Origin of the sequence: Bradyrhizobium sp. SZCCHNR1015 (genome assembly GCF_032489875.1) — a bacterium.
Taxonomy (GTDB): Bacteria; Pseudomonadota; Alphaproteobacteria; order Rhizobiales; family Xanthobacteraceae; genus Bradyrhizobium.
In genome coordinates this window covers 1-57671 of sequence record NZ_JAUEYW010000022.1, presented here as the reverse complement: position 1 = coordinate 57671, position 57671 = coordinate 1, and the positions used below count along the sequence as shown (strand labels likewise).

Below are 57671 nucleotides of genomic sequence, written 5' to 3'. Positions count from 1 at the left end.
CGACCGCGGCGGCCGGGTTGCGGCTCACGGCGAGCGTCAGGGTCGCGAGATAATGGTCGCGCTCCTCCTTCACCGCGCAATGCGCGCGGTGTTCGGGATCGGCTTCGGTCGCGACGCGGTCATTGGCATTGATGACGAGCCTCTGCTTTGGCCGTCCGGTATAGTCGGGCACGTTGGTGTAGATGAACTCGTTCAGCGCCTCGGGAAAGAACGTCTGTCCGGTCAGCACCGTGGTCTCGTCGACAAACACCCTGAAGTGGATGTGGGTGGCACGGCCGGCATACCAGCCGGGATAAATCGTCCTGAAGCCGGCCCAGCCGGCGGCATCGGCCATCTGGGTGCCGCGCAGATACGTCTTGCCGCTCTGGTCGAGCTTGTGGGTGTCGCTCTGGCCGGGATAGCCCGAATAGATGCCGCGGGCGTCGCAGTGCCAGATGTCGACGCGCGCGCCTGGTACCGGCGCGCAGGTGCCGGCCTCGATGACGCGAAGGCGCAGCCTGAGCGGCACGCCCGGCCGGTCCTCGGCGATCTCGGCGCGCACCAGCTTGGGATCGAGATAATAGGGACCGGATTCCGACTGCGGCGTCAGGAAGCAGGCCTCGTCGGCATTCGCCGACGCGGGAGCCGTCTCCGACGCTGCGCGGGCCGGCGGCGTCAGCAGCGCTGCGCCCGCCGAGAGCAGGCCGAGAACGCCACGGCGTGTTGCGTTGGTCAGAGCAGCCTCCCGCGGTCGCATGCGATGGAAGCGGCAGTCGATCAGCCCGGCATGGCAACAATCGGACGCCCGGCGACCATTGGGCCAGGCAGCCCGCTCACACCTGCGTCAGCGGCTTCTCGCCATGGCGCTCCGAGAGCGTGAAGATCTCGACGCCGTCATTGGTGACGCCGACCGAGTGCTCGAACTGTGCCGACAGCGAACGGTCGCGCGTGACGGCGGTCCAGCCGTCGGACAGGATCTTCACGTGCGGCTTGCCGAGATTGATCATCGGCTCGATGGTGAAGAACATGCCCGGCTTGAGCAGCACGCCCTCGCCCGGGCGGCCGACATGGATGATGTTCGGCTCGTCGTGGAACAGCCGGCCGAGGCCGTGGCCGCAGAAGTCGCGCACCACGCTCATGCCCTGCGGCTCGACGAAGCTCTGGATCGCATGGCCGATATCGCCGGTGGTGGCGCCGGGCTTCACCGCGGCGATGCCGCGCATCATCGATTCGTAGGTCACCTCGATCAGCCGCTCGGCCTTGCGCGCGATCGGCCCGATCGCATACATGCGGCTCGAATCGCCGTACCAGCCGTCGACGATGAAGGTGACGTCGACATTGATGATGTCGCCTTCCTTCAGCGGCCGGTCGTTCGGCATGCCGTGGCAGACCACGTGGTTGATCGACGTGCAGGTCGAGTAGCGATAGCCGCGATACATCAGCGTCGCCGGATAGGCGCCATGGCTGAAGGCGAAGTCGCGAACGAAATCGTCGATTCGGGAGGTCGGCACGCCCGGCTTGACGATGTCGGTGAGCGCATCGAGGCACTTCGACACCAGCGCGCCGGCCTTGCGCATGCCGGCAAAGCCGCTCGGGCCGTGCAGCTTGATCTGGCCGTTCTTGCGCGCAGCGGCGTCGGTCGCTTCGATATAGTTCATGGGCCTGTTTCGTTCTCGAACATGTCGCGGGGTGATCGCCTAATTTAATGATCGTGCCGCCCGGTGCAAGCCGGGTCTGCACGGCCGGACCTGCCGGCCCTAGCCGGTCGGCACCTCGAGCGTGGTCTCCACCGGCAGCGCGCCGCCGCGAACGCGAAGCTCTCGCACCGGATACGGCACCCTGATGCCCTCGCGCTTGAAGGCCTCCCACAGCGCCAGCATCACCTCGCTCTTGACGCTGTCCATGTAGCTGGGATCGGCGATCCATGTGGTCAGCGAGAACTTCATGCCGGCCTCGGTGAACTCGGTCAGCAGGCAGTTCGGCGCCTTCGATTTCAAGGTGCGCGGCGTCTCGGCCGCGATCTCGGTGGCGAGCTTGCAGACGACCCGGGGATCGGCGTCGTAGTTGGTGCCGAAATTGACCTTCACCAGCGTGTTCTTGTCGGTGTAGGTCCAGTTGGTCACCTTCTGGGTGACAAGATCCTCGTTCGGAATCAGGAACTCGCGGCCGTCGCCGGCGGCAACCGAGATGTAGCGCGTGTTCATCGCGCTGATGCGCCCCGAACTGTCGCCGATCGTGACGAGATCGCCCGGCTTCACCGATTTGTCGGCCAGCAGGATGATGCCCGCGACGAAATTGGCGACGATGCGCTGCAGGCCGAGGCCGATACCGACACCGGCGGCACCGGAGAAGATCGCCAGCGCCGACAGGTTGATGCCGACCGCGCTGATCGCAATCGCAACGCCGAGGATCATCAGGCCCATGCGGACCATCTTGATCAGGAGGACCTGGATCGACGGTGTCAGGTCGGTCGAGCGCGTGATGCGGCTTTCGACGAAATTGCTGGCGACGTTGGTCAGCCACAGCACCGCGAGCAGCAAGACGCCGAGCTTGATCACCAGCAGCGGCGTCAGCCTGAGGCCGCCGAGCACGACCGAGATGGAATCGAGCGCGTCGACCACATTGTCGAGCTGGCCGATGATGCTGAGTGCGGCGACCAGCCAGGCCGAGATCGACACGATCTGCACGATGAAGGTGCTGCGGATCACCGAAGTGATCAGCCGGATCACCAGCCAGGCCAGCGCCAGCTTGAGCGCGACGGCGAGCAGGTAGCTGCGGCTCGGCCAGGTCCACAGCAACATGCCGGTGCGGGCGATCCGCATCAGGATCACGAACACGACCGTGGTGACGCTCTCCAGCAGCACCCGCAGCAGTTGCCGCAGCGGGCCCGGCCAGCCCATCGCCAGCGAGGTCAGGTCGATGCGGGCGCGCACGGCGGCGCTGGCGGCAAAGGCGATGCCGGCGCCGCTCAGCACCAGCCCGAGCTGAAGATAGAACCACGGCGAAGTGACCTCGGCGCCGATCGAGCGGCCAACGGTCTGCAGGAATTCGAGAACGTCTTTCAGGTCGAGGTCCATCAGCGGGGTCTCGGAGGGGAACAGGGGCGCGGGTTGGCCGGATCAGCGGGATTTAGTTCGTTTTCGTCACGGGCGATTGCCGCGAAATATACCCCGAACGCGGGCAAGGATGGAAAAATGGGCATATCGCCGCGATAAGAGCAAATCCGGTTGGCGTGCAAGTGTGGCGACGATAAGGATGTAAAACTCGGATTCATCAACGTTTTTTCATGACATCCCTCGACGCCGTCAGCATTGCGATCCTCCTCGGTGCGGTCCTCGTCATGGCCGGCATCCTGTCGAGCCTGCTGGCGCTGCGCTTCGGCGCACCGCTGCTGCTGGTGTTCCTGGTGATCGGCATGCTGGCGGGCGATTCAGGCCCTGGTCATATCGAGTTTCAGGACGTCCGCACCACCTATCTGGTGGGCTCCGTCGCGCTGGCGCTGATCCTGTTCGATGGCGGCCTGCGCACGCGCTTCCAGAGCATCCGCACCGTGCTGGCGCCCTCGATGGTGCTTGCGACCGTCGGCGTGCTGTTGACCGCCTTCATCACCGCGCCGGTGGCGAAATATGCCCTCGACCTCGGCTGGACCGAGGCGACGCTGGTCGGCGCCGTCATCGCCTCGACGGATGCGGCGGCCGTGTTCCTGCTGGTCCACGCCCAGGGCCTGCGGCTGCGCCCGCGCGTCGGCGCCACGCTGGAGGCGGAGTCCGGCAGCAACGATCCGTTCGCGGTGTTCCTGACCCTGATGCTGGTCGAGCTGATCTCGGTCGGTCACGGCAGCATCGGACATTTCGTGTTCGAGCTGGTCCGCGAGGCCGTGCTCGGCACGCTGTTCGGCATCGTCGGCGGCCGCCTCGTCGTCATCGGCCTCAACCGGGTCTCGCTGCCGCAGGGCCTGCACGCGCCGTTCGTGACCACCGCTGCGCTGGTCATCTTCGGCATGGCGCAGATCGCGCACGGCTCCGGCTTCCTCGCGGTCTATCTCGCCGGTCTGATCGTCGGCAACCGGCCGACGCGGGCGCACAATTCGGTCGTCACCTTCCTCGATGCCGCGACCTGGCTGGCGCAGATCGTGATGTTCGTGCTGCTCGGGCTGCTGGTGTCGCCGCAGCGGCTGCTCGACAGCCTGCTGCCGGCGATTGCCGTCGCGCTGATGCTGATGCTGGTGGCGCGACCCGTCGCGGTGTTTCTCTGCCTCTATCCGTTCCGGTTCAACTGGCGGGAGAAGGCGTTCATCGCCTGGACCGGCCTGCGCGGCGCGGTCGCGATCTTCCTGGCCTCGATCCCGCTGCTGGTCGGCCTGTCCAACGCCTATCTCTATTTCGACGTCGCGTTCGTGGTGGTGATCATCTCGCTGCTGGCGCAGGGCTGGACGCTCGGCATTGCCGCGCGCAAGCTGCACGTGGCGCTGCCGCGCACCGATCGCGGCCCGCGCCGCATCGAGCTCGATCTGCCCGGCCAGCTCGAGCAGCAATTGGTCGGCTATTCGATCCGCTCCAAGAGCCTGTACTTCCGCCGCGGCCTGATCCCGTCCTGGTCGAAGCCGACCCTGGTGATCCGCAACCAGCAGATCCTGTCGCCGCCCGAGGCCGAGCCGATCGCGCCGGGTGACTACCTCTATCTGCTGGCGCCGCCGGAAAAGGCCGAGTCGCTCGACCGCTTCTTCGTCGACATGCCGCCGTCGGCGGCGCCCGACCCGCATCTGCTCGGCGACTTCATGGTCTCGGCCGAGCATACGCTCGACGAGGTCGCCGGCATCTATGGCGTCAAGCTCGGCGAGGGCGAGGACAAGCTGACGCTGGCCGACTATTTCGACATCCACCTCGACAACGCGCCGAAGGAAGGCGCGACCGTGGCGCTCGACACCATCGTGCTGGTCGCCCGCTCGATCTCCGGCGGCCGCGTCAACGTGGTCGGCCTGCGCCTGCCGGAGGACGAAGAAGAGGTGCCGGTGCTGACGCGCAAAGAGCGGATGAAGCGCAGACTGGCCGAAGTCTGGTCGTCGGTTGCGGGAGTGTGAGCGTCACTCTGCCGCGGGCAGGACCGCGATCGAAATCGCATTGTCCGGCGCGCCGCTGACCTGCAACACCAGGGGATGCGGTCCCAGCTCGTACTTCAGGGTCTTGCGGATGCCGTCGCAATCGGTGGCGCCGCTGAAGCCAGCGGGTTTGAGGATCTTGCCGTCCTGCACGACGTCGATCCAGGCCGCGGCCGACAGGCTGATCGTGTACACGCCCGCCTTGGGCGCTGCGGTGATCCGCGTGAGGCCGGCGAAGGTGCCGTCCTTGGGCGCGCGTTCCGGTGGCATCGCCAGCCTGGCCTCGGCCGTCGGACGCAGCTCCAGCACCATGCCGGTGGCCGGGATGGCGGCGATCTCGGCGCCCGATACCAGCTTCTCGCGGTTGGCCGCGGTCAGAGCGGCACGCTCGCGCGCGATGTCCCATTTGAATTTGTCGCAGCCGCTCGGTTCGGCGGCAACCGCAGCCGAGCTCGCGGCCAGCGTGAGGAGGAAGGCAGTCGTGGCGGGACGGATCAGGATCATGACGGACTCGCGACTGTTGCGCCGCGCAGCGGCGCGCGGCATTTCGATACCGCGATAACAGGAGGTGGAGGGACCGTCATCCCCTTCGATCGTCGCGCTCACGGCGCGAACGATGTCATTCTAAAGCAATCCAGCCTTACTGCGATTCAGCCTTACTGCGATTCCTGCGCCGCGTCAGCCGTCGCTGAATCAATTCTTGGCGTCCGGCGCATGCAGCACCGCTCGGCAGCCAGGCGGCAGTTGCGCCATCGTAATCGGTTGCGGCGGCTTGGGTGGCTCTTTCGGCGGCAGCGGATGCAGCACCGCGTCCGAGAACCAATAGTCGAGGTCGCCGCAGCCATCGCCGCCCTCCTGGTTGGTCTGGCCGTGGCAGTCCGGGTTGCCCGGCGGGCACACCATGCGGATGTGGAAGTGATAGTCGTGCCCCCACCACGGCCGCACCTTGGTGAGCCAGCTGCGGTCGCCCCTGGCGTCCCGGCACAGCGCCTTCTTGATCGCGGCATTGACGAAGATGCGCTGCACCGACGGCTCCTGGGCCGCGGCCCGGATCACGGCGAGGTGGCCCTTCGTGAACACGCGTGGATCGACATCGAGGCGATCGGGCCGCACCATCATCACCGCCGACATCTCCTCGCGCTCGTTGCGCGACAGCCGGTGCTCGGGCATCGGGGTCAGCCAGATGTCGGCGTCGAGCCCGATCTGATGGCTGGCATGGCCGCTCAATGCCGGACCGCCGCGCGGCTGGCCGATGTCGCCGACCAGGATGCCGGGCCAGCCGGCATCCTTGTGCGCGCGGGTCGCCAGCCGCTTCAGCAGCGCGATCAGGTTGGGATGGCCGAAATTGCGGTTGCGCGACAGCCGCATCACCTGCCAGCCCTCGCCATTGATCGGCATTCGCTCAGCGCCGGCGATGCAGCCCCGATTATAGGTTCCAATCACCTTGGTCGGTTGCGCCGACGGCAGGATCCTGCGCGCGAACAGCTCCTTGGCCGGCGTATTCGGATCGTCCGGATGCGCCAATGGCGGCAGGGCCTTCGGCTCGACGCTGCCCTTGTCCTGGGCATGGGTCGGGCTCGCCGCGGCAATGACGGCCGAACTGATGATGGCGACCAGAATCAGGCGGACATGCATGAAGCCAGTGTAGCGTTTGCCGACCGGCCGAGTTGCCCAATTCTACGTCAACAGCAGGTCATTCGAGTCGTTTTAACCTGCCTCTAACCCTGCTGCCGGATTGGCGGAACTGGCTGAACTCGGTTCAATTGCGTGAGTTCGTTCGGTAAATGAACAATAAGCGCAAGGCCACTGCACGGTATGCGGGTCTTTTCTGGCCGGTGGCAGCCGACGTCACATATCGCTGGTTGTATCGCAGCCCTTGGTTGATCCTCGGCGCAAGGCTCAACTCTCCAAATACGCGAGTGCATCTGCCTGTTCCCGTAACCAATGGCTGTCGTGTTCTGCATCAAGATACCATTTTTTCAGAAACGTGGCTGAAAACTGCCTTTCGAGAAGGAGAGTGAGGCACGCGATGCGGCCCGTTCGGCCACCCACGGCAAAAAAGCGCAATCGCCTGCCAAGCGCCCGCGATGCAGTTCACCCGGTCAAGCCAAGCCCGAAATTGCGGCGGCACAACCTGCGCAAGCTTGGCCCTGTCGATGGGAGCAAGTGCGCCGAAATGGCGATGGCGGAGGCGAAGAAGGCGCATGATCGGCTGATCGAAGCGATCAACCTTCTTCCCGAGGGGATCGTGTTCCTCGACGCCGACGGCCGTTACATCCTCTGGAACAAGAAATACGCCGAAATCTACAACCGCAGCTCGGACCTGTTCGAAGCCGGCGCCCGGCTGCAGGACACGATCCGGATCGGCGTCGCCCGCGGCGACTATCCGGAAGCCGCCGGCCGCGAGGAGGAGTGGATCGCCGAACGGCTCGAAAAGCTGTTTCATCCGAGCGGTCGCCACGAGCAGAAGCTGTCGGACGGCCGCACCATCCTGATCGAGGAGCGTCTGACCGGCGATGGCGGCATCGTTGGCCTGCGCGTCGACATTACCGAATTGAAGCAGCGCGAGGAGTCGTTCCGCCTGCTGTTCGACGGCAATCCCGTGCCGATGATCGTCTGCGCGACGGATGATGGGCGCGTGCTCGGCGTCAACGAAGCGGCGGCCCAGCATTACGGCTATAGCCGGGACGCCTTCGAGCGGCTCAGCATCCGCAGCCTGCAGGCCTATGACAGCGAGCCGCCCTGGGCAGGCGAGCAGTCCAGCGAGGAGCAGGCGGCGCGCACCTGGAAGCATGTCCGCGCCGATGGCGCCCTGATCGATCTCGCGATCTATTCGCGCCATCTTGTCCACAACGCCCAGCCCGCGGTGCTGCTGGCGCTGATGGACATCACCGAGCGCAAGCGCGCCGAGGCGCGGCTCGCCTTCCTCGCCCAGCACGACGCGCTGACCGGCCTGCCGAGCCGCAACCTGCTGCGCCAGAAGGTCGATGACAAGCTCGCCCAGATGCGGCGCGGCTCCGAGAAGATCGCCGTGCTGGTGCTCGGCCTCGATAATTTCAAGTCGATCAACGACACCCTCGGCCACGCGGTCGGCGACCGGCTGTTGCGCGGGGTCGGCAAGCGGCTGCGCTCGGTCCTGCGTCAGGAGGACATCGTCGCGCGACTGAACTCCGACGAGTTCGCGGTGGTGCAGGGCGGGCAGGCGCGGCCGGAGGATGCGGCCCAGCTCTGCCGCCGGCTGCTGGAGGCGATCGCCGATCCCTATCTCATCGACGGCAGCTCGGTGACGATCGGTGCCACGATCGGCATCGCCATGGCGCCGAACGACGGCGACGACGCCGAGAAGCTGCTCAAGAATGCCGACATGGCGCTGTCGCGCGCCAAGAACGAGACGCGCGGCACCTTCAGCTATTTCGAACCCGGCATGGATGCGCGGGCGCAGAGCCGGCGCAAGATCGAATCCGAGCTGCGCGAGGCCATCCAGCGCGACGTGCTACAGCCGCATTATCAGCCGCTGATCGACCTCTCGACCGGACGCATCACCGGCTTCGAGGCGCTGGCGCGCTGGCCGCATCCCGAGCGCGGCATGATCCCGCCGTCGGAGTTCATCCCGGTCGCCGAGGAGACCGGCCTGATCTCGGCGCTTGGCCGCGCGATGTTGCGCCAGGCCTGCAACGACGCGGCGAAATGGCCGGACGACGTCCGTGTCGCCGTGAACATGTCGCCGCTGCAGTTCCGCGTCGGCAATGTGCTGTCGCTGGTGATGGACGTGCTCAAGCAGTCGGGCCTGCCGGCGAGCCGGCTCGAGCTCGAGATCACCGAGACGCTGGTGCTGGAGAAGAGCGGCCAGGTGCTGGCCACCCTGCATGCGTTGCGCGCGCTGGGCGTCCGCATTTCGATGGACGATTTCGGCACCGGCTATTCCAGCCTGAGCTATCTGCGCAGCTTTCCGTTCGACAAGATCAAGGTCGATCAGTCCTTCATCCGCGGTCTCGCCGCCAATCGCGAGGCGCAGGCGATCGTCCGCTCGATCGTCAGCCTCGGCAAGGGGCTCGGCGTGACGATCACGGCCGAGGGTGTCGAGACGGAGGCGGAGCTCCGCTGTCTGCGCGCCGAGGGCTGCCATGAAGGGCAGGGCTATCTGTTCAGCCGGCCCCGGCCCAATGTCGACATCGTCCGGCTGTTGCAGGCGCAGCGGGACGCCATGGACGGCGCCTCACCCGGCAACGCGCTGGTGGCTTGAGCGAGCGACGCTGGCCGCTGTTGGACGCGCCTCGAAGCGCCGCCGATAAGCCGCGGGTGATGTTCCGACGATGCGCCGGAAAGCGACGCGAAAGGTTTCGAGCGACCGGTAGCCGCACTGCGCCGCGACGTCCGCCAGGGAAAGCGTCGCGTTCTCCAGCAGCTCCCGCGCCCGCGCCATGCGCTCCTGCTGCAGCCAGGCCGCGGGGCCGGCGCCCGTGCTGTCCTTGAAAGATCGTAGCAAGGATCGCTCGCTCATCCCGGCGCGCTTGGCCATCGCACTGATCGCGATCGGCTGCGCCAGTCGCGCGCGTGCCCAATCCATGACGTCGCCGATCGTCCGTCCCGGGCGGATCTGGACCGGTGCGACGACGTACTGCGCCTGCCCGCCGTCCCGGTGCGGCGGCATCACCAGCCGCCGGGCAACGCTGTTCGCAACCTTGCTGCCGAAGTCGCGCCGGACCAGATGCAGGCAGGCGTCGATGCCCGCCGCACTGCCGGCCGAGGTGACGACATTGCCCTCGTCGACGTAGAGCGTGTCCTCCTCGATGCGAATATTCGGATAGAGTCGCTTCAGGTCGGGGATGTGCCGCCAATGCGTGGTGGCGCGCCTGCCGTCGAGCAGCCCTGCCGCCGCCAGAACGAACACGCCCGAGCAGATCGACAGGCACCGCGCCCCCCGCGCCGCCGCCTGCGCGATGGCGCGCAGCAGGCGCTCCGGCGGCCGCTCATTGCGATCGCGCCACCCCGGCACGATGATCGTGCTGGCATCCTTCAGCCGCGCAAGCGGCGCGCCGGCCTCCACCACGATGCCGCCGATGGCGCGTGACCTTCGTCCCTCGGCCGAAACCACCTTGAACCGGTACCACGGGAAATCGAACTCTGGCCGTGGCAGCCCGAAGACTTCGACCGCGATGCCGAACTCGAACGTGCACAGCCCGTCATAGGCGATGACCGCGACGAGGCCGGGATCGTGCGGAGGGCTGCTGGCTGCGGCTGACTGCATTGGCGGAAACCTACCGGACTTTGTCCGATCCGTCACTTGGGTCGCCCGGCGTAGCGCGCGAGATTGGAGCTCACGCAACGTCGCAGGAGAGAGACGATGACGACCCATGTCACCGAGGTGCCCGCAGCCCCGTCAGCCCAGGCGCTCGCCCATTTCGAGGCGATGCTCTCGTTCGAGACCGATTGCTGGGACGTGCACGAGAGTCTGCATGCAGCAGCTCCGGACTTCATCCTGGTGGATGTCAGGGGCCCGGCCTCGTTCGCGAAGGGCCACATCGCCGGCGCCATCAACATCCCGCACCGGACCATGACCGCGGAGCGGATGGCCGAGTACGCGAAGGACAGGCTGTTCGTGGTCTACTGCGCCGGCCCGCACTGCAACGGCGCCAACCGCGCCGCGATCCGGCTTGCGCGGCTCGGGCTTCCCGTGAAGATGATGATCGGCGGCATCACCGGCTGGCTCGACGAGGGCTTTGCGCTCACGACCGGCGATTGAAGGGGGAGCCCGGCTCTTACCTCATCACCACCGTCGTCCCCGCGAACGCGGAGGCCCATACTCCGCGGCGCCAGCCGTGAGGCATTGCTGTGGCTCCAGCTCGCTCTCACCTCTCCCTTCGGTGGTTATGGGTCCCCGCGTTCGCGGGGACGACATCGATCGTTGGGCTGGCAGCGGTGGGCCGCCGCTGGAGGGTGAAAGTCGCGTGCTACGCCGCCTTGCGCAAGCCCGCGAGGAAGGTGTCGACGCTCTTAAACAGGTCGTTCGCATGCTTGCCGAGGTCGCGCGTCGCGACCATGACGTGATCGGCGAGCTGGCGCGACTGCTCGGCCGCGTCGCTGGCGCCGACGACGTTCTGCGACACCTCGTTGGTGCCGGACGCCGCCTGCTGGACGCTGCGCGCGATCTCGCGCGTCGCCGAGCCCTGCTGCTCGACGGCGGCGGCGATGGTCGCGGCAATGCCGCTGATCTCCTGGATCGTGCCGCTGATGCCGCCGATGGCGCTGACGCAGTCGGACGTCGCGGCCTGGATCGAGGTGACCTGGCCGGCGATCTCTTCCGTCGCCTTGGCGGTCTGACCCGCCAGCTCCTTGACCTCGGCGGCGACGACCGCAAAGCCGCGGCCCGCCTCGCCGGCGCGCGCCGCCTCGATGGTGGCGTTGAGCGCGAGCAGGTTGGTCTGGCTCGCGATCGCGTCGATCAGGCGCAGCACGTCGCCGATCCGCTCGGCGGCGGCGGCGAGGCTCTCGACCATCTCGGTGGTCTGCCGCGCCTTGACCACGGCGCCGTCGGCGACCTTGCTGGAATGCGCGACCTGGCGGCCGATCTCGGTCACCGAGGAGGCGAGCTCCTCCGAGGCCGCGGCGACGGTCGATACGCCGCTGGAGGCTTCCTCGGACGCCGCCGCCGCGGCCGCCGTGCGCTGCGAGGTGCCGTTGACGCTGACCGTGATCTCGTGGACGACGCGCTCCATGTCCGCCGTCGCCTTGGCGACCGAGGACACCACGCCCTTGACGTCGGCCTCGAACCGGTCGGCCATCTGTCGCTGTAGCGCCTGCTTCTCCTGCTCGGCGCGGTGTTGCGTCGCCTCCTGCGACTCGCGCAGGCTGGCCGTCTCGATCATGTTGCGGCGGAACACGTCGACCGCCTGCGCCATCGTGCCGAGCTCATCCTTGCGCTGGCCGCCGGGGATCGCAACCTCGGTGTCGCCGCTCGACAGCCGGTGCATGACGGCAGTGATCGCGACCAGCGGGCGCGAGATGCCGCGGGCGACGAACAGCGCGACGATGACGGCGAGCAGCAGGATCACGACCGTGCCGATGATCAGCTGCTGCTGCGCGCTGGCGGCGGCGGCCTCGTAAGCCGTGGTGTCCTTGATCAGCTCGAGCACGGCGATCGGGTCGCCGGCGTAGTTCCTGATCTGGCCGGCATAGACCGCGGCGGGCTTGCCGGCCAGGGTGGCATCGCGCAGCAGCGCCGTGCCCTTGAACACTGCGAGCACCTCGTCCGGGGTGGCGACGGTCTCGTCGCCGAACGTCGAGGACAGCCGCTTCGGCTGGCCGTCGTTGATCCAGTAGACGGCGAGATCGATGCCGAAGCGCTGCTTGGCGCGCTCGACGAATTCCTTGCCGAAGGCGGCGCCGACGTCGACGGTCGCGATCACCTTGCCGTCGCGCACGATCGGGGTCATGCCGAAGATGCCGAGCGACAGCCGGCTCTGCTCGACGCCGGCGATCAGGCGGCCGGTCTGGTTGGCCTGCACCACCGTGATGCGGCGCTTCGAGGTGTCGTCGCCGAACACCTTCGGCTCATGCACGCGATAGAAATTGGTGGCCGGCGGCGCCCATACGTTCACCAGCGGAATGCCTTGCGCCTTCAGCGACGTCATGGCGCCGCCGAGCAGGGCGCCGAGCGCGTCGCGGTCGCCCTTGAGATAGGCATCGGCGATCGGCGGCAGCGCCGCCAGGGTGGAGCTCACCGCCAGCGCGGCGCGGCCTTCATAGTCGATGCCGGCCGACACGCTGTCGAACTGCAGCTTCAACTGCTGCTCCAGCGCCAGTCGGGTCAGGGCGCGCTGTTGGATGACGGAGAAGGTGCCGAGCACGGCACAGGCGATGGCGACGGTGAGTGAGAGCGCGATGATCAGGCGGGCGGAGATCGATCGGAGGCGGGACATTGGGGCATTCCTTGCTTTGCAGCAAGGGTCCCAGAATACCATTAAGGAACAGATACCGTAGTTGTACGGGAACACCGATTCAGCCGAGGGCGTCCCACGTTCCGCTTCCCCGTCGATCGCATTGGACGATCGGGGTGTCGTGCTCTTCCGTCACGACGTCGTCATGGCCGGGCTTGTCCCGGCCATCCCCGTCGTTCGGCACGCTGACAACCACGTGGATGCCCAGGGCAAGCCCGGCCATGACGGAGTAACTAATTGGCAGGATGGCTCGTCGCGACTGCCCAGCCGGTCTATGGGCGATAGCCCTGCGGTCGATCGAGCGGGCGGCGATCCGCCCTCAGCTGTCGACCTTGAGCGCGGCGATGAAGGCTTCCTGCGGGATGTCGACCTTGCCGAACTGCCGCATCTTCTTCTTGCCTTCCTTCTGCTTCTCCAGAAGCTTCCTTTTGCGCGTGATGTCGCCGCCGTAGCACTTCGCGGTGACGTCCTTGCGCAGCGCGCGCACGGTCTCGCGCGCGATCACCTTGCCGCCGATCGCCGCCTGGATCGGGATCTGGAACATGTGCGGCGGGATCAGGTCCTTCATCTTCTCGACCATGGCGCGGCCGCGCCCTTCGGCGCGGGTCCTGTGCACCAGCATCGACAGCGCATCGACCGGCTCGTTGTTGACGAGGATCTGCATCTTGACGAGGTCGGCCGGCTTGTAGTCGGTCAAATGATAGTCGAACGAGGCGTAGCCCTTGGAGACCGATTTCAGCCGGTCGTAGAAATCGAACACGACCTCGTTCAGCGGCAGGTCGTATTTGACCATCGCACGGGCGCCCACGTAGGTGAGCTCCTTCTGATTGCCGCGGCGGTCCTGGCACAGCTTCAGCACGCTGCCGAGATATTCGTCCGGTGTCAGGATCGTGGCCTCGATCCAGGGCTCCTGGATCTCGGCGATCTTGACCACGTCGGGCATGTCCACGGGGTTGTGGATCTCGATCTCCTCGCCGTCGGTCAGCTTCATCTTGTAGATGACGGAGGGCGCGGTCGCGATCAGGTTGAGATCGAACTCGCGCGACAGCCGCTCCTGGATGATCTCGAGGTGCAACAGGCCAAGGAAGCCGCAGCGGAAGCCGAAGCCGAGCGCGGCGGATGTCTCCATCTCGAACGAGAAGCTGGCGTCGTTGAGCCGGAGCTTGCCCATCGCTGCGCGAAGCGTCTCGAAATCGTCGGCGTCGACCGGGAACAGGCCGCAGAATACGACCGGGATGGCCGGCTTGAAGCCCGGCAGCATCTCCGAGACCGGCTTGCGGTCGTCGGTGATGGTGTCGCCGACACGGGTGTCGGCCACCTCCTTGATCGCGGCGGTGATGAAGCCGACCTCGCCGGGCCCAAGCTCATCGACCTGCTGCATCTTTGGCGTGAAGAAGCCGACGCGCTCGACGTCATAGGCGGCCCCGGTGCCCATCATCCGGACGCGCTGGCCCTTCTTCATGACGCCGTCGACGATGCGCACGAGAACGACGACGCCGAGATAGACGTCGTACCAGCTGTCGACCAAGAGCGCCTTCAGGGTCGCATCGCGGTCGCCCTTCGGCGGCGGCAGCCGGGTGACGATCGCCTCCAGCACGTCGGGAATCCCGAGGCCGGTCTTGGCCGAGATCATCACCGCGTCGGAGGCGTCGATGCCGATGACGTCCTCGATCTGCTGCTTGATCTTCTCGGGCTCGGCGGCCGGCAGGTCGATCTTGTTGAGGACCGGAACGATCTCGTGGTTGTTGTCGAGCGCCTGGTAGACGTTGGCGAGCGTCTGCGCCTCGACGCCCTGGCTGGCGTCGACCACCAGCAGCGAGCCCTCGCACGCCGCCAGCGACCGCGAGACCTCGTAGGCGAAGTCGACGTGGCCGGGCGTGTCCATCAGGTTGAAGATGTAATCCTTGCCGTCCTTGGCGCGGTACTGCAGGCGCACGGTCTGCGCCTTGATGGTGATGCCGCGCTCGCGCTCGATATCCATCGAATCGAGCACCTGTTCCTTGCCCGCCATCTCGCGGTCCGACAGGCCGCCCGTCATCTGGATCAGGCGGTCGGCGAGCGTGGACTTTCCATGGTCGATATGGGCGACGATGGAGAAGTTGCGGATGTTGGGAATGGGGACGGTCGTCATGGGTCGCGCAGATAGCATCCCGAGCCCCCAACCAGCAACCATATTGCTGAATTTCCAGGGCCTTTCTTCACGCCAAGCTGATTCCCCGTGGCCCGAAAACAGGCTACCGAGGGCGGATGTCGAGTACCTCTCTTCCGCCTCTCGCGGCGCGCATGCGCGGCCGTCTCGGACCGCGGCGAATCTCCGCCTGGCTGGTGGCGCGCGCCACGGCGCCTGCAACGTCGGCCTGGGTGGTCATCGCCTTCGTGGTCGTCCATGCCGTGCTGTGGACCGCGATCCTGACCAATCTGAAGGCGGCGCAGGACGTCCACATGGACGTTGCCGAGGCCTATGCCTGGGGCAGCCGCTTCCTGTTCGGTTACGGCAAGCATCCGCCACTGTCGGGCTGGATCGCCGGGCTGTGGTTCTCGGTGTTTCCGGTCAAGGACTGGGCGACCTATGCGCTGGCGATGGCCGTGAACGGCAGCGGCCTCGTCATCGTCTGGCTCGCCAGCCTCAAGGTGGTCGACCGCCGCCGCGCCTTCTTCGTCATGGTGATGGTCGCGCTGTACCCGATCTTCAATTTCAAGGGCTTCAAGTACAACGCCGACCTGGTGCAGCTGCTGACCCTGCCGCTGCTGGTGCTGGCCTATCTCAACGCGTTTGAAAAGCGCAGCGCCGCCTCCGGCCTGTGGCTCGGCCTCGCCGGCGCGGCCGCGCTGATGACCAAATATTGGGTGCTGACCATGATCGGCGCCATCGGCCTTGCCGCGCTGCTGCACCCGGAACGGCTGCGCTTCCTGGCGTCGCCCGCGCCGTGGGTCGCGATCGTCGCCATGCTGGTGGCGATGATCCCGCATCTGGTGTGGCTGTGGCGGGTCGATTTCGTCGCCATCACCTATGCCGGGGATGTCTATACGCTGTCGGACCGGGGCCGGGCCGCCGAGCTCGTGCTCGGCTATGTCGGCCACAATCTGGCGCTGCTGGCTTTGCCGTTGGCGCTGGCGGCGCTGGCGATGGCCTGGCCGCCGCGCTTCGCCTTCCGCAACTGGCGCGGCGGTCCCAATCCCGGCGTGAATGTGAGCCAGGCGATCAATGTCTGGCTGGTGCAGGCGATCGTTGCCGTCGGGCCGCCGCTCGGCGGCCTCGCTTTCACGATCTACATGAAGACCGATTGGGGCATCTCGCTGTTCTTCCTGGTGCCGCTGGCGCTGGTCGCGATCCCCGCGCTGCGGCTGCGGTCGGTCATGCTGCCGCGGCTGGCCGCCGTCTGGCTGGTGCTGTCGCTGCTCACGCTGATCGCCTCGCCCTGGATTGCCCGGCGCGAGATGGCCGCCAATCCGAACGGCGCCACCGGCTACGGCGCCCGTTCGGAGCTGGCGCGGGAATTGACCAAAGCCTGGCACGCCCGATTCGGCTCGCCCTGGCCGCTGGTGGCCGGCTTTTCCGAGATGAACACGCCGATGACCTTCTACAGCCCGGACCACCCGCGGCCGTTCACCGTGCCCTACACGGCAGAGGAAACCTGGAGTTCCGGCCTGAGCACGCTGGAAGACCTCGAGCGCGAGGGGTTCATCGGCATCTGCGACACCACCGACAACCGGATCGCGGCCTGCGAGGCCTGGATGGCCAAGGAGGCCCCGAAGGCCGAGCCGCTGGTGATGACCACCCAGCGCTTCTTCCACGGCCAGGCGGGCCCTGCAATCGTTTGGAAGGTGTATATTCAGGGACCGGGCAGGTAACCCAGAGCACGTCATTCCGGGTTCGTGCTTCGCGCGCCCCGGAATGACGATCCTAGGTGGTCACACGCCTTCTTCGTGGAACTTGTCGTTCACCAAGTCGGTGATCGCCTGCAGCGCGGCGTCGGCCTCGGGGCCGGTGGCGGAGACCAGGATCTTGGTTCCCGGCGCCGCCGCCAGCATCATCAGGCCCATGATCGAGCGCCCGCCGACGGTCTCGCCGCCGCGCGTCACCCAGACCTCGGCCTGGAACTTCTCGACCATCTGCACGAATTTCGCCGAGGCCCGCGCATGCAGGCCGCGCTTGTTGGTGATCAGCAGCTCTCGCGAGAGGGCTCCGGCAGGGACGGCCGGGCCGGCGACGTTGTCCTGCGGAGCATCCTCGTCGCTCATTTGCCGGCGAGCACGCGGCTGGCGATGGTGACGTATTTGCGGCCCGCCTCCTGCGCCATGGCGATGGCGTCGGGCAGCGAGCGTTCCTCGCGCACCTTGGCGAGCTTCACCAGCATGGGCAGGTTGATGCCCGCGAGCACCTCGACCTTGGGCCGGCTCATGCAGGAGATGGCGAGGTTCGACGGCGTGCCGCCGAACATGTCGGTGAGAATGGCGACACCGTCGCCGGTGTCGACGCGGTTCACGGCTTCGATGATGTCGCTGCGACAGAGATCGGAATCATCGTCGGCGCCAATCGTGACCGCTTCGATTTGTTTTTGAGGACCCATGACGTGTTCCAGCGCCGCCCTGAACTCGTCGGCGAGGCGCCCATGGGTCACCAGTACCAGGCCAATCATCGGATACTCCTCGCGGGCGCCTTGGGTGCACCGCACGAACGCGCCACTTTGACCATCCGGAGCCCTCGCGCAAGAGGGCATATTCGCGAGTCTCCCGGATTCTGGCATACAGAATGGGAGCTGGCGGCGGTCTAATCGGTCGCGATAGTGGGGCTGATATGGTTACCAATTTGCTCCACACAATCGGCCGAAAGATTACCGGAACATGAAAGTCTGGGTGGTAATAAGTGCCGCCACAACCATCGGGAAGGGTGAAAAACCCGGCCCCACGGGTATCCGTGGCAATTCGATACCGTTGAGATGAATCCGAAGCGATTCGGCGTTCGGCAGGCGGGCAGCGTCCTCAGCCATCAGGTCAACCACAAGCCCAAGTTTCGCCTCCGACACATGGTCGCAGGCGCGGATTCCAAGGCCGCGGATCTCGATCAGCCCGGCCAGGGCGGGCGCGGGGCTCACCCACATTTCCCCGCGGCGTGTGGCGAGATGAACACGGTCGTCGCCCACCAGAACCGTTGGCGGCAGCTGTCCCGCGCGTCCGGCGAGGATCAGATCGAAGGCGAGTCGGGATTTGCCGGAACCGGAGGGACCCCGGATCAGGACGGCCTGCTCCCCCACCTGGACGGCAGATGCATGGATGCTCGCCGTTTCGTTCGTCACGACGCCGGCAGCCGGACGATGAAGCGAGCCCCGGCCGAGGTCGGATGTCCGTCGGCGTCGACAGGGCCGGGCCGGTTCTCGGCCCAGATCCGCCCGCCATGAGCGTCGATGATCTGCTTGGAGATCGACAAGCCCAGGCCGGAATTCTGGCCGAAGCCCTGGTGCGGCCGGTCCGTATAGAACCGCTCGAAGATGCGCTGTAGGGCGTCCTCGCGAATGCCGGGACCGTCATCATCGACGGTGATCTCGATCTCCGAGCGCACGCGCCGGCAGGTGATGCGCACCTTGCCGCCGGCGGCGGAGAACGATTGCGCATTCGACAGAAGGTTGGAGATCACCTGGCCGAGCCGCGAATCATGACCGGGCACCGAGAAGGTGTCGTTGGCGCCGCGGCCCTCGAAGCGGACCTCGACGGTGACGTCGGTGCCGAGCTTGGTCTCGTTGGCGACCGAGGTCAGCGTGTTCAGCAGGCGGCGCAGATCGACCAGGGTCATGTCCTGGCGCTGCAGCTCGGCATCGAGCCGGCTGGCGTCGGAAATGTCGGAGATCAGCCGGTCGAGCCGCTTCACGTCGTGCTCGATCACGGCCAGCAGGCGGGCGCGGCTGTTGTCGTTGCGCGCCAGCGGCAGGGTCTCGACCGCCGAGCGCAGCGAGGTCAGCGGGTTCTTGAGCTCGTGGGCGACGTCGGCGGCGAACATCTCGATCGCCTCGATGCGGTTGTAGAGCGCGTCCGTCATGTCGCGCAGCGCGCCGGAGAGATGGCCGATCTCGTCGCGGCGGCGGGTGAAGTCGGGGATCTCGACGCGGGTCTTGATGCGGCGGCGGACGCGCTCGGCGCTGTCGGCGAGCCGGCGCACCGGACCTGCGATGGTGCTGGCGAGCAAGAGCGACAGCACGATCATCACCGCGGAGGCAACGCCGCCGACCTTCAGAATGGCAAGCCGCTCGGCGGTGACCATCTGGTCGATGTCGTCGCCCTGCGTCGACAGCATCAGGGCGCCGTGGATGGTGCGCGAGCGCTGCACCGACACCGCGACCGAGACGATCACTTCGCCGCGCGAGTTGACCCTGACCATGCTGCGCTTCTGGCCCTTCAGCGCGTCGGCGACTTCCTCGTAGCCGTTGCCGTTCTCGGGGCCGTATTCGCGGTACAGCGGCAGGTCGCCGCGGTTGAGCCAGGTGCGCACCGAGATCAGCGCGCGCTCGACGAAGCCGGGCTTCTCGCTCGACGGCGGCGGCAGGTCGAACCGCAGCACGTTCTCCAGATTGCGGCTGTCGAGCAGCAGCCCGCCATTCGGATCGTAGATGCGCGCGCGCGTCTTGGTCGGCGAGATCAGCGTGCGCAGCACCGGCGCGACGCGTTCCGGATTGATCGGGAAATCGAGCGGCGAATATTCGTCCGGCGCGCCGTAGCTCTCGCCCGGCTTGAGATCGAGCAGGCGCTCGGGGTCGATGGTGATGGTGTTGGTCTGCACGGTTGCCGAGGCGGCGATGGCGCCGGCGATGATCTCGGCCTGCACCAGCAGACTCTGCGCGCGCGCGTCGATCAGGCCGGCGCGGAACTGCGACAGATACAGAATGCTTGCAACCAGTGCGAGTAAGCCGGCGATGTTCAGCGAGACGATGCGGCGGGTGAGGCTCGAGAACGACAGCGCGAACAGGAACTGTCCGGCGCGGCGCAGCCAGCTCAGCGGACGCTGCCAGCCGGAGACCCTCGGGGTCTCCTCCGCCGCGTCGGACGCGATCGTCGCCGCGGCGTCGTGGCCATTCACTGCTGGGTCAAGCTGCGTGCGATCGAGCAATGTGAGTGCTCCGATTCCGAATTTCGTAGGGGTTGTGCGGCGAATTCCCGTGAGAACTCGACTTGCCGCACCCGAATTCGCCGCAACAATGGCCCCGTTCCGGCATCTGCGCCCGGATAAACGCGCAGGAGGCGTAGCCTATCCAATCGAGACCGCGACGTCAGCGCGCAATTTCGCATGACGTCGCGCAAGGCAATGCTTCAGGTCCCTGCTTCAGGCCTTGGCTTCAGGTTTCCTTGAAGCGATAGCCGACGCCGTAGAGGGTCTCGATCATCTCGAACTCCTCGTCGACCATCTTGAACTTCTTGCGCAGCCGCTTGATGTGGCTGTCGATGGTGCGGTCGTCGACATAGACCTGGTCGTCATAGGCCGCGTCCATCAGCGCATTGCGGCTCTTGACCACGCCCGGACGCTGCGCCAGCGCCTGCAGGATCAGGAACTCGGTGACGGTCAGCGTAACCGGCTCGTTCTTCCAGGTGCAGGTGTGACGCTCCGGGTCCATGCGCAGCAGGCCGCGATCGAGCGCCTTGGCGTCGTTCTCCTTCGGCAGCGCCGTCGGATCCTTCGGCTGCGAGCGGCGCAGCACGGCCTTGACGCGCTCCACCAGCAGGCGCTGCGAGAACGGTTTGCGGATGAAGTCGTCCGCGCCCATCTTCAGGCCGAACAGCTCGTCGATCTCCTCGTCCTTCGAGGTGAGGAAGATCACCGGCAGGTCGGACTTCTGGCGCAGCCGCCGCAGGGTCTCCATGCCGTCCATGCGCGGCATCTTGATGTCGAGGATGGCGAGATCAGGCTGGCTGGTCCGAAAACCGTCGAGCGCCGACGCACCATCGGTATAGGTCATGATCCGATAACCCTCGGCCTCGAGCGCGATGGAGACGGATGTCAGAATGTTGCGGTCGTCATCGACCAAGGCGATTGTGGGCATGAGCCTGCTTTCAGAGTCTGGTTACGCCGAGACTTCGAGAATCAAGATAAGGGCCGCGTATTTGGGCTTCGAACATGGTCAACGAGCAATGCAAGCTGGGCTGAAGTGTGACCGAGTTCCACAAATACCATGGCAAAGTCTTGTGCCGTGCCCAGGTTTGTGGCCCGTTTAGCCGAAAAAAGGCCTTCATTGCAACTGGATGGACGAGGGAAAGACGATGTCTGCGAGCTTTAACCCTAACCGCGTCACGCATTCCCTGCTGCGCCGAAGCCGGCAGGGCGCCCTTGCGACCTTGATGGTTGGTTCTGGCGATCCCTATTGCTCCCTCGTCAACGTCGCCACCGCGTCCGATGGTGCTCCGATCATCCTGATTTCGCGATTAGCTGTGCACACAAGGAATGTACTGGCCGATTCGCGCGTGTCGCTGATGCTCGATGAACGCGCGCCGGGCGATCCGCTCGAAGGATCCCGCATCATGCTGTCGGGCAAGGCCGAGCAGGCCACTGACGACAATCGCGAGATGCTGCGCCGTCGGTATCTCAATGCGCATCCGTCCGCTGCGGACTATGCTGATTTCGCCGACTTCTCGTTCTTCGTGATTCGTCCGTCAGGCGCGCATCTCGTTGCTGGATTCGGCCGCATCGTCGATCTCAAGCCGGAGCAGTTTCTCACGGATATATCCGTTGCTGACGAACTGATTCTGGCAGAGCAGGGCGCCGTCGATCACATGAACGAAGATCACCGCGAGGCGCTCGCCCTCTACGCGACGAAGCTGCTCGGCGCCGAAGCAGCGGAGTGGCGGTGTAGCGGCTGTGACCCGGAGGGATTGGATCTGATGGCCGACGGCAGGACGCTGCGGCTCGAGTTTCCCGAGCGCGTGACCACGCCCGGGGCGTTGCGCAAGATGCTGGTGCGGCTTGCTGACGAGGCCCGCGCGAAGTGAGGTGTAGTTCGATCCCACTTTGATGACTGTGCTCATCTCCCGTGACGGAAGACGGCGAAGTTCACGCATGAAGGCAGCTTGTGGTGAATCTCGATGTGCGCGCTCCATGTCCTGCAGAGGGTGAGCGTCGCGCAAACTTCGTGGCGTGGGCGCGAGTGAGCTCGTTGACGTCGCGGCCGGGAGAATCGGACGATGTGATCCCGCAGGCGCGAGGCCATCGTGAAGGGAAGCTGGCTGATCGGGTGTGGCGACGACACGGCCGATCACCGGCACATTCCGTCGGCTCGGGCGGCCTCCCTTGATCGGTTTCCGCGAGGCGCTGCGACAGCCGCTGCCGGATGCCCGGTCGTCGCTTGGTCTTCGTTTGCCTGCGCGAATCCGTCGATTCGAGCGTCGTTCATCGTTCCTTGTGAAACCCAACCGCGCTGATATATCTGTTGCGTTGCAGCATCTGAGCGCAGCGCGGGTGGCTGCTGCTGGAATGTGCATGGCGCGGCAAAAGATGAGCTACGTGCATCACGAATTGCCAATAACCAATTGGGCCGGATCGTCTTGGCAAGACCAGCGTTGATCAGTATTAGGTCGGCGACCGCGCTTCGATAAGGCGATGTAACGGCAACGGTCACCGCGCAACGCGCGCGACTGCGCGCAACGGACGCGGGCTCTCAGGAGGGATCTTCGTGCAAGAGACGGGTATTCGCAACGGCGCCTTCGGTGCCGACAAGTTCGGCTTAAAGAACCTCAAGCAGGTGCACTGGAATCTCGGCGCTCCCCAGCTCTATCAGTATTCGCTGGCGGCGGGCGAGGCGGTGCTGTCGGCCGACGGGGCGCTTTGCGCGGATACTGGCGAGTTCACCGGTCGCAGCCCGAAGGACAAGTTCACGGTGCGCGACGCCTCCACCGAAAAGATGTGGTGGGCGGGCAACCAGGCGATCACGCCCGAGCAGTTCGAGGCGCTGCATCAGGATTTCATCAAGCACGCCGAAGGCAAGACCCTGTTCGCGCAGGATCTCTATGGCGGCGCCGACCCCACCTTCCGCATCAAGACGCGCGTTTTCACCGAGCTCGCCTGGCACTCGCTTTTCATCCGCACGCTTCTGATCCGCCCCGAAAAGATCGAGCTCGACACCTTCGTGCCGGAGCTCACGATCATCGACATGCCGAGCTTCCGCGCCGACCCGAAACGTCACGGCGTGCGCTCGCAGAACGTCGTCGCGATCGATTTCGCCCGCAAGATCGTCCTGATCGGCGGGTCTTATTATGCCGGCGAGATGAAGAAGAGCGTGTTCACGACGCTCAACTACTATCTGCCCGCGCGCGGCGTGATGCCGATGCACTGCTCGGCCAATGTTGGGCCGAAGGGCGACACCGCGATCTTCTTCGGCCTGTCCGGCACCGGCAAGACCACGCTGTCGGCCGATCCGAACCGCACCCTGATCGGCGACGACGAGCACGGCTGGGGCCCGTCCGGCGTGTTCAACTTCGAGGGCGGCTGCTACGCCAAGTGCATCAAGCTGTCGAAGGAAGCCGAGCCGCAGATCTTCGCGGCGTCGACCCGTTTCGGCGCCGTGCTCGAGAACGTGGTGCTCGACGAGGACAACCGCGTCCCCGATTTCGACGACGGCTCCAAGACCGAGAACACCCGCTCCGCCTATCCGCTCGACTTCATTCCGAACGCTTCGCGCACGGGCCGTGCGCCGCATCCGAAGAACGTCGTGATGCTCGCCGCCGACGCCTTCGGCGTGCTGCCGCCGATCGCAAAGCTGTCGCCGGCGCAGGCGATGTACCACTTCCTGTCCGGCTACACCGCCAAGGTCGCCGGCACCGAGCGCGGCCTCGGCAACGAGCCGCAGCCGGAGTTCTCGACCTGCTTCGGCTCGCCGTTCCTGCCGCTCGATCCGTCGGTCTACGGCAACATGCTGCGGCAGCTGATCGCCGAGCACAATGTCGACTGCTGGCTGGTCAACACCGGCTGGACCGGCGGCAAGTACGGCACGGGCTCGCGCATGCCCATCAAGGTGACGCGTGCGCTGCTGACGGCGGCACTCGACGGCTCCTTGCGCAACGTCGAGTTCCGCACCGACAAATATTTCGGCTTCGCGGTGCCGACCGCGCTGCCGGGCGTGCCGAGCGAGATTCTCGACCCGGTCAACACCTGGAAGGACAAGGCCGAGTTCGACAAGACCGCGCGCGCGCTGGTCGGCATGTTCCAGAAGAATTTTGCCAAGTTCGAAGCCCAGGTTGACGCCGACGTCCGCGCTGCGGCGCCGGATCTGAAGCTGGCTGCGGAGTAGGGCTGCAAACGCAAATGGGCCAGCCGCATTGCGGCTGGCTCTTACTATTTTCCCGCTCCCTCTGCTGATGCACGAGAGGGGCGAACTCAAGCCCCATCCACCGCTGTCGTCCCGGCGAACGCCGGGACCCATAACCACAGGGCGGTGTGATGCGGCATGCTGGCCGCTCCAGCCTTCGCCAAATTGCCGACGGTGGTTATGGGTCCCGGCTCAAGGCCGGGACGACACCGTTCATTTTGCCGGCGTCCAGGCTCACGCCTTGAAATACGCGATCTGCGTCGTCGTCGCGAGCAGCCGGCCGGACGGCGACCACAGCTCGCCATGCTGGTCCTGGTAGCTGCGGTTGAACACCTTGGCGTCTGCGGTCGCGAGCACATGCGTGATGTCCTCGGCGGCCAGTTCCTCGCGGCTGACGTGGAAGTAGGTGGTCAGCGACACCGTGCCGAACGGAATCAACTCGCCACGGACATGGAACGCGCGGCCGAAGAAGGCGTCCGACATCGACAGCAGCGACAGGCAATCCAGCTTGCGCGGCTTGCGGTCGGAGATCCACAGCCGCGAATAGGCGCTGCGCGGTTCGTCTGAACGGTTGCCGAACTCCGGCCGTCCCTCCACGAAGCGGAAGTCGTACTGCTTGGTCCAGGACATTCCCGCATCAGGATAGCGCCTGACCTGATCGAACGGCGGCGCGTCGGGCTTGACGGCCGGCTGGTGCGACCACGATGGCCGGCGCTCGGCGAAGACAGCGGTCGCCAGCGTGGCCGCGTCGGCATCGCCCTGGCTCAGCTCGACGCACCAATGCTGCGAGGAGCGGTTGGCCTTCACCAGCCGGACGTCGAGATCGAACGGCCCTTCCGCGATCGGCGCGCAGTAGTTGACCGTCAGCGCCAGCGGATCGCCGGCGATTTGCGGATGCTGGATCAAGGCGCGCAGCACGGTCGCCGCCGTGACGCCGCCAAACGGGCCGACGAAAGCCCAGTAATCCGGGCTGGTCCTTCCCTGCCAGCGGCTGTCGCCGGCGGTGACGCGGGTGGCCTCGTCGAACAGGTGAACTGGCGGTTCGGTCATGCATTTCTCCCGACGGTCATCGTATGATGGCCGTCAGGTGAAACGCAATGGAACGCCTCTGCAATGACGTCATGGGTCATTGCTGAAGGCGAGGGGAAGGGCCCGTCACGCCCGCTGCGCGTGCACCGGTGCCATCACCGGGCCGACCGGCACGTTCCAGATGTCGTCGGCATATTCGCGAATGGTGCGGTCGGAGGAGAACCACGCCATGCGCGCGACGTTGAGGATCGAGGCGCGGGTCCAGGCCGGCACGGTCTGCCAGCGTGCATCGATGCCGCGCTGGGCCTCGTAGTAGGAATCGAAATCGGCCGAGACCATGTAGTGGTCGAGATGGCGCAGCGCATGTGCGATGGGCTCGAACCGGCCGGGCTCGTCCGGCGAGAACGCGCCGGTCGCGATCGCATCGATCGCGCGCGCCAGCCGCGGTGACCGGTGGATCACGTCGGTCGCGTCCAGCCCCTGCTTGCGGCGGAGCATGACCTCGTCGGCCTCCATGCCGAAGATCGCGATGTTGTCGGCGCCGACATTGTCACGGATCTCGATATTGGCGCCGTCCAGCGTGCCGATGGTAAGCGCGCCGTTCAGCGCCAGCTTCATGTTGCCGGTGCCGGAGGCCTCCATGCCGGCGGTCGAGATCTGCTCGGAGAGATCCGCCGCGGGAATGATCGCTTCGGCCAGGCTGACATTGTAGTCCGCCATGAACACGACCTTCAGCTTGCCGCCGATCGCGGGATCGTTGTTGACGACCTCGGCGACGTCGTTGATCAGCTTGATGATCAGCTTGGCGTAGCGGTAGCTCGCCGCGGCCTTGCCGGCGAAGATCTTCACCCGCGGAACCCAGTCGCGCTGCGGATCATCTTTCATGTCCTGGTACAGGGCGACCGCTTCCAGGATGTTCAGGAGCTGGCGCTTGTATTCGTGAATGCGCTTGATCTGCACGTCGAACAGCGCGCCCGGATCGAGGCGCACGTTCATGCGCTCGCCGATCAGGCGCGCCAGCAGCACCTTGTTGTGGTGCTTCACGCTGCGGAACTTCTGGTGGAAGCCGGCGTCGGCGACGTAGCTCTCGAGGCTCGAGAGCAAGGTCGGATCGTCGACGACGGCGTCGCCGCAGGCCTCGCACAACAGGTTCGTCAGCTTGGGATTGGCCAGGGTCAGCCAGCGGCGGAAGGTGATGCCGTTGGTCTTGTTGGTGATGCGGCCGGGATAGAGATGATTGAGATCGTGGAACACGGTCTCCTTCATCAGGTCGGAATGCATCGCCGAGACGCCGTTGATGCGGTGCGAGCCGACGAAGGCGAGCTGGCCCATGCGCACGCGGCGGCCGCTCTTCTCGTCGATCAGGGACACCGAGGCGCGGTAGTCGATGTCACCCGGTGCGCGCTGCTCGGCGAGCGCGAGATGCTGCGCATTGATGCGGTAGATGATCTCGAGATGCCGCGGCAAGAGGCGCTCGAACAGCTCGACCGGCCAGGTCTCGAGCGCCTCCGGCAGCAGCGTGTGGTTGGTGTAGGACAAGGTCGCGATGGTGATCTTCCACGCCTCGTCCCAGCGGAAATTGTGCAGGTCGACTAGGATCCGCATCAGCTCGGCGACCGCGAGCGAAGGATGCGTGTCGTTGAGCTGCACCGCGGCCTTCTGCGCCAGGCTGCGCAGCTGGCCGTCGGAGCCGAGATGGCGCTTGACGAGGTCCTGCAGCGAGGCCGAGACGAAAAAGTATTCCTGGCGCAGCCGCAGCTCGCGGCCCGCCGGGCTCTCGTCGTTCGGATACAGGAACTTGCAGATCGCCTCGGCGCGCGCCTCTTCGGCGGAGGCGCCGAGATAGTCGCCGGAGTTGAACACGTCGAGCTTCAGCGGGTCGGGCGAGCGCGCCGACCACAGCCTGAGCGCATTCACATGCTGGCCGCGCCAGCCGACGATCGGCGTGTCATAGGCGACCGCCTGCACGGTTTCGCCGGGATGCCAGATCGCGCGGTCGCGGCCCTTGTCGTCGACATGCTCGACGCCGCCGCCGAAATGGACGTGATAGACCACCTCGGGGCGCTGGAACTCCCAGGGATTGCCGAACGACAGCCAGACGTCGGGATATTCGTGCTGCCAGCCGTCGACGATGACCTGGCGGAACAGGCCGAAATCATAGCGGATGCCGTAGCCGATCGCCGGGATCTGCAACGTCGACATGCTCTCCATGAAGCAGGCCGCCAGTCGTCCCAGGCCGCCATTGCCGAGCGCGGCATCCGGCTCGCATTTGCGCAGATCCATCAGGCCGACGCCGAGATCGCCGAGCGCGGTCTCGAACACCTTCATCAGGCCCATGTTGTTGAGCGCGTCGGTGAACAGACGGCCGATCAGGAATTCGAGGCTGAGATAATAGACCCGCTTGCGCCCGGCATCGTAGCTCTCCTTGTCCGCGGTCAGCCAGCGATGCACGATGCGGTCGCGCAAGGTCAGCGCCGCGGCGTGATACCAGTCCTGTTGCGTCGCCTGGCTCGCCTCCTTGCCGATGGCGAGGCGAAGCTTGGCCAGGATGTCGCTCTTGATCTCAGCGACCGCCAATTCGTCGACGGGCTGGCCGGTGCTTACGAAGCTGCGCTGGGACGGCTGATCTGTCACCTTGGAAACCTGTGATGCTACGAGGAACCGGTAAAAGCATACGATGGTTGCGCGCGGTCCGAAACCCGGGGAAAGGCTGGTCCGCACAGCAAGGTGATGGAAAATGATGCAAAGTTCAGGCCGGGTTCCGACATCGGAACGCGGATGTTGCCTGCTGCACCTGCGCAGCCGCGGTCCAGAATGTTTGTCCGGGCGCCTCGCACTCGCCGGTTGATGGACTGCAACAGCCCGGGCGTCCGTCGAAGGGGATGGACAAACAGGGCAGAACAAATTAAGAACAATTTAGCAAGCGATCGTTATCCCTACAGCGATTCGATCCGCCATCCCCCGGCATCAGTGCATCCCGCGAGGACACCCATGTCCAATATCGCCTTCGATCCTCTGGCCCTGACCCGCATTGCCGACTTCGCGCGCAGTCTGACGCGGCTGCACAAGACCGCGCGGCGGCGGGCCGTCGACGACGACCAGATCGACCGCGCGTTCAATGCTGTGTGCATGTCGGTCTGGGGCTACACCACCGACGACATTTCCGACGACCTGTTCTCGGCCACCGACCACACCTTCCTCGATGGCCTGGACGAGGCGCGGGCGCGCATCTTTGCCGCCGAGCAAGGCTACGACCTGGTCGACGACGAAGGCATGCTGTCGGACTGGTGGGGCTTCTGCTGGATGATCCTCGCGGAGAAGCGCGGCCTGCTGACGCCGGACAACCGCGCCGCCGCGCGGGCGGCGATCGAGGAAAAGTACCTGGAAGCGCCGAACGTCATCGGCGTGATCGTGGGACGCTAGGTCAGCGTTCCGTCATTGCGAGCGCAGCGACGTGTCCGCCGAAGCCCGCAGGGCGAAGGCGGAAGCATCCAGGGTGGAGTGCGAGACTCTGGATTGCTGCGCTGCGCTCGCAATGACGAGGACTAAAATTCAATCCACATCCGCGCGTTTGGCGCGGCCCGTGGCCGGCTTCGGCGCGATTGCCATCGGCGGCGCGACGCTGACATTGCCGGCATTGGCCTCGGGCGGCGGCATGGCGGCGAGCGCATCGGCCGCCAGCATCTCGGCGCGCACCGGCGCCACCTTCATCTCGCTCAGCTTGGCCCGCGTGTCCGAGGTCAGCCCGGGATAGGAGGCGACCGGCTTGAAGTCGGCCGGCTGGCCGCCGCTGCCGCGCGTGCCCGAATAGGCGACGAGGCCGTCGCTGGTGGCGACCACGTCGCCGGGACGCAGCGAGGTGTCGAGCGACAGGTCGACCGGCGCCAGCCCGGCCGGATCGCGGCCGTTGCAGGTGCAGTCGGCGCGCAGCGCCTGCCGATAGGCGAACGCGGTCTCGCTGTCGGCATAGCGCTCGCCATTGCTGGCGGTCGCGTAGTCGATGTTGGAGCCGTAATAGATCCTAGTCGGGCTCGCCGGGCAGAACGCCTGGCACATCTGCGCCGGCGAGGCGAGGCCGCGCGTCAGCGGAAAATAGCGGCCGTCGCAGGTGCGCACGCAGAACGCCGCGCCTGATCCAGACGCCACGCGCGGCTGCGGGGCGGCCTGCGGGTTGGTGCCGAACGGATCGAAGGAGCTGCCCTGCGCTGGCCGCTGCGATTGCGGCTTGTTGAAGCCGCCGAACAGGAAGTCGAACAGGCCCTGGGCCGACGCCATCCGCGGCGCCAGCGCGCCGGCGGCGACGAGGCCGACCGTCGCCGCGACAGCGACGTGGCGGGACCTCCGCCGAAACGACAACACGCTACGCAACGCCCGCTCCATCGCCAGGATCTTCACCGCAAAGCCACGCCGTGACGCGGCAACCCGCGTCGCCCGATCATGTGCGATCGAACGCGCCATGCCCAAGGCACGGCGTCATCAGCTTTGCGGTAACCTTAACGGGCGTTGGTAAATGAGCGGTATGCGCGGACGGCGAATTGCGCCGCGCGCCAGGCGCCTCAGAGGAATTCGCGCGCCTTGTAGAGCGCCTGGAACGGCAGGCCGGCCTGGGCGAAGGTCTCGGCGGCGCCTTCCTCGCGATCGACCATGGTGAACACCAGCGCCACCTCGGCGCCGGCCTCGCGCAGGGTTTCCACCGCCTTCATCGCCGAGCCGCCGGTGGTGGTGACGTCCTCGACCACGACGATGCGTTTGCCCGCCAGGGTCTCGTCCCGGGCGAGGCCCTCGATCGCCAGCCTGGCGCCGTGCTCCTTCGGCTTCTTGCGCACGAAGAAGGCCGCGATCGGATGGCCCTTGATCCAGGAGATCTGGGCGATGGCGCCGGCCAGCGGCACCGCGCCCATCTCCAGGCCGCCGATATAATCGAAGCCTTCGTCCTTCAGCGCCTCATAGGTGAGCTCGGCGAGCAACGTGGCGCCCTCCGGGTCCATCATGGTCGGCTTCAGGTTGAAATAGAAGTCGCTCTTGCGGCCGGAGGCCAGCGTGATCTCGCCACGGCCGAACGAGCGCCTGCGGATGATCTCGAGGAGGCGGGCGCGGGAGGCGGATTTGGACACGGCGTTTCCCCTGAGGGTGGATTCTTGGGTGGCGCAATCTATCGGGGGCGGGCGGCGGAGACCAGCCGCCACGATGTCCCATCAACAACGCTACGTTTGAAGCCGGATGCAGTTTCGAGCTAATGGGAGCCCGCGACCAAGCAAGGACGATTGGGAAGGATGCCCGTATGACGATCGAGCTGTACACCTGGAACACCCCGAACGGGCGCAAAATCTCGGTCGCGCTGGAGGAGATGGCGCTGCCCTACCGCGTCATTCCGGTCGACATCACCAAGGGCGCCCAGATGGCGCCGGAGTTCCTGGCGATCAGCCCCAACAACAAGATCCCGGCGATCGTCGATCCCGACGGCCCGGATGGCAAGCCGGTCAGCGTGTTCGAGTCCGGCGCCATCCTGCTCTATCTGGCCGAGAAGACCGGCCAGTTCCTGCCGAGATCCGTCGCCGAGCGGATCCCGGTCTATGAATGGCTGATGTGGCAGATGGGCGGTTTCGGCCCGATGCCCGGCCAGGTGCACCATTTCATCGCGTTGACCGACGAACAGGACCGCGCCTACGGCCTCAAGCGCTACATGGCCGAGACGGTCCGGCTCTATGGCGTGCTCGACCGCCGGCTGGCGCAGCACGAGTTCGTCGCAGGCGCGCTCTCGATCGCCGACTTCGCCATTCTCGGCTGGGCCTGGCGCCACCCGCGCCACAAGGTCGATCTGGCCGACTTCCCCCACGTCAAGCGCTGGTACGATACCCTGATGGCCCGCCCCGCCGTGAAGCGCGGCATGGAGGCGAAGCTGGATTGATGGCCGCTGCTCTGTCGCTGGGGGGCGATGCTGTCTTCCGCGCCGGCGGTGCGCTCCCTCTCCCGCTTGCGGGGGAGGGCCGGGGAGGGGGAGCCACGCGGGCGGTATCGCTCTAGCGCGAACATGCCCGCCCCGTCGCATGCCGGCGCGTGAGCCGGCCTCCTCCACATCCCCCGTCGCTAAAGGGAGCTTCGGCGGACAGGACGGAGGAGCCGATGGAAATCACCCGCGCCGCGCCTCCAGCGCCATCCGCACCGCAAGTCCCGCGAGCACCGTGCCCATCAGATAGCGCTGTACCAGCGCCCAGCTCGGCCGTGTCGCCAGGAACAGCGCGATCGATCCCGCCGCCATGGCGATCATGGCGTTGACGCTGACGCTGATCACGATCTGGATCGCGCCCAGCACCACCGACTGCGTCAGCACGCTGCCGACAGCGGGATCGATGAACTGCGGCAGCAGCGCCAGATACAGCATCGCGATCTTCGGGTTCAGCAGGTTGGTGGCGAGCCCCATCAGGAACAGCCGACGCGGGCTGTCGATGGCGAGCTTCCTCACCTGGAATGGCGAGCGTCCGCCCGGCTTCACCGCCTGCCAGGCCAGATAAAGCAGGTAGGCCGCGCCGGCGAGGCGCAGCGCGTCATAGGCGAACGGCACGGCAAACAGCAGCGCCGTGATGCCGAACGCCGCGGCCAGCATGTAGGCCAGAAAGCCTGTGGCGACGCCGCCGAGCGAGATCAGGCCGGCGGCGTGGCCCTGCGTGATCGAGCGCGAGATCAGATAGATCATGTTCGGCCCGGGCGTCAGCACCATGCCGAGCGAGACGAGCGCGAAGGCGAGCAGGGACGATGTGTGCGGCATGACTGGCTCGATGATCGGGATCTCTGCCGCCTGCTTTAGCGCGGACGATCACGCATCGTCATCCGATCGATTGCACCGAGAGCAATCAGCCCGCCGGCGGCGGCGCGGCGTTCAGCGCCGGCAGCCGTCTGCCGGAGCGGTCGAACACACCGGCGATGCTCAACGCCAGCAGCACCAGCAGAATGGCCGCTACCAGCGGCACGGAGTGCCCGATCATGGCGAGCAGGCAGGCGCCCAGCGCGATCACCACGCCGATCTCCAGCGGCGCGATCGGCTCTCCGGCGTCGCTCCGCGCCTTCCAGTGGATCGCGATCCCCGCCGCCACCATCGGCATGTCATAGATCATCGCATAGGGCGTGGCGATGATGCTGCCGACCGCGACCAGCGCGATCGCCTGCTGCGTTGAGCCGCGTCGCCACGCATCCCAGACCATCACGACGATGGAGCAGGACAACAGCAGCTGAACCAGGTAGCCGATCGGCGGCGGCGCGCCGAGCGTGTGCAGGCCGGCGATGACCGTCGGCATCATGTGATCGAGGCTGGGCTGGTTGGCCTGCAATTGCGCCTGATAGCTCGGAAACTTCACGATCCATTCGAGCCAGATCCACGGATCGAGCGCAGCGCTGGTAACGACCGCGACGATCACGGTGGTGGCGATGGCCGACAGGATGGCGCGCCAGTTGCGCGACGCCAGCAGCACGACCGGCATCAACAGCACGAATTGCGGCTTGTAGGCGAGCAGGCCGAGCAGGACGCCGGCAATGACGGGATGGCGCGCGAGCAGGCGCAGTCCGCCGATCAGCAAGGCCGCCGAGAGAAAACCGTTCTGGCCGGTGATCGCGTTGATCAGCGTCGTCGGCGCGGCGAGCAGCGCAAGGCCCGACAGCGAGCGCCAGTCGCGGCCGAGCGTCGCCAGGCCATGCAGCGCGAACGTCACCGAGATCCAAGAGACATAGGCGACAGGCAGCGCCAGCATCCCCAGTGGGATCAACGCCAGCAGGAAGGTCGGCGGGTAAGGATAGGGAAATCCGCCGCCGCCGAGGGCGGGATCCAGCGTCTGCTGGTAGCGCGCGAGCGCGACAGGATCGTAGATGCCGGCGCCAGACAGCGCGGCATACTTGCCGAACGACCACAGGCCGAAGAAGTCACCGAACGCCGGCTGCGGCGAGGACAGCGCCCAGCTGACGAGATAGGCGCCATTGTAGAGCACGAGCGCGGCCAGCACGATCAGCAGCGCGCGCCGGTCGCGCATCTCGGGGTGGGCTGCGGATGAGATCGCGGTCATGGGAGCCTGTCGAGGCCAGGGTGTTCGGCGCCATCGGCGCAGTCGTGGCGTAGGGTTGGTCGATGCCGTCACGCGATCACGCGCACGCGGTGCCCCTCCAACTCTGCCAGGGCACGCTGCACGCCGTGTTACCGGTCGTCCGGATGACCAGGCGCGATCTCATCGTGCCTAACGACAGGTAAAATCGCCGCGGGGGCCGAGTGACCTCGGTTGGGGGCCGGCGTCGCCGCCGCATCAAGCAACGTTCTCGCCCCAAAACTTTCTTGTTGCTATTTTTCCGAAACCATGGTTTGATCCGTGCATCCCGTCCTCATGCAGAGGGGCGTACGCGTCGTCACGATACGTAGAGGCGGGGAGCGGTGGCCGCGGGCCTGTCAGGTGCTGATGCGCTGGACGATTGGCAGCTCGCGGACGTTCAAGCCGTGTGGTCCTGGCGCCCCGAAGCTGGCGCCAAGCCTGCGTGACATCACGTGTCGCGCTGGTGACGGGGGCAAACAAGCCGGTCCCCGGGGAGAGCGCGGAGCAGACGTTCAACCCATCGCGCAGGGAGGGCCGGGTCTGTCCGGCTGAACCTGTGGTACCTGCCGCCTGCATTTTTTTCGCAGGCGGGCCACGGGCCTCAGTCGGGGCCCGGCCTTCCCTGCGCCCTTTGCGCCGTTGCAAAAGGGCCGACTGCTCGCAAGCCTCGGGCACGATGTGCCGCGAGAATGCAAAGCCTTGTCCTTATTCTGTCGTCAGTTGTTTGAAACGTGAATGCGTCTTCTCGCCCCGCTGTCGTCCCGGACAAGCCGTGACGCGCGCCAGCGCGGCACGGCGCCGATCCGGGACCCATACGCCGCGGCGGTCGTGTCGGGCAAAGGGCCAATGACCAGTGCGCCTCAAACCATTCCCTGGGGGTATGGATCCCGGCTCAAGGCCGGGACGACAGAAGGGGGCGGCGATACAGCGAGGCCTCCACCAACCGTCGATGATGCAGGAGGGCGCCGTGTTATCAGCTCAATGCGCCTCGTCCCAATTATCAGCCGCGCGTGCGTCGACGTGCAGCGGGACCGACAGCAGCACGGCCGGGAACGGCGCGTCCTGCATGACGTGCTGCACGACCGGCAGAGTTGCCGCGACCTCGTCGTCCGGGACCTCGAAGATCAATTCGTCATGCACCTGCAGCAGCATCTGAGCCGACAGCTTCTTTTGCGCCAGCGCCTCTTCCACCCGCGTCATGGCGCGGCGGATGATGTCCGCAGCCGTGCCCTGCAGCCGCGCGTTGATCGCGGCGCGCTCGTTGAAGGCGCGGACCGAGGCGTTCGACGCCTTGATCTCCGGGTAATGGCACTTGCGGCCGAACAGCGTGACGACATAGCCGTTCTTGCGGCAGAACTCGCGGGTCTCGTCCATATAGTCGCGGATGCCGGGGAAGCGCTCGAAATAGCGCTTGATGTAGGCCGAAGCCTCCTCGCGGGCGATGCCGAGCTGGTTGGCGAGGCCGAAGGCGGAGATGCCGTAGATGATGCCGAAATTGATCGCCTTGGCCCGGCGGCGGACTTCGCTCGGCATGTCCTTGATCGGCACGCCGAACATTTCCGAGGCCGTCATCGCGTGGATGTCGAGCCCGTCCTTGAACGCCTGCTTCAGCACGGGAATGTCGGCGATCTCCGCCAGCAGCCGCAGCTCGATCTGCGAGTAGTCGGCCGACACCAGCTTGTGGCCGGGTGCGGCGATGAAGGCGCGGCGGATCTTGCGACCGTCCTCGGTCCGGACCGGGATGTTCTGCAGGTTCGGCTCGTTCGACGACAGCCGTCCCGTCGTGGTCGCCGCCAGGGCATAGGTGGTGTGCACGCGATGCGTCTGCGGATTGACATAGGTCGGCAGCGCATCGGTGTAGGTCGATTTCAGCTTCGAGACCTGGCGCCATTCCAGGATCTTGCGCGCGAAATCGTTGCCTTGCTCGGCGAGGTCATCGAGGATCGATGCGGATGTCGACCAGGCGCCGGTCTTGGTCTTGGTGCCGCCCGAAAGCCCCATCTTGCCGAACAGGATGTCGCCGATCTGCTTGGGGCTGCCGACATTGATCGGCTCGCCGGCCAGCTCCTGCAGCTCGGCCTCGACGCGCGCCGCCGTCTGGGCAAAGTCGCCGGAGAGGCGCGACAGCACCTGCCGGTCGATCGAGATGCCGCGCCGCTCCATGCGTGCGAGCACGGAGACCAGCGGCCGCTCCAAGGTCTCGTAGACGGCGGTCATGCGCTCGGCCGTGAGGCGCGGCTTCAGCACGCGCCAGACCCGATGGATGACATCGACGGCTTCCGCGGAATGCGCGGTGGCGCGATCGATTGCGACCTGCTCGAAGGTCAGCTTGTTCCGGCCGCTGCCGATCAGCTCGCTCTCGCTGAGCAGCGCGTGGGCGAGCACATGCTCGGCCAGCGAGTCGAGCTTGTGCGAGCCGCGTCCGGCGTCGAGCGCGTAGCTCATCAGCAGGATGTCGTCGACATTCGCAAGGATGATGCCGTGTTGCGCCAGCAGCACGGCGAGGAACTTGATGTTGTAGCCGATCTTCAGCAGCCCGGCCGTTTCGAGGATCGGCTTCAGCGCCGCAAGCGCATCGCTCTCCTTGATCTGGTCGGGCGCGAGCCCGGCATCGAACAACCCGCCGCCATCGCCGGCCTGGCGATGCGCCAGCGGGATGTAGCAGGCCTCGTTCGGCGCCAGCGCCAGCGAAAGGCCGCACAGGCTCGCCTGCATCGGGTCGATCGAGCTGGCCTTCACATCGATCGTGACGCGGCCGAGATCGTGCACGCGCGCCAGCCAGGCGTTCAGCTCGGGCAGGCTGCGGACAGTCTGATACTTGTCGCGATCGATCCGCGCGCTCTTGGCCGCCTCCGCCCTGGTCTCGGCGAGACCAGCGGGCGTGCCCTTGCTCATTGCGGACTTGTCTATCCGCGGATCTCCGGTGCGAGGGCTCCCTCCCCCCTTGTGGGGGAGGGTTGGGGAGGGGGGTGCTCCGGAGGGACCGCTCGTGGAGCGCCCCCCTCCCTGACCCTCCCCCACAAGGGGGGAGGGAACGGAGGGAGCAGTGCCTGCGCCACTTTTCAACTGCTCATCCGCCGTCACATCCGCCGGATCGATCTGCGAATACTCCGCGACGCGTCGCGTCAGCGTCGAGAACTCCATCGCCTTGAGGAAGGCGATCAGCTTGCGCGGATCGGGCTCGTGGACGGCCAGATCGTCCAGCGGCACCTCGAGCGCGACCTTGTCGTCGAGCAGCACGAGTTGGCGCGAGATCCGCGCCTTCTCGGCGTTCTCGATCAAAGCCTCGCGTCGCTTCGGCTGCTTGATCTCGACCGCGCGCGTCAGCAGGCCTTCGAGGTCGCCATAGTCGGTGATCAACTGCGCCGCGGTCTTGATGCCGATGCCGGGCACGCCCGGCACGTTGTCGGTGGAATCGCCGGCCAGCGCCTGCACCTCGACCACCTTCTCCGGCGGCACGCCGAACTTCTCGATCACCTCGGCGACGCCGATGCGTCGGTCCTTCATCGTGTCGTACATCGTGACGCAGTCGTTGACGAGCTGCATCAGGTCCTTGTCGGAGGACACGATGGTGGTGGTGGCGCCGCGCTCGCAGGCGAGCCGCGCATAGGTCGCGATCAGGTCGTCGGCCTCGAAGCCCGACTGCTCCAGGCACGGCAGGTCGAAGGCGCGGACCGCCTCGCGGATCAGCGCGAATTGCGGGATCAGGTCGTCGGGCGCCGGCGGCCGGTGCGCCTTGTAGTCGGCATAGATCTTGTTACGGAACGTGACCTCGGACTTGTCGAACACGATCGCCAGATGCGTCGGCCGGTCGGTCTCGGGCATGTCGCGCAGCAGCTTCCACAGCATGTTGCAGAAGCCGAGCACGGCATTGAGATTCAGACCGTCGGACTTGCGGTTGAGCGGCGGCAGCGCGTGATAGGCGCGGAAGATGTAGGACGAGCCGTCGACCAGGAACACATGATCGCCTTTGGCCGCGCCCTTCGCCAAATTCTTGGCGGCGGCAGGCACAGGGGCGGCGGGCGTGGCGGCGGCTTTCTGGGGAGCTTTGGGCATGGCCGCAATGTAGGGAATTTGGCCGGGATTGACACCCTCGGAACGGCAGAATCCGGCGCGTTCCCCACGCAAATCGGCGCCGGCTGCGAGCCGTGCTCGCGCCAAAAACTCCGCTGTCGTCCCAGGCAAGCCCCGACGGCGCGAAGCGCTGGCGGGGCGCCGACCCGGGACCTACACTCCCAGGCGGTGATGAGGCGGCATGCTGGAGCCACAGCGTGCCTCACATGGAGGACGGCGGTTATGGGTCCCGGGTCTTCGCCCGGGACGACACCATGGATGTGGCTACTCCGCCGGCTGCAACACAGCCTTCGGCTTTGGCGGCGCGATCCAGAACGCGATCGGGCGTTCGAACAGGAAGCGGGCGCCGGTACGCAGCGCGAGGCGCCAGATCGCGAGCGCGCCGAGCACGCCGGCGATGGTGACGAGCAGCGAGATCGTTCCGATGTCCGTGATGATCCCGGTCTTCAGCAGCACCGTACGCGTCGCCGCCATCGGCAGGAAGAAGGCGAGATAGATCACGATCGAATGTTCGCCGCAGAACCGCAATGCGTTGAGGAGCTGCGCGCGCGCCAGCAGCGTGCCGGCGATGATGATGGCGACGGCGCCGGCATAGCCGAGCATGAGGGAGACAGCCGGCCACTCGCTGACGCCGAGGTTCACCAGCGACTGGTTGATGACAGCCCAGGCGAGCAGGCCGATGATCGCGAGCATGGGCTGCGCGCGGGCCCGGTCCGACACTGCGAAGATGTAGGTCGCGAACAGATAGCCCGAATAGATGTAGACGAAGCGGGCGCAGAATTCGTCGATCACGGTCCAGCCGGTAACGATGTGCGCCATTTCGAGGCCGGCCGCGATGCCCCAGATCACCGGCGCCGGCAGCCTCCGTGTCAGTTTGATGACGACGAAGAAGATCGGCAGCAGATAGATGAACCACAGCGTGCCGAACGGCTCGATGAAGGATTCCAGATACATATAGCCGGCGTGCGGCCAGCCGGACGCGGCGGCGAAGCCGGGCGCCTTGAAGCCGAACTGGATGGTCACCCACAGGACGTAGAAGTAGGCGAAATGCACGACCTTGCGGTCGAGATAGGTACGCCAGTCGCGGTTGATCACCAGTGGCAGAAACAGGCCGGAAATCAGGAAGAAGTCGGGCATCCGGAACGGCTTGGCGAAGGCGACGACGGCGTGCATGAAGCCGGTCTCGCCGGCGGCGAGCTCGACGCCGAGCACCGAGTGCATCATCACCACCATGATGATGCAGATACCCTTGGCGTAGTCCACCCAGTCGATGCGCGTCTCGGTTCCGGCCGTTTTCGGCGTACCATTCGCGGTCATGCTGTCCCTCTTTGGCGCGGAGCTGCCGCATTGTCGGGCAGAGCCGTTAATACTCCTCCTTGTCATCCAAACGTCATGCCGTTTTCTAAATTCCCCTTGAACCGCAAATGGTTTAAGACGCGAAAGTATTAACCTTGAAGGATGGGTTTCGATGCGAATTGCGATGATCGGCACGGGCTATGTGGGTCTGGTGTCCGGTGCCTGCTTCGCCGATTTCGGTCACCAGGTGACCTGCGTGGACAAGGACGAGAGCAAGATCGCCGCGCTGCATCGCGGAGAAATCCCGATCTTCGAGCCCGGCCTGGATGCGCTGGTCGCGGCCAACGTAAAGGCCAAGCGGCTCGATTTCACCACGGACCTCAAGCAGCCGGTCGCGGAGGCCGACGCCGTGTTCATCGCGGTTGGTACGCCGTCGCGGCGCGGCGACGGACACGCCGACCTCACCTACGTCTATGCCGCCGCGCGCGAGATCGCGGCCTCGCTCACCGGCTTCACCGTGGTCGTGACCAAATCGACGGTCCCGGTCGGCACCGGCGACGAGGTCGAGCGCATCATCCGCGAGACCAACCCATCGGCCGATGTCGTCGTCGCTTCCAATCCGGAATTCCTGCGCGAAGGTGCCGCGATCCGCGATTTCAAATGGCCGGATCGCATCGTCGTCGGCACCGCTGACGAGCGCGGCCGCAAGGTGCTCGGCGACATCTATCGCCCGCTGTCGCTGAACCAGGCGCCGATGATGTACACCGAGCGCCGCACCGCCGAGCTGATCAAATACGCCGCCAACGCGTTCCTCGCCACCAAGATCACCTTCATCAACGAGGTCGCCGATCTCGCCGAGAAGGTCGGCGCCGATGTGCAGGAGGTGGCGCGCGGCATCGGCCTCGACAATCGCATCGGCTCCAAGTTCCTGCATGCCGGTCCGGGCTTCGGCGGCTCGTGCTTCCCGAAGGATACACGTGCGCTGATCAAGATCGCGCAGGACTACGACACGCAGCTGCGCATCGTCGAATCGGTGCTGGCGGTGAACGACAACCGCAAGCGTGCGATGGCGCGCAAGGTGGCGCATGCCGTCGGCGGCAATCTGCGCGGCAAGACGGTCGCGGTGCTCGGCCTCACCTTCAAGCCGGAGACCGACGACATGCGCGAGGCACCGTCGATCCCGCTGGTGACCGGTCTGCTCGACATGGGCGCCAAGGTCCGCGCGCATGATCCCGTCGGCATCGAGCAGGCCAAGAAGGAGCTGCCGGAGATCGCCTACTACGACGATCCCTATGAGTGCGCGACCGGCGCCGATGCGATCGTGCTGGTCACCGAATGGGTGCAGTACCGCGCCATGGATCTCGATCGCCTCAAGGAGGTGATGGCGCATCCGGTCGTCGTCGATTTGCGCAATGTCTACCGCCCCGACGAGATGGCCGCCCACGGCTTCGTCTACGAGAGCGTCGGCAGGCCGTCGGTGAAGGGCGGTTGACATGGCATTGTCATACCCCGCGCAGGCGGGGTATCCAGTACGCCCGATCTTCGTGATCCGCGAGATTTGCGCTTACTGGATCACCCGCCTTCGCCGGTGATGACGGGTTACTGCTATTGCCCCTCCGCTTCGACACACCGCTACCCATCGACGCCGTGCTGGACGAACTGTCGGGCACGCTCGAACGCAGCAACACCGCCGTGCTGGTGGCGCCGCCCGGCGCCGGCAAGACCACGCGGGTGCCGCTGGCCTTGCGTGATGCGCCGTGGATCGGAACTAAGAAGATCATCGTGCTGGAGCCCCGCCGGATCGCGGCCCGCGCCAGCGCCGAGCGGATGGCGAAGTCGCTCGGCGAGCGCGTAGGCGACACCGTCGGCTACCGCGTGCGGTTCGGCTCGAAGGTCTCGCGCGCGACCCGCATCGAGGTCGTCACCGAGGGCATCTTCACCCGGCACATTCTCGATGATCCCGAACTGACCGGCGTCGCTGCCGTGCTGTTCGACGAATTCCACGAGCGCTCGCTCGATGCCGATCTCGGCCTCGCTTTGGCACGCGATGCACAGCAGGGGCTGCGCGAGGATCTCCGCATCCTCGTGATGTCGGCGACGCTCGACGGCGCTCGCGTGGCCACGCTGCTCGGCAATGCCCCGGTGGTCGAGAGCGAGGGCCGCGCCTATCCGGTCGAGACCCGGTATGTCGGCCGCAAGCCGGATGCGCCGGTCGAGCGCCAGATGGCCGAGACCATCGCGGCCGCGCTGCGCGCCGACGCGGGCTCGGTGCTGGCGTTCCTGCCGGGGGCCGCCGAAATCCGGCGCACCCAGACCATGCTGGCCGAGCGCGTCCACGATGCCAGCGTCGAGATCGTGCCGCTGTTCGGCGCGCTCGATTCCGCCGTGCAGGACCGCGCCATCTCGCCCGCCCCGAAGGGGCAGCGCAAGGTGGTGCTGGCGACCTCGATTGCCGAGACCTCGCTGACCATCGAGGGCGTGCGCATCGTGGTCGATTCCGGCCTCGCCCGGGTGCCGCGCTACGAGCCGGACATCGGCCTGACCAGGCTGGAGACGGTGCGGGCTTCGCGCGCCGCCGTGGATCAGCGCCGCGGCCGCGCCGGCCGCACCGAGCCTGGCGTCTGCTACCGGTTATGGGACGAGCCGCAGACGGCCTCGCTGGCGGCCTATACGCAGCCGGAAATTCTCAGCGCCGACCTGTCCTCGCTGGTCCTCGATCTGGCGCAATGGGGTGTCAGTGACCCCTCCACGCTGAGCTTCCTCGATCCGCCGCCGCAACCGGCTTGGAAGGAGGCGAGGGACCTGCTGCGCGAGCTCGATGCGCTCGATGCCGATGGCAGGCTGACCGACGAGGGCCGGCGGCTGCGGGCGCTGGCGCTGCCGCCGCGGCTGGCGCGGATGATCGTCGATGCCGCCGACCACGGCGCGGCGGCGCAGGCCGCCGACATCGCCGCCATCCTGACCGAGCGCGGGCTGGGCGGCGACAGCGTAGATCTCGAGGTGCGGCTCGATCAGTTCCGCCGCGACCGCTCGCCGCGCGCGCAAAGTGCCCGCGACCTGGCGCGGCGGTGGGCGCAGCAGGTGTCGTCCGCGTCCGCCCGCGCCGGAGAAGCGGACATCTCCACCGGCCTGATGCTTGCCTTCGCCTTTCCCGACCGGGTGGCGCGCAATCGCGGCAATGGCAGCTTCGTGCTCGCCAACGGCCGCGGCGCCGCCGTCGACCCAGCCTCGTCGCTGGCGCGCGTGCCCTATATCGCGGTCGCAGAACTGACCGGGACGGCGGCCAACGGCCGGATCCTGCTGGCGGCGCCGCTGGCGATCGAGGACATCGAGCGCCACTTCGCCGGGCACATCGAAGCCAAGGACGAGATCAGCTTCGATCAAAGCGCGATGGCGTTGCGGGCGCGCCGCCGGCGCAAGCTGCATGCGATCACCATGGCCGATGCGCCGGTCGCGCTGACGCCGTCGGAGGAGACCGCGCGCATCTTCGCGGAAGGGATCTGCGCGGTCGGGCTCGACCGGCTGCCGTGGTCGAAGGCCGCCAGGCAGTGGCGTGACCGCGTCACCTTCCTGCGCAGGGCGGAAGGCGACAGTTGGCCTGACCTGTCGGATGCGGGCCTCGCCGGGCGGCGCGAGGACTGGCTGGTGCCGCTGCTGGCCGACAAGACCGCGCTCAAGGACATATCGCCCGGCGACGTCTCCGATGCCGTGATGGCGCTGCTGCCCTGGGATCTCCGCGCCCGGCTCGACCGGGAGGCGCCGACCCATTTCGAGGCGCCGACCGGCACCATGCTGGCGATCGACTACGAGGCCGAGCAGGGGCCTACCATCGCGGTGCGGCTGCAGGAGCTGTTCGGCCTGAACGTCCATCCCTCGATCGCGCGCGGCGCGGTGCCGCTGGTGCTGGAGCTGCTGTCGCCGGCGCAGCGGCCGGTGCAGGTGACGCGCGATCTGCCCGGCTTCTGGCGCGGCTCCTATGCCGCGGTCCGCACCGATCTGCGCGGCCGCTATCCGCGCCATCCCTGGCCCGACGATCCCGCCCATGCCGAGCCGACCCGGCGGGCCAAGCCGCGGGGGACATAGCTCATGCAAATTGTACCGCCGCCGTCGTTGTCGTTAACGCTTCACTCATCGTTTTCGCCAAAATGGCGGCGGCAGCCGGTCACTCGCAGTCGCCCGTCAGCGGCTTTGATGGTCAAATCGGTTGCGGGGTAAAGTCGGGCGTTTGCGTCATGCGTAACATAATGATCTTTGCGGCCGTTCTCGTCGGTCTCGGCACCTTCATGGCGCAACTGGCCGATCGCCTGACCCCCGCGTCGGCATCCGCGACACCGTCCGCGCGGGTTGCCACGGTGGAATCCTCTGCCGCGGGCCAGCGCAGCCTCAGCATTCCGACCGACCGTCGCGGTCACTTCCGCGCCGACGGCCGCATCGACGGTCAGCGCATCAGCTTCATGGTGGATACCGGCGCCTCGATGGTCGCGCTGAACGAGAGTTCGGCCGCCCGCTTCGGCCTCCGTCCGGCGCGCGGCGACTACACCGCCACCGTGACCACGGCGAACGGCACCGTGAAGGCGGCCCGCGCCAGGCTCGCGATGGTCGAGCTCGGCGAGCTCACCGTGCGCGACGTCGATGCCCTGGTGCTGCCCGATACCGCGCTGTCGGAGAACCTGCTTGGCCTGTCATTCCTGTCCAAGCTGAAGCGCTTCGCCTACGCCAACGGCCAGATGGTGTTGGAGCAGTAGGCTGCGCCTTCACCGCATCTTGGTGCATGCAGTGACGGCCCCCATATACCGGCAGGCGGATTGGTTCAGCGGACGGGGCGGTCCCGCCTGATTGTTGCCTGCATTCATCTGCCTTCTGCCATTGTCGTCCGACGTCGTATCAGGCACGACTGCATTCTTCCGTTGATGTGATTTCCCGAGGCCGTCTCCTGATGTTTCCGAAACCCAAGCCCGTCCTGGTTCCCAATACCTACGCCTTCGAATCCGAGCCGATGGTGAAGCCGACGGGCTTCCGCGAATATGACGCGCGCTGGCTGTTCAACAAGGAAATCAACTTGATGGGGGTGCAGGCGCTCGGCATGGGGCTGGGCGCGCTGATCGCCGAACGCGGCGTCCAGCGGGAGATCGTGACCGGGCACGATTTCCGCGGCTACTCCGCCTCGATCAAATACGCCCTGATCTCGGGCCTGATGGCCGCCGGCTGCAAGGTGCACGACATCGGCCTTGCCGTGACGCCGATGGCCTATTTCGCCCAGTTCGATCTCGACGTGCCCTGCGTCGCCATGGTGACCGCCTCGCACAACGACAATGGGTGGACCGGCGTGAAGATGGGTGCCAACCGCCCGCTGACCTTCGGCCCCGAAGAGATGACCCGGCTGAAGGAGATCGTGCTCAACGCCGAGTTCAAGAACGCCGGCGGTGGATCCTATCAGTTCCACGAGAATTTCCCGGCGCGCTACATCGCCGACCTCACCAGCAGGCCGAAGCTGAAGCGCAGGCTCAAGGTCGTTGCGGCCTGCGGCAACGGCACCGCCGGCGCGTTCGCGCCTGACGTGCTCGAGGCGATCGGCTGCGAGGTCATTCCGCTCGACACCGAGCTCGATCACACCTTCCCGAAATACAATCCCAATCCCGAAGACATGGAGATGCTGCATGCCATCCGCGATGCCGTGCTCGCGCATAAGGCCGATGTCGGCCTCGGCTTCGATGGCGACGGCGATCGCTGCGGCGTAGTCGACAACACCGGCGAGGAGATCTTCGCGGACAAGGTCGGCGTGATGCTGGCGCGCGACATGTCGGTGATCCACAAGGACGCGCAGTTTGTCGTCGACGTGAAGTCAACCGGCCTGTTCATGACCGATCCCGTGCTGCAGGCGCAGGGCGCGAAGACGGCGTATTGGAAGACAGGCCATTCCTACATGAAGCGCCGCACCAACGAGCTCGGTGCGCTTGCCGGCTTCGAGAAGTCGGGCCACTTCTTCTTCAACCGCCCGTTCGGGCGGGGCTATGACGACGGTCTGGTCTCGGCGATCGCGATCTGCGAGATGCTCGATCGGGCGCCGGGCAAGTCGATGGCCGACCTGAAGGACGCGCTGCCAAAGACCTGGTCGTCGCCGACCATGTCGCCGCATTGTGGCGACGAGGTCAAATACGGCGTCGCCGACGCCGTCGTGAAGCACTTCCAGGCGCTGCAGCGGCAGGGCGGCAAGGTGGCGGGGCAGCAGATCCGCGATCTCGTCACCGTCAACGGCGTCCGCGTCACGGTCGAAGACGGCAGCTGGGGTCTGGTGCGGGCCTCATCGAACAAGCCCGAACTCGTGGTGGTGGTCGAAAGCCCGGTGTCCGAGCGGCGCATGCACGACATGTTCGAGGCGGTCAACGAGGTGCTGCGGACGCATCCCGAAGTCGGCGCCTACAACCAGACGATCTGAGGCCGCGTTGATGATATCCCGCTAGGGCCGATGCTCGCGCCGATCCCATCCTGTTCGATGCGATCAAGCGGCCCTCAGGGAGCTCAGGAACTGATCGACCTCGGATTTGAGCCGGCTCGATTGCGAGGTGAGTCCGTTCGCGGATTCCAGCAGCCGCGAGGCGGCGCTGCCGGTCTCGTCGGAAGCGCGGGTCACGCTGCCCATGCTTTGGCTGACCAGCCGCGTGCCTTCGGCCGCCTGCTGTACGTTGCCGGAAATTTCCCCGGTGGCGAGGCCCTGCTGCTCGACCGCGGTGGCGATCTCCTTGGAGATGTCGTCGATCTCGGCAATCGTTCCCCCGATCGCCTGGATGGCGGAGACGGCGTCACCCGTTGCGCTCTGAATGCTCTGCACCTGGCTGGAAATTTCCTCGGTGGCCTTCGCGGTCTGGTTGGCGAGCGCCTTGACCTCGCTTGCCACGACGGCAAAACCCTTGCCGTGCTCGCCGGCGCGCGCCGCCTCGATGGTGGCGTTCAGCGCCAGCAGGTTGGTCTGGCTGGCGATCGTCTGGATCAGCGTCACCACCTCGCCGATCTTCTGGGTGCCGGCAGCCAGGCTCTCGACCACCGTGTTGGTGCGGCGAGCTTCGTCCGCCGCTTTCGCGGCGATCTCCGCCGACCGCGTCACCTGCTGTGAGATATTGTTGATCGACGCGGTCAGCTCTTCCGTTGCGGCAGCGACCGTCTCGACATTGGTCGACGCCTGTTGCGAGGCGCCGGCCGCGGCCGACGTCTGGCGCGAGGACTCCGCGCTGCTCCGGCTCATCGACGAGGACAGGCTCTGCATCTCGTTGGCGGCGACGGCCACCGCCTCGACGATGCCGCCGATCTTGCGCTCGAAGCCTTCGGCGAGCTCGCGACGGGCAAGATCGGCCTGCTGCTTGACGCGTTGCTCGGCCTCGAACCGCTCGGCGTTGGCGCGCGCTTCGGCAGCGATCGCCGATTCGGCTTCCGCGGTCTTGCGCGCGCTGGTTTCGAACAGCTGCGTCAGCTTGAGCGCAAGGGCGATGAGAACGCCGGCCTCGATCAGCAGGATGACCGCATGCAGCACAACGCGGCCGAAATCAGCGCCGCCCGGGTAGATCGCTGCAGGAAAGACGAAGTTGAGGACCAGATGATGAAGCGCGACGGCGACCGTGCCGGCCAGGATCGGCCGGTAGTCGCAATATGCGACCAGACAGGCGAGCGCGGCGAAAAAATACATGTGCATGTCGATCTGCCAGGGATGTCCGGACATCTGGTAGACGAGCACGGATACGCCGCCCATGACGGCGACTGCGACGGTGAGCTGGGTCGACAAGGCGTCGCCGGCGCTGCGCCAGGAAAGGGTTGCCACCACTGCCATGACGACCATGAGCATGGTCGGCATCAGCCATTCGCCGCGCGACAGCCCGATGATGAGGGAGAGCGGAACGTGAACCCAGAGCATCGCCAGCAGAAGCTTGCTGGTCGTGTGCCGGAGGGTTGCCAGATCGCTGGTCTCGACGTTCATTTCCGATTCCCCCAAAGAGATCATTTTGATCATTTTGCAAAGCAGGCAGAGACCGCCTGCGGATCGATGATGAGCCAGGCGCCGGCCTCGCGCAGCCGCGCCGAGCCGTCGTGTTCGCCGGGACGAACGACCAGCAGCGATGAAATGGCCGTTGTGCGCACGAGCGCGGCGTCAGCCGAGGCCGCGGCGAGCATTGCGTGTTGCGCGCTCCACCAGGGTGGGAAAGCGACGGCCACGATTTCGCTCCCCGCGCGCACTTGGAGTGACAGCGCGGCGACCCCGACAAAGCTCGCGATCAGAAGCGCCGTGGCATTGAGCCACGGGCGCGAAGACTGAGGTATGGTTGCACCGGACGTCATCGCATCCAAGAATAGAGGGATGGGAATAACTTCCGGTAAACGTTCGTTAGGGATGACGCCTGAGTTTGGGGACGCCAGCGCTGCAACGTCCAAGCGGCCCGGAATGCTCGGCTCAGACCGGCGGCACCGGCAGCGCCGTGACCGACTTGATCTTCTCCATGGCGAAGCGCGAGGTGACGTTCTTGAGAGGCACCGCGCTGATCAGCTTCTTGTAGAAGACATCGTAGCTCTGCATGTCCGCAACGACGACGCGCAGCATGTAGTCGACGTCGCCGGCCATCCGGTAGAACTCCATCACCTCCGGCATCGAGCTGACCGCCTCGGCGAATTTGCGCAGCCAGGCCTCGGAATGGTCCGCGCTCTCCACCGACACGAACACGGAGATGCCGAGCCCGATCTTGTTCTGATCGACCAGGGCCACCCGGCGCAGGATCACGCCATCGGCCTCCAGCCGCTGGATGCGCTTCCAGCACGGTGTCGACGACAATCCGACCCGATCGCCGATCTCGGCGACGGACAGCGATGCGTCCTCCTGCAGGACCATCAGAATCTTGCGGTCAATCGCATCGAGCCGGCGATTGGCCTCGGAGCCTTGGGCGGCGACGTCGGTCATGGAGAAATTTGTTCCATATGAAGGCTATATGACCCTCATATAGAGAAAATCGTTCCAAGACAAGGGTTGGCCGTTCAGCCCTTTGCGGCCGGGGCTGACGGTTTCCGCGGCGGGGTGGGGTGGTTTCCTGTTACCGCTCGTCGTTCTCTTTCAGCCAGCGGCCGACCAGATGATGAGCAATGGCGAACGGGTGCGGTCCCGCCAAGCCATCCGGATGCTGCCGCAGCAGCATCTGCCGGGCCTCGTCGCGGCTGAACCAGCGCACGTCCTCGAGCTCGGTGCGGTCGATGACGATGTCTTCGTTGAGCGCCCGGGCGCTGCAGCCGATCATCAACGACGACGGGTAGGGCCAAGGCTGGGTCATGTAATAAGTCACGTCGGTGCAGCGAATGCCGGATTCTTCGAACACCTCGCGCCGGACGGCGTCCTCGATCGTCTCAGCCGCCTCGACGAAGCCGGCGAGGCAGGAATACATGCCGGTCGGAAACTGCTTCTGCCGCCCGAGCAGGCACTTGTCGCCGGAGGCGACCAGCGAGATCACGACCGGATCGGTGCGCGGGAAATGCTCCGTCTTGCAGCTCGGGCATTCGCGCTTCCAGCCGCCCTCGCGCATCGCGGTCTTGGCGCCGCAATTGGCGCAGAAGCCGTGGCGCTGATGCCAGGACACCAGGGACTTGGCCATCGCGATGGTGGCGAGCTGGTCGACCGGGATCGCGCCCTGCATCGCCATGCCGCGCAACTCGGTCACGGACACGTCCTCCCGCCCGGCGAGCTTCTCGACCGCGGCCGGCGAGATGCCCATGCCGAACACGGCCGCTCCGTCCTGCAGCCCGAGGAAGATCGTTCCCGGATTGGCACCGAACTTCAGCGCCTCGTCGATCGACAGCAGCGCGCGCAGCTGGTCGCCCTCGCGCTTCAGCACCAGCGAATCGCGATGCACGACATAGGCCCGCGTCGACGGCTTGCTCTCGAAGGCAATCAGCTTGTCTTCGTGGAAGCGCAGATGGGCGGCGCGATCGATCGGATGGCCGACGAAGGCCGGCTTGCCCAGCGGAAACGAGTCGAATGGCGACATCTCTCACCCTAGCCAGATCTTGCGCCTGATAGCGCTGATGAACTGCTGCACCTCCTGCGCATCGTGGGGCACAGGCGGCGCGGCGCCCCACACCGGTCGCGGCCAGGCCACGTCACTTGTGCGTCGCGCGATGATGTGGACGTGCAACTGCGGCACCATGTTGCCGAGCGCGGCGACGTTGAGTTTGTCGCATTTGGTGATCTCTTTGAGCGCGCGTGACGTCCGCGTGATCTCGGTCATCAGTTGCGCCTGCGCGACCTCGTCGAGATCGATGATCTCGACCGCGCCCTCGCGCCGCGGCACCAGCAGCAGCCAGGGATAGTTCGCGTCCTTGATCACCAGCACGCGGGACAGCGGCAGGTCGCCAATGTCGATCGTATCCTTCGCAAGTTGCGGATGCAGCGACCAGGCTGATTCGGGCATGCGGCGGTTCCTGGCGGATGGTCAGGCGGGAGCTCGACGGCACCTAAAGCCTTTCCGAGCTGCGGCACAAGCCCGCGGGGCCGTAGAGCGGGCCGGCGAAGCTCGCGCTTGCTTTCCGGACCATTTGGCCCCAAATAGGCAGCGGGAGATTGGCGGTGGACGAGCCACTCGCCAACCGGGTCAGGTCCGGAAGGAAGCAGCCCTAACGAGGTCCGGATCGGGTCGCTCGTCAGTCTCCTACCTGTTTTTTCGAGCGAATCGCGCAAAGATGGCGGGGACCCCGCGCAGGGCGGGCGCTCGACCGCGCTCCGGTTGATTGCGTCGAGGCTGATGGCGTCGACGATCGCGATCGATGCCGGACTGGAATGCTCACTTGCGGATCGCTCGATGACTGACGCTGGCGCCCCACCTGTTCCGCCTGACAGCGCCGACGCTCCCGCCAAGCCCTACCGGGTGCTGGCGCGCAAATACCGCCCCTCCAGCTTCGCGGATCTGATCGGCCAGGAGGCCGTGGTGCGCACGGTCTCGAACGCGTTCGAGACCGGCCGGATTCCGCAGGCCTGGATCCTGACTGGCGTCCGCGGCGTCGGCAAGACCACCACCGCCCGCATCCTCGCCCGCGCCCTGAACTACGAGCTGCCCGACGGTTCGGTGAAGGGCCCGACGATCCACATGCCGGTGCTCGGCACCCATTGCCAGGCGATCATGGAAAGCCGGCACATGGACATCCTGGAAATGGACGCGGCGTCGCATACCGGCGTCGACGATGTCCGCCAGATCAATGACAGCGTGCGCTATGCGCCGGCCAGCGCGCGCTACAAGGTCTACATCATCGACGAAGTCCACATGCTGTCGACGGCGGCGTTCAACGCCTTCCTGAAGACCTTGGAGGAGCCGCCGGAGCACGCCAAATTCGTGTTCGCCACCACCGAGATCCGCAAAGTGCCGGTCACGGTGCTGTCGCGCTGCCAGCGCTTCGATCTGCGCCGGGTCGAGGCCGACGTGCTGATGAAGCATCTTGCTGGCATCGCGACCAAGGAAGGCGTCACGATCGAGCCCGAGGCGCTCGGCATCATCGCGCGCGCCGCAGAAGGCTCGGTGCGCGATTCGCTGTCGCTGCTCGATCAGGCGATCGCGCACAGCGCCGGCGAGGTCCGCGCCGACGATGTCCGGCAGATGCTCGGCCTCGCCGACCGCACCCGCGTCATCGATCTGTTCCACCATCTCGCCAGCGGCGACATCGCCGCCGCCTTCAAGGAATTCCGCGAGCAGTACGACGTCGGCGCCGACCCCGTGGTCGTGCTGTCCGACCTCGCCGAGTTCGTCAACTTCGTGACCCGGGTGAAGGTCGTGCCGGCGACCGCTGACAATGTCGCCTTCAGCGAGACCGAGCGGCTGCGCGCACGCGACTTCGCCACCAAGCTGTCGATGCGCGTGCTGTCGCGGATGTGGCAGATGCTGCTCAAGGGCATCGCCGAGACTCAAGGCGCGACGCGGCCTGCGGCTGCGGCGGAAATGGTTCTGGTGCGCATCGCCTATGCCGCCGATCTGCCGACGCCTGACGAAGCCATTCGGATGATCGACCAGAACGGTGGTGGCTCGCCAATCGTCACGAACGGCGGCGGGGCGCGCGCTGCGCCGGCATCCACCATGAGCGCGGGAACGGCGCCTGTGATGACGCCGGCGCCGATGCAGGCGCCGCGCGCGCAAGGCCCGACGCTCGCCGCGGTCGGCGGTTCGGTGCGACCGCAGGCGATGGCATCGCAGCCGTCACCGGCATCGCAGGACCAGCCCGCGCTGCGCCTAGCGAGCTTCCAGGAACTCGTCGCGCTGGCCGGCAAGAATCGTGACCTGATCACCAAGAGCGCGCTCGAGATGGACGTGCGGCTGGTCCGCTTCGAGGAGGGACGGCTGGAGATCGCGCTGGAACGGACGGCGCAGCGCTCGCTTGTCTCGGACCTCGGCCGCAAGCTGGAAGACTGGACCGGCCGGCGCTGGACGGTGATCGTTTCCAACGAGCCGGGCCAGGCGACCTTGCGCGAGCAGAATCTGCGCGCCAAGAGCGAACGCGAGGCAGCGGCCGAGGCCGATCCGCGCGTGCAGGAGATCCTGGCGCGGTTCCCGGGCACCAAGGTGATCGAAGTGCGTCGGCTCGCCCCCGAGCCGCCCGAATCGGACGCCAGTGCTGTCGAGCCGCCCGACGAGTCCGACGATGATGATTTCTAGAGCATGGTCCGAAACGTGGAAACCGGTCTTCCTCGCGAAAACGCCAAACGCATTTGCGCGAAGATCATGCTCAACAGGAAGGCTGATGATGAGGTGCTCCGATGGCTGACTTTCTCGGCATGATGAAACAGGCGGCGCAGCTGCAGACGAAGATGCAGGAGATGCAGGAGGAGCTCGGCAACGTCGAGGTCGAGGGCATCTCGGGCGGCGGTCTGGTTGCCGTGCGCATGACCGCGAAGATGGACGTGAAGAGCATCAAGATCGATCCGTCGCTGCTCAAGCCGGAGGAGGCCGAGATCCTGGAGGACCTGCTGGTCACCGCGCACGGCGACGCGCGGCGCAAGGCGGAAGCCGCGATGCAGGAGAAGATGCAGGCCATCACCGGCAAGCTCGGCCTGCCGCCAGGCTTCGGTTTTGGTTAGTTGACCCGATGACATTCGTGAACTGATGGCCGTCGCCGGTCCTGAGATCGAACGCCTGATCCAGCTGCTTGCGCGCCTGCCCGGCCTCGGGCCGCGCTCGGCGCGGCGTGCCGCGCTCCATCTGATCAAGAAGCGCGAGGCGCTGATGGTGCCGCTCGCCTCGGCGCTGCAGGTCGCGATCGACCGCATCCAGGTCTGCAAGACCTGCGGCAACATCGATACCCAGAATCCCTGTACGGTGTGCACCGATCCGCGGCGCGATCCCGCGATGATCGTCGTCGTCGCCGATGTCGCCGATCTCTGGGCGCTGGAGCGCGCCAAGGCCTCGAACGGCCGCTATCACGTGCTCGGCGGCACCTTGTCGCCGCTCGACGGAGTCGGTCCGCAGGACCTCACCATCGACGCGCTGGTGCAGCGCGCGCATGCGCCGGAGGTGCAGGAGATCATCCTCGCATTGAACGCGACGGTCGATGGCCAGACCACCGCCCACTACATCACCGACCTCCTGCAGGAGGCGAACGTCAAGGTCACGCGGCTGGCGCATGGCGTGCCGGTCGGCGGCGAGCTCGACTATCTCGACGAAGGCACGCTCTCGGCCGCGATGCGGCAGCGGACCTTGTTCTAGGCACAGACGAAAGTGGAATGATGACGAAACGCGGATTCGGCAAACGGCTGGCTTTGGGCGCGATTTGGGTGGCGCTCTCGGCTCCGTCCGTCCTGGCGCAGCAGAGCGAGACACCGCAGAAGGTCGGCAAGCCGCTCAATGCTGGTGACGTGCTGTCCGGCGAGCTGAACGCGCTGAAGCTGAAAGGCGCCAAGCCGGGCCAGCCCTCCGCCGCCTATCAGATCACCAGCGAGCCGCGCCGCCTGCCGCCGCCGAGCGGGCTGTGCAATCTCGAGACCGGCCCGGAGACGTTCCAGCTCGTCACCGCGAACACGGCGCAGGCGTCGCAGCTCAAGGGGCTGCTCGGCAAGCAGATCGCGGTCAAGGTCGACGAGATCGCCTGCGCGCAGGATGCGGGACAGATGAGCGAGGCGGTCGTGACCAAGTGGAGCTTGGTGAAGCGTTGAGGCCGCTGGGAGCATTCACGCGAATGCAACGCCACGATTTCCGCTGTCATCGCCCCGCTTGACCGGGCGATCCAGTACGCCGCGGTCTCGCGGTCGATCGCCGACGTCTCCGCAATGCCGGATCACCCGCCTTCGCGGAGGATGACAGTCTAACTCCAGGCGGCAGCTAGACCTTCACTGGCCCCAATTCATCGAAATGCCCGCGCCGCTGCAGCCAAGCAAGCAGCACGAGGCTCGGGATCGCGACGAGCGCGCAGATGACGAAGAATGTGGGCCAGCCGGTCGCCTTCGCCACATAGCCCGCGCCCGATGACAGATAGGTTCGTCCAACCGCGGCGAGTGCGGTGAGCAGCGCATATTGGGTCGCGGTGTGCAGCGGATTCTGGCACAGCGCAGAGAGATAGGCGACGAAGATCACGGTGCCGATCGCGCTGGTGAAGTTCTCCGCAGAGATCGCCAGCGCCAGCGCCCATTGATTGACTCCGACGATGGCGAGCCATGAGAACGACAGGTTGGCCAGCGCCTGCACGATGCCGCCGATCCACAGGCTGGTGGCGAGCGAATAGCGCCGCGCGACGAAGCCGCCGGCAAAGCCGCCGGCGAGCGTGGCGGCGAGGCCGACGCCTTTCACGATCGCTGCGTAGTCGACCTTGCTGAAGCCGAGATCGATCACGAACGGCGCGGTCATCGTGCCGGAGAAGGCGTCGGTGAACTTGAACAGCACGACGAAGGCGAGCGCCGTGAGCGCATCACGTCGGCTGAGGAACTCGACGAAGGCTCCGGCGGCCGCATGCATCACGCGGGTGAGCGCGGTGTCCGCGCCCATCGCGGCCTCCGCCTGCTGCGACTGTGCCGGCTCGGTCGCCGCGAGGGCCGTGATCGTGCCAATCAGCACCATTCCGGCCATCGCGACATAGCCCCACATCCAGGACGACGGACGCGTCAACCCCGAGTTCTCGAATGCACTGACCACCACCAGCGCGCCGGCGGTCGAGACCAGCATGCCGATGCGGTAGGCGGCGACATACGCCGCCATGCCCGCGGCCTGCTCGCTCTCCGGAAGGCTCTCGACGCGGAAGGCATCGACCACGATGTCCTGGGTCGCCGACATCGCGGCGACCAGCAGCGCGGCCAGCGCGACCATGAACGGCGCATGCGCCGGGTCAGTCACGGCCAGCAGCAGGATGGCCGCGATCAGCAGCAATTGCGCGAACACCAGCCAGCCGCGCCGCCGCCCGAAGGCGCGCGTCAGCAGCGGCACGTGCAGCGCGTCGACCAGCGGCGCCCAAAGGAATTTCAGCGTGTAGGGCGTGCCGACCAGCGCGAACAGCCCGATGGTCCCGAGATCGACGCCGAGCTCGCGCATCCAGATCTGAAGCGTCGAGCCGGACAGCGCCAGCGGCAGACCTGAGGAGAAGCCGAGGAACAGCACCACGAGCACGCGCGGCTGCAGGTAGACGGCCATGCTCTCGCGCCAGGTGGGGGCAGGCTTGGCCTCAGGCTTTGCAGCGGTTGCTCTGATGTCGGAGGCGGCGTCAGGTGCGGTCATCGGTGGGTGGTAGCAGATCTGGACAGCTTTCGCGACGCCGCGGTCATTCCCCCGCCTGCATCCGCCCCGCCAGCGGAAACAGGTCCGGCGTCGCGCCCGCGCCCGGCGCAATGCGCGGAGAGTCCGCCGGCGCATCCGGCTTGCTGAAATCGAGCTCCTCGATCCGCGCGGCGCGCTTTTCGATCTTGTCGGCGGAGATGAGGATCTGGCGGATGTCCTCGCCGACATCGCCAAAATGCTTCTGCAGCTTGAGCACGCGCTCGCGCAGGCGGCCGAGGTCGTCGCCCAAATGGATCACCTCGTTGCGGATCTGGTCAGCGGCGTCGCGGATGCGCGCGTCCTTCATGATCTGCTGCATGACCTGGATCGCGAGCATCAGCAGCGACGGCGACACCAGCACGACACGGGCGCGATAGGCTCTCTGGATGACGTCGTCGAAGCCGTCATGGATCTCGGCGTAGACCGATTCCGACGGCACGAACATCAGCGCCGTGTCCTGCGTCTCGCCGACCACGAGGTACTTCTCGGCGATGTCGTTGACGTGGCGCAGCACGTCGGTGCGCAGCCGCTGCGCGGCGGCGCGCTTTTCGTCCTCCGTCTCCGCGTCGTGCAGCGCGGTCACTGCCTCGAGCGGAAACTTGGCGTCGATGCACAGCGGCCGCGTGTCGGGCAGGAACACGACGCAGTCCGGCCGCTTGCCGCTGACGAGCGTGTACTGGAAGGCGTAGCTGCCCTTCGGCAGCCCGTCCTGGACGATCGCCTCCATGCGCGCCTGGCCGAATGCGCCGCGCGACTGCTTGTTGGCGAGCACGTCGCGCAAGGTCGTGACCTGTGTCGTGAGCTCGCTGAGATCGCGATGCGCGTTGTCGATGATGCCGAGCCGCTCGTGCAGCACGCGCAAGGAATCCATGGTGTGGCGCGTGGTCTGCTCCATCGATTGGCCGACGCGATGGGTGACGGCGTCGAGCCGCTCGTTGACGCTGCGCGCCAGGTCCACCTGCCGCCCGGCAAGCAGCTGCGCCATCGCGTCGACCCGGCCGGAGGCCTCGCTCTGCACCCGGATCATCTCGCCGAACCGCTGTTCGATCTCATCGGCGCGCATCGCCTGCTGGGCCGCGAGCTCGGCGCCGCGCCGGCCGGAGCGCACCACGGCCGCGACGATCATCAGCAGCAGGAGCAGAACCAGCACGCCAAACCCGATCAGCGCGTCGCTGGCGCGCACCGGCAGATCGCCGATCATGACGACGACAGGATTGAGGGACTGGCTGGCGGTCATCACCCCCGTCTATCCGATTCGCAAGAGTTCGCGAACGAAGAGAGAACATTTATGGTTAAGGCCGGGTAAAGAATCATGGTTAGCGAGACATTGAAATTCATGGTTAGCGAAGTCTTAACTGCGAGCCATCACATTGACCGCGCCGGTTCCGCGGCTTAAATCGCGCGCCATGTCCCTAAGAGAAATCATCATCCTGCCGGACCGGCAGTTGCGGCTGGTGTCCAAGCCGGTCGAGAAGGTCACGCCGGAGATCCGGCAGCTGGTCGACGACATGTTTCAGACCATGTACGACGCGCCAGGCATCGGGCTCGCAGCGATTCAGGTCGCGCAGCCGCTGCGCGTCATCACCATGGATCTGGCCAAGCCCGACGCGAACGGGGAAGGCAAGCGCGAGCCGCGCGTCTTCATCAATCCGGAGATCGTTGCCAAGTCGGACGAGCTGTCGGTCTACGAGGAAGGCTGCCTGTCGATCCCCGAATATTACGAGGAGGTCGAGCGGCCGGCGCGTGTGCGCGTGCGCTTCACCGATCTCGACGGGCTGGTCCGCGAGGAGGATGCGGAGGGGCTCTACGCCACCTGCATCCAGCACGAGATCGACCATCTCAACGGCGTGCTGTTCATCGACTATCTGTCGAAGCTCAAGCGCGACCGCGTGATGAAGAAGTTCACCAAGGCCGCCAAGCGCGCCGGCGAGTAACGATCAACTCTCTCCTCCGTCATGCCCGGGCTTGACCCGGGCATCCACGTCTTGCCTCTCGCGTTGGCATTGCGACGTGGATGGCCGGGACGAGCCCGGCCAATGACGGCAGGATGAAGCCTTGAGGGGCGCACCAGATGCCGCTTCGCCTGATCTTCATGGGCACGCCGGATTTCGCCGTGCCGACCCTGCTCGAGCTCGCCGGCCACGGCCACGAGATCGTGGCCGTCTACACGCGCGCGCCGAAGCCCGGTGGCCGCCGTGGCTTGGCCTTGGTCCCGACTCCGATCGAGACCGAGGCGCGGCGGCTCGGCATTCCCGTGCTCACGCCGAAGACGCTGAAGACCGAGGACGCGCTGGCTGCGTTCTGCGCCCACCAGGCCGACGCCGCCGTCGTCGTCGCCTATGGCATGATCCTGCCGCAGGCGATTCTCGATGCACCAAAACTCGGCTGCTACAACCTCCACGCCTCGCTGCTGCCGCGCTGGCGCGGCGCCGCGCCGATCAACCGTGCCATCATGGCAGGGGACGCCGAAAGCGGCGTGATGGTCATGAAGATGGATGTCGGTCTCGACACCGGCGACGTCGCGATGGCCGAGCGTCTGCCCATCACTGACGCGATGACGGCGTCCGACCTGCACGATCGCCTGTCGCGCATCGGCGCCGACCTGATGGTGCGGGCGATGGCCGCGCTGGAGCGCGGCGGGCTGACGTTGACGAAGCAGGCCGAGGGCGGCGTGACCTATGCGGCCAAGATCGAGAAGGCCGAGGCGCGGATCGACTGGACGAAGCCGGCGCATACGGTGCTGCGTCACATCCACGGCCTGTCGCCGTTCCCCGGCGCCTGGAGCGAGGTCATGCTCGATGGCGAGGCGGCGCGTTTGAAGATCCTGCGCTGCGCGCTCGCCGACGGCCGGGGCGAGCCGGGCGCCGTGCTCGACGAGCAGCTCACCATCGCCTGCGCCGACGGCGCCATCCGCGTGACCGAGCTGCAGCGCGCCGGCAAGGGCCCGATGAAAGCCGCGGATTTCCTGCGCGGCACGCCCGTCGCGCCGGGCCGGCGCTTCGGCTGACCAATTCAGCTCGTCATGCGCGGGCTTGACCCGCGCATCCATCTCGCGAACAAGCTTCGTCCATGGATGGATTGCCGGGTCAAGCCCACGGCTGTCCGGTTCAGCTTCCGCATATTGCGAGGCTCAACTGTTGTGGGTTTTTGGCAAGTTGGGGTGG

At 66.3% G+C, this 57671-nt stretch carries 47 protein-coding genes and 1 other RNA gene (1 of these 48 running past the window's edge); 19 read left to right on the top strand and 29 right to left on the bottom strand.

Going from position 1 to position 57671, the window contains the following annotated elements; all coding sequences use genetic code 11:
- The 3 genes from QX128_RS30100 to QX128_RS30090 all read right to left on the bottom strand — a co-directional run.
- A protein-coding gene (locus QX128_RS30100) for an intradiol ring-cleavage dioxygenase (protein ID WP_316239356.1) crosses the window boundary here: on the bottom strand, positions 1-715 show its 5' portion. It extends 89 nt beyond the left edge of the window; the window shows 715 of its 804 coding nt (coding positions 1-715); its start codon is at positions 713-715; its stop codon lies beyond the left edge, outside the window.
- Positions 716-812: 97 nt separating this feature from the next.
- The gene (gene map / locus QX128_RS30095) at positions 813-1637 is read right to left on the bottom strand and encodes a type I methionyl aminopeptidase (RefSeq protein WP_315800515.1); all 825 of its coding nucleotides are present in this window, start codon (positions 1635-1637) and stop codon (positions 813-815) included.
- A 99-nt stretch (positions 1638-1736) separates the two neighbouring features.
- Entirely contained in the window at positions 1737-3056 is a 1320-nt protein-coding gene (locus QX128_RS30090) for a mechanosensitive ion channel family protein (RefSeq protein ID WP_316239336.1), read from the bottom strand.
- A 209-nt stretch (positions 3057-3265) separates the two neighbouring features.
- Here QX128_RS30090 and QX128_RS30085 point away from each other — a divergent pair, with 209 nt between their 5' ends.
- Entirely contained in the window at positions 3266-5059 is a 1794-nt protein-coding gene (locus tag QX128_RS30085) for a potassium/proton antiporter (protein WP_316239335.1), read from the top strand.
- A gap of 3 nt (positions 5060-5062) precedes the next feature.
- Here the strand turns inward: QX128_RS30085 and QX128_RS30080 are convergent, their stop codons facing one another.
- Together QX128_RS30080 and mepA are read right to left on the bottom strand one after the other, a co-directional pair.
- Entirely contained in the window at positions 5063-5581 is a 519-nt protein-coding gene (locus QX128_RS30080; RefSeq protein WP_316239334.1) for a hypothetical protein, read from the bottom strand.
- 189 nt (positions 5582-5770) lie between these two features.
- Positions 5771-6712: a penicillin-insensitive murein endopeptidase gene (mepA, locus tag QX128_RS30075; protein ID WP_316239333.1), complete on the bottom strand. Its 942-nt coding sequence runs from the start codon at positions 6710-6712 to the stop codon at positions 5771-5773.
- A 394-nt stretch (positions 6713-7106) separates the two neighbouring features.
- Here mepA and QX128_RS30070 point away from each other — a divergent pair, with 394 nt between their 5' ends.
- Positions 7107-9320: a putative bifunctional diguanylate cyclase/phosphodiesterase gene (locus QX128_RS30070; RefSeq protein WP_316239332.1), complete on the top strand. Its 2214-nt coding sequence runs from the start codon at positions 7107-7109 to the stop codon at positions 9318-9320.
- On the opposite strand, the gene ftrA is transcribed toward QX128_RS30070, so the two are convergent.
- The gene (gene ftrA / locus QX128_RS30065) at positions 9294-10325 is read right to left on the bottom strand and encodes a transcriptional regulator FtrA (RefSeq protein ID WP_316239331.1); all 1032 of its coding nucleotides are present in this window, start codon (positions 10323-10325) and stop codon (positions 9294-9296) included. The genes QX128_RS30070 and ftrA overlap by 27 nt on opposite strands.
- 96 nt (positions 10326-10421) lie before the next feature.
- On the opposite strand from ftrA, the gene QX128_RS30060 reads away from it, so the two are divergent.
- The gene (locus QX128_RS30060; RefSeq protein WP_316239330.1) at positions 10422-10820 is read left to right on the top strand and encodes a rhodanese-like domain-containing protein; all 399 of its coding nucleotides are present in this window, start codon (positions 10422-10424) and stop codon (positions 10818-10820) included.
- Positions 10821-11028: 208 nt separating this feature from the next.
- Here the strand turns inward: QX128_RS30060 and QX128_RS30055 are convergent, their stop codons facing one another.
- From QX128_RS30055 to lepA, 3 genes are all read right to left on the bottom strand, one after another.
- On the bottom strand, positions 11029-12996 hold the full coding sequence (locus QX128_RS30055) for a methyl-accepting chemotaxis protein (RefSeq protein WP_316239329.1): 1968 nt from the start codon (positions 12994-12996) through the stop codon (positions 11029-11031).
- A 79-nt stretch (positions 12997-13075) separates the two neighbouring features.
- Complete coding sequence (locus QX128_RS30050; protein WP_316183121.1) at positions 13076-13237, bottom strand: hypothetical protein; 162 nt, start codon at positions 13235-13237, stop codon at positions 13076-13078.
- 96 nt (positions 13238-13333) lie between these two features.
- Positions 13334-15145, bottom strand: coding sequence for a translation elongation factor 4 (gene lepA, locus QX128_RS30045; protein WP_316239328.1), 1812 nt, complete (start codon positions 15143-15145; stop codon positions 13334-13336).
- Positions 15146-15261: 116 nt separating this feature from the next.
- On the opposite strand from lepA, the gene QX128_RS30040 reads away from it, so the two are divergent.
- Positions 15262-16866 (top strand): glycosyltransferase family 39 protein, encoded by a 1605-nt coding sequence (locus tag QX128_RS30040; RefSeq protein WP_316239327.1) that lies wholly within the window; start codon positions 15262-15264, stop codon positions 16864-16866.
- Between the two features lie 60 nt (positions 16867-16926).
- On the opposite strand, the gene QX128_RS30035 is transcribed toward QX128_RS30040, so the two are convergent.
- The 5 genes from QX128_RS30035 to QX128_RS30015 all read right to left on the bottom strand — a co-directional run bounded on the left by QX128_RS30035 (position 16927) and on the right by QX128_RS30015 (position 21041).
- Positions 16927-17256 carry an HPr family phosphocarrier protein gene (locus tag QX128_RS30035; protein ID WP_315800505.1) on the bottom strand — a complete coding sequence of 110 codons (330 nt, stop codon included), beginning with the start codon at positions 17254-17256 and terminating at the stop codon, positions 16927-16929.
- Entirely contained in the window at positions 17253-17654 is a 402-nt protein-coding gene (locus QX128_RS30030; RefSeq protein WP_006611446.1) for a PTS sugar transporter subunit IIA, read from the bottom strand. The genes QX128_RS30035 and QX128_RS30030 overlap by 4 nt, the downstream gene beginning before the upstream one ends.
- Before the next feature lie 195 nt (positions 17655-17849).
- Positions 17850-18311 carry an HPr kinase/phosphatase C-terminal domain-containing protein gene (locus QX128_RS30025; protein WP_316183118.1) on the bottom strand — a complete coding sequence of 154 codons (462 nt, stop codon included), beginning with the start codon at positions 18309-18311 and terminating at the stop codon, positions 17850-17852.
- Positions 18308-20113, bottom strand: a complete 1806-nt coding sequence (locus tag QX128_RS30020; protein ID WP_315800503.1) for a sensor histidine kinase — start codon at positions 20111-20113, stop codon at positions 18308-18310. Before QX128_RS30020 ends, QX128_RS30025 begins: the two co-directional genes overlap by 4 nt.
- Positions 20114-20339: 226 nt before the next feature.
- Positions 20340-21041, bottom strand: a complete 702-nt coding sequence (locus tag QX128_RS30015) for a response regulator transcription factor (RefSeq protein ID WP_006611449.1) — start codon at positions 21039-21041, stop codon at positions 20340-20342.
- A gap of 217 nt (positions 21042-21258) precedes the next feature.
- Between QX128_RS30015 and QX128_RS30010 the strand changes: the two genes are divergently transcribed.
- Both QX128_RS30010 and QX128_RS30005 read left to right on the top strand, forming a co-directional pair.
- Entirely contained in the window at positions 21259-21984 is a 726-nt protein-coding gene (locus QX128_RS30010) for a HugZ family protein (protein WP_316239326.1), read from the top strand.
- A gap of 680 nt (positions 21985-22664) precedes the next feature.
- Entirely contained in the window at positions 22665-24278 is a 1614-nt protein-coding gene (locus tag QX128_RS30005; protein ID WP_315800501.1) for a phosphoenolpyruvate carboxykinase, read from the top strand.
- A 252-nt stretch (positions 24279-24530) separates the two neighbouring features.
- Here QX128_RS30005 and QX128_RS30000 read toward each other — a convergent pair whose 3' ends face one another.
- The gene (locus QX128_RS30000) at positions 24531-25346 is read right to left on the bottom strand and encodes a thioesterase family protein (RefSeq protein WP_316216770.1); all 816 of its coding nucleotides are present in this window, start codon (positions 25344-25346) and stop codon (positions 24531-24533) included.
- Positions 25347-25451: 105 nt separating this feature from the next.
- Complete coding sequence (locus QX128_RS29995; protein ID WP_315800499.1) at positions 25452-27959, bottom strand: glycogen/starch/alpha-glucan phosphorylase; 2508 nt, start codon at positions 27957-27959, stop codon at positions 25452-25454.
- Between the two features lie 357 nt (positions 27960-28316).
- Here QX128_RS29995 and QX128_RS29990 point away from each other — a divergent pair, with 357 nt between their 5' ends.
- Complete coding sequence (locus QX128_RS29990; protein WP_315800497.1) at positions 28317-28748, top strand: hypothetical protein; 432 nt, start codon at positions 28317-28319, stop codon at positions 28746-28748.
- Positions 28749-28877: 129 nt separating this feature from the next.
- Here the strand turns inward: QX128_RS29990 and QX128_RS29985 are convergent, their stop codons facing one another.
- Together QX128_RS29985 and pyrE are read right to left on the bottom strand one after the other, a co-directional pair.
- Positions 28878-29693: a DUF2865 domain-containing protein gene (locus QX128_RS29985; protein WP_315800900.1), complete on the bottom strand. Its 816-nt coding sequence runs from the start codon at positions 29691-29693 to the stop codon at positions 28878-28880.
- A 188-nt stretch (positions 29694-29881) separates the two neighbouring features.
- Positions 29882-30439 carry an orotate phosphoribosyltransferase gene (pyrE, locus tag QX128_RS29980; RefSeq protein WP_315800496.1) on the bottom strand — a complete coding sequence of 186 codons (558 nt, stop codon included), beginning with the start codon at positions 30437-30439 and terminating at the stop codon, positions 29882-29884.
- 167 nt (positions 30440-30606) lie between these two features.
- On the opposite strand from pyrE, the gene QX128_RS29975 reads away from it, so the two are divergent.
- On the top strand, positions 30607-31233 hold the full coding sequence (locus QX128_RS29975; protein ID WP_316183114.1) for a glutathione S-transferase family protein: 627 nt from the start codon (positions 30607-30609) through the stop codon (positions 31231-31233).
- A gap of 222 nt (positions 31234-31455) precedes the next feature.
- Here the strand turns inward: QX128_RS29975 and QX128_RS29970 are convergent, their stop codons facing one another.
- The 4 genes from QX128_RS29970 to QX128_RS29955 form a co-directional block, all read right to left on the bottom strand.
- Positions 31456-32091 (bottom strand): LysE family translocator, encoded by a 636-nt coding sequence (locus QX128_RS29970; protein WP_315800494.1) that lies wholly within the window; start codon positions 32089-32091, stop codon positions 31456-31458.
- An 85-nt stretch (positions 32092-32176) separates the two neighbouring features.
- On the bottom strand, positions 32177-33376 hold the full coding sequence (locus tag QX128_RS29965; protein ID WP_316239325.1) for a glycosyltransferase family 87 protein: 1200 nt from the start codon (positions 33374-33376) through the stop codon (positions 32177-32179).
- Positions 33377-34372: 996 nt separating this feature from the next.
- Positions 34373-37450 carry a DNA polymerase I gene (gene polA / locus QX128_RS29960; protein WP_316239324.1) on the bottom strand — a complete coding sequence of 1026 codons (3078 nt, stop codon included), beginning with the start codon at positions 37448-37450 and terminating at the stop codon, positions 34373-34375.
- Positions 37451-37732: 282 nt separating this feature from the next.
- A complete protein-coding gene (locus QX128_RS29955; RefSeq protein WP_315800491.1) occupies positions 37733-38785 on the bottom strand; it encodes an acyltransferase family protein in 1053 nt (350 codons plus the stop codon).
- 151 nt (positions 38786-38936) lie between these two features.
- Here QX128_RS29955 and QX128_RS29950 point away from each other — a divergent pair, with 151 nt between their 5' ends.
- The 4 genes from QX128_RS29950 to QX128_RS29935 all read left to right on the top strand — a co-directional run bounded on the left by QX128_RS29950 (position 38937) and on the right by QX128_RS29935 (position 45200).
- Positions 38937-40256, top strand: coding sequence for a UDP-glucose/GDP-mannose dehydrogenase family protein (locus QX128_RS29950; protein ID WP_316239323.1), 1320 nt, complete (start codon positions 38937-38939; stop codon positions 40254-40256).
- Between the two features lie 116 nt (positions 40257-40372).
- Entirely contained in the window at positions 40373-42847 is a 2475-nt protein-coding gene (gene hrpB / locus QX128_RS29945; RefSeq protein WP_316239322.1) for an ATP-dependent helicase HrpB, read from the top strand.
- Positions 42848-43008: 161 nt separating this feature from the next.
- A complete protein-coding gene (locus QX128_RS29940; RefSeq protein WP_316183297.1) occupies positions 43009-43509 on the top strand; it encodes a TIGR02281 family clan AA aspartic protease in 501 nt (166 codons plus the stop codon).
- A 191-nt stretch (positions 43510-43700) separates the two neighbouring features.
- Positions 43701-45200, top strand: coding sequence for a phosphomannomutase/phosphoglucomutase (locus tag QX128_RS29935; RefSeq protein WP_316239321.1), 1500 nt, complete (start codon positions 43701-43703; stop codon positions 45198-45200).
- A 63-nt stretch (positions 45201-45263) separates the two neighbouring features.
- Here the strand turns inward: QX128_RS29935 and QX128_RS29930 are convergent, their stop codons facing one another.
- From QX128_RS29930 to QX128_RS29910, 5 genes are all read right to left on the bottom strand, one after another.
- Positions 45264-46730, bottom strand: coding sequence for a methyl-accepting chemotaxis protein (locus QX128_RS29930; protein ID WP_316239320.1), 1467 nt, complete (start codon positions 46728-46730; stop codon positions 45264-45266).
- 29 nt (positions 46731-46759) lie between these two features.
- The gene (locus QX128_RS29925; protein WP_316239319.1) at positions 46760-47089 is read right to left on the bottom strand and encodes a hypothetical protein; all 330 of its coding nucleotides are present in this window, start codon (positions 47087-47089) and stop codon (positions 46760-46762) included.
- A 112-nt stretch (positions 47090-47201) separates the two neighbouring features.
- Positions 47202-47702: an Lrp/AsnC family transcriptional regulator gene (locus QX128_RS29920; protein ID WP_315715344.1), complete on the bottom strand. Its 501-nt coding sequence runs from the start codon at positions 47700-47702 to the stop codon at positions 47202-47204.
- A 130-nt stretch (positions 47703-47832) separates the two neighbouring features.
- Positions 47833-48777 carry an NAD(+) diphosphatase gene (gene nudC, locus QX128_RS29915; protein WP_316239318.1) on the bottom strand — a complete coding sequence of 315 codons (945 nt, stop codon included), beginning with the start codon at positions 48775-48777 and terminating at the stop codon, positions 47833-47835.
- A gap of 3 nt (positions 48778-48780) precedes the next feature.
- Complete coding sequence (locus QX128_RS29910; RefSeq protein ID WP_316239317.1) at positions 48781-49200, bottom strand: HIT family protein; 420 nt, start codon at positions 49198-49200, stop codon at positions 48781-48783.
- A 144-nt stretch (positions 49201-49344) separates the two neighbouring features.
- On the opposite strand from QX128_RS29910, the gene ffs reads away from it, so the two are divergent.
- From ffs to QX128_RS29885, 5 genes are all read left to right on the top strand, one after another.
- An RNA gene (gene ffs / locus QX128_RS29905) (signal recognition particle sRNA small type) lies at positions 49345-49441 on the top strand.
- Between the two features lie 146 nt (positions 49442-49587).
- Positions 49588-51426 (top strand): DNA polymerase III subunit gamma/tau, encoded by a 1839-nt coding sequence (locus QX128_RS29900; RefSeq protein WP_316239316.1) that lies wholly within the window; start codon positions 49588-49590, stop codon positions 51424-51426.
- A gap of 101 nt (positions 51427-51527) precedes the next feature.
- On the top strand, positions 51528-51848 hold the full coding sequence (locus QX128_RS29895) for a YbaB/EbfC family nucleoid-associated protein (RefSeq protein ID WP_315715348.1): 321 nt from the start codon (positions 51528-51530) through the stop codon (positions 51846-51848).
- A gap of 25 nt (positions 51849-51873) precedes the next feature.
- On the top strand, positions 51874-52473 hold the full coding sequence (recR, locus tag QX128_RS29890) for a recombination mediator RecR (protein WP_315715349.1): 600 nt from the start codon (positions 51874-51876) through the stop codon (positions 52471-52473).
- Between the two features lie 20 nt (positions 52474-52493).
- Positions 52494-52919, top strand: coding sequence for a hypothetical protein (locus QX128_RS29885; protein WP_315800898.1), 426 nt, complete (start codon positions 52494-52496; stop codon positions 52917-52919).
- 166 nt (positions 52920-53085) lie between these two features.
- Here the strand turns inward: QX128_RS29885 and QX128_RS29880 are convergent, their stop codons facing one another.
- Together QX128_RS29880 and QX128_RS29875 are read right to left on the bottom strand one after the other, a co-directional pair.
- Complete coding sequence (locus tag QX128_RS29880) at positions 53086-54468, bottom strand: AmpG family muropeptide MFS transporter (protein WP_315800482.1); 1383 nt, start codon at positions 54466-54468, stop codon at positions 53086-53088.
- Between the two features lie 43 nt (positions 54469-54511).
- Positions 54512-55744, bottom strand: coding sequence for a DNA recombination protein RmuC (locus QX128_RS29875; RefSeq protein WP_316239315.1), 1233 nt, complete (start codon positions 55742-55744; stop codon positions 54512-54514).
- A 169-nt stretch (positions 55745-55913) separates the two neighbouring features.
- Between QX128_RS29875 and def the strand changes: the two genes are divergently transcribed.
- Both def and fmt read left to right on the top strand, forming a co-directional pair.
- A complete protein-coding gene (gene def, locus QX128_RS29870; protein ID WP_315800481.1) occupies positions 55914-56441 on the top strand; it encodes a peptide deformylase in 528 nt (175 codons plus the stop codon).
- Positions 56442-56578: 137 nt separating this feature from the next.
- Positions 56579-57514 (top strand): methionyl-tRNA formyltransferase, encoded by a 936-nt coding sequence (fmt, locus tag QX128_RS29865; RefSeq protein WP_316239314.1) that lies wholly within the window; start codon positions 56579-56581, stop codon positions 57512-57514.
- Positions 57515-57671: the final 157 nt, after the last annotated feature.

Bases quoted from the DNA above. Each gene is read 5' to 3' on its own strand.
- def (WP_315800481.1), top strand. From the start codon at position 55,914: ATGTCCCTAAGAGAAATCATCATCCTGCCGGACCGGCAGTTGCGGCTG.
- QX128_RS29910 (WP_316239317.1), bottom strand. From the start codon at position 49,200: ATGCCCGAATCAGCCTGGTCGCTGCATCCGCAACTTGCGAAGGATACG.
- QX128_RS30055 (WP_316239329.1), bottom strand. From the start codon at position 12,996: ATGTCCCGCCTCCGATCGATCTCCGCCCGCCTGATCATCGCGCTCTCA.
- QX128_RS30010 (WP_316239326.1), top strand. From the start codon at position 21,259: ATGTCTGCGAGCTTTAACCCTAACCGCGTCACGCATTCCCTGCTGCGC.
- QX128_RS30070 (WP_316239332.1), top strand. From the start codon at position 7,107: ATGCGGCCCGTTCGGCCACCCACGGCAAAAAAGCGCAATCGCCTGCCA.
- QX128_RS30000 (WP_316216770.1), bottom strand. From the start codon at position 25,346: ATGACCGAACCGCCAGTTCACCTGTTCGACGAGGCCACCCGCGTCACC.
- QX128_RS30090 (WP_316239336.1), bottom strand. From the start codon at position 3,056: ATGGACCTCGACCTGAAAGACGTTCTCGAATTCCTGCAGACCGTTGGC.
- QX128_RS30080 (WP_316239334.1), bottom strand. From the start codon at position 5,581: ATGATCCTGATCCGTCCCGCCACGACTGCCTTCCTCCTCACGCTGGCC.
- QX128_RS29925 (WP_316239319.1), bottom strand. From the start codon at position 47,089: ATGACGTCCGGTGCAACCATACCTCAGTCTTCGCGCCCGTGGCTCAAT.
- QX128_RS29935 (WP_316239321.1), top strand. From the start codon at position 43,701: ATGTTTCCGAAACCCAAGCCCGTCCTGGTTCCCAATACCTACGCCTTC.
- QX128_RS30085 (WP_316239335.1), top strand. From the start codon at position 3,266: ATGACATCCCTCGACGCCGTCAGCATTGCGATCCTCCTCGGTGCGGTC.
- ftrA (WP_316239331.1), bottom strand. From the start codon at position 10,325: ATGCAGTCAGCCGCAGCCAGCAGCCCTCCGCACGATCCCGGCCTCGTC.
- QX128_RS29875 (WP_316239315.1), bottom strand. From the start codon at position 55,744: ATGACCGCCAGCCAGTCCCTCAATCCTGTCGTCGTCATGATCGGCGAT.
- QX128_RS29920 (WP_315715344.1), bottom strand. From the start codon at position 47,702: ATGACCGACGTCGCCGCCCAAGGCTCCGAGGCCAATCGCCGGCTCGAT.
- QX128_RS29950 (WP_316239323.1), top strand. From the start codon at position 38,937: ATGCGAATTGCGATGATCGGCACGGGCTATGTGGGTCTGGTGTCCGGT.
- QX128_RS29990 (WP_315800497.1), top strand. From the start codon at position 28,317: ATGTCCAATATCGCCTTCGATCCTCTGGCCCTGACCCGCATTGCCGAC.
- QX128_RS29940 (WP_316183297.1), top strand. From the start codon at position 43,009: ATGATCTTTGCGGCCGTTCTCGTCGGTCTCGGCACCTTCATGGCGCAA.
- QX128_RS30035 (WP_315800505.1), bottom strand. From the start codon at position 17,256: ATGAGCGACGAGGATGCTCCGCAGGACAACGTCGCCGGCCCGGCCGTC.
- QX128_RS30015 (WP_006611449.1), bottom strand. From the start codon at position 21,041: ATGCCCACAATCGCCTTGGTCGATGACGACCGCAACATTCTGACATCC.
- polA (WP_316239324.1), bottom strand. From the start codon at position 37,450: ATGCCCAAAGCTCCCCAGAAAGCCGCCGCCACGCCCGCCGCCCCTGTG.
- QX128_RS30040 (WP_316239327.1), top strand. From the start codon at position 15,262: ATGTCGAGTACCTCTCTTCCGCCTCTCGCGGCGCGCATGCGCGGCCGT.
- fmt (WP_316239314.1), top strand. From the start codon at position 56,579: ATGCCGCTTCGCCTGATCTTCATGGGCACGCCGGATTTCGCCGTGCCG.
- QX128_RS30060 (WP_316239330.1), top strand. From the start codon at position 10,422: ATGACGACCCATGTCACCGAGGTGCCCGCAGCCCCGTCAGCCCAGGCG.
- QX128_RS29930 (WP_316239320.1), bottom strand. From the start codon at position 46,730: ATGAACGTCGAGACCAGCGATCTGGCAACCCTCCGGCACACGACCAGC.
- QX128_RS29900 (WP_316239316.1), top strand. From the start codon at position 49,588: ATGACTGACGCTGGCGCCCCACCTGTTCCGCCTGACAGCGCCGACGCT.
- QX128_RS29970 (WP_315800494.1), bottom strand. From the start codon at position 32,091: ATGCCGCACACATCGTCCCTGCTCGCCTTCGCGCTCGTCTCGCTCGGC.
- QX128_RS29880 (WP_315800482.1), bottom strand. From the start codon at position 54,468: ATGACCGCACCTGACGCCGCCTCCGACATCAGAGCAACCGCTGCAAAG.
- nudC (WP_316239318.1), bottom strand. From the start codon at position 48,777: ATGTCGCCATTCGACTCGTTTCCGCTGGGCAAGCCGGCCTTCGTCGGC.
- mepA (WP_316239333.1), bottom strand. From the start codon at position 6,712: ATGCATGTCCGCCTGATTCTGGTCGCCATCATCAGTTCGGCCGTCATT.
- QX128_RS30050 (WP_316183121.1), bottom strand. From the start codon at position 13,237: ATGGCCGGGCTTGCCCTGGGCATCCACGTGGTTGTCAGCGTGCCGAAC.
- QX128_RS30030 (WP_006611446.1), bottom strand. From the start codon at position 17,654: ATGATTGGCCTGGTACTGGTGACCCATGGGCGCCTCGCCGACGAGTTC.
- lepA (WP_316239328.1), bottom strand. From the start codon at position 15,145: ATGACGACCGTCCCCATTCCCAACATCCGCAACTTCTCCATCGTCGCC.
- QX128_RS29965 (WP_316239325.1), bottom strand. From the start codon at position 33,376: ATGACCGCGATCTCATCCGCAGCCCACCCCGAGATGCGCGACCGGCGC.
- map (WP_315800515.1), bottom strand. From the start codon at position 1,637: ATGAACTATATCGAAGCGACCGACGCCGCTGCGCGCAAGAACGGCCAG.
- recR (WP_315715349.1), top strand. From the start codon at position 51,874: ATGGCCGTCGCCGGTCCTGAGATCGAACGCCTGATCCAGCTGCTTGCG.
- QX128_RS29955 (WP_315800491.1), bottom strand. From the start codon at position 38,785: ATGACCGCGAATGGTACGCCGAAAACGGCCGGAACCGAGACGCGCATC.
- QX128_RS29885 (WP_315800898.1), top strand. From the start codon at position 52,494: ATGACGAAACGCGGATTCGGCAAACGGCTGGCTTTGGGCGCGATTTGG.
- QX128_RS29895 (WP_315715348.1), top strand. From the start codon at position 51,528: ATGGCTGACTTTCTCGGCATGATGAAACAGGCGGCGCAGCTGCAGACG.
- QX128_RS29975 (WP_316183114.1), top strand. From the start codon at position 30,607: ATGACGATCGAGCTGTACACCTGGAACACCCCGAACGGGCGCAAAATC.